The 56,871-nt window shown below is 63.5% G+C and carries 48 protein-coding genes, 12 pseudogenes and 1 riboswitch (2 of these 61 running past the window's edge); of the genes and pseudogenes, 47 read left to right on the forward strand and 13 right to left on the reverse strand.

Annotated features, from left to right (window positions below):
* A protein-coding gene (gene blaOXA / locus H2O14_RS21845; protein ID WP_182829558.1) for a class D beta-lactamase crosses the window boundary here: on the reverse strand, window positions 1-303 show its 5' end (the start). It extends 525 nt beyond the left edge of the window; the window shows 303 of its 828 coding nt (coding positions 1-303); it begins with the start codon at window positions 301-303; its stop codon lies beyond the left edge, outside the window.
* A gap of 96 nt (window positions 304-399) precedes the next feature.
* On the opposite strand from blaOXA, the pseudogene H2O14_RS21850 reads away from it, so the two are divergent.
* A pseudogene (locus H2O14_RS21850) lies at window positions 400-1,295 on the forward strand (LysR family transcriptional regulator).
* Window positions 1,296-1,346: 51 nt separating this feature from the next.
* Here the strand turns inward: H2O14_RS21850 and H2O14_RS21855 are convergent.
* From H2O14_RS21855 to H2O14_RS21870, 4 genes and pseudogenes are all read right to left on the reverse strand, one after another.
* The gene (locus tag H2O14_RS21855; RefSeq protein ID WP_182829559.1) at window positions 1,347-2,195 is read right to left on the reverse strand and encodes an alpha/beta hydrolase; all 849 of its coding nucleotides are present in this window, start codon (window positions 2,193-2,195) and stop codon (window positions 1,347-1,349) included.
* Between the two features lie 16 nt (window positions 2,196-2,211).
* Entirely contained in the window at window positions 2,212-3,675 is a 1,464-nt protein-coding gene (locus tag H2O14_RS21860) for an NAD-dependent succinate-semialdehyde dehydrogenase (protein WP_182829560.1), read from the reverse strand.
* 17 nt (window positions 3,676-3,692) lie between these two features.
* Window positions 3,693-4,890 (reverse strand): annotated as a pseudogene (locus H2O14_RS21865) (iron-containing alcohol dehydrogenase).
* A gap of 22 nt (window positions 4,891-4,912) precedes the next feature.
* Window positions 4,913-5,916, reverse strand: a pseudogene (locus tag H2O14_RS21870) (Ldh family oxidoreductase).
* Window positions 5,917-6,015: 99 nt separating this feature from the next.
* On the opposite strand from H2O14_RS21870, the gene H2O14_RS21875 reads away from it, so the two are divergent.
* The 5 genes and pseudogenes from H2O14_RS21875 (at window position 6,016) to H2O14_RS21895 (ending at window position 10,891) form a co-directional block, all read left to right on the forward strand.
* Window positions 6,016-6,702, forward strand: coding sequence for a GntR family transcriptional regulator (locus H2O14_RS21875; RefSeq protein ID WP_182829561.1), 687 nt, complete (start codon window positions 6,016-6,018; stop codon window positions 6,700-6,702).
* Window positions 6,699-8,286, forward strand: a pseudogene (locus H2O14_RS21880) (sugar ABC transporter ATP-binding protein). Before H2O14_RS21875 ends, H2O14_RS21880 begins: the two are co-directional and overlap by 4 nt.
* Window positions 8,252-9,245 (forward strand): annotated as a pseudogene (locus H2O14_RS21885) (ABC transporter permease). The pseudogenes H2O14_RS21880 and H2O14_RS21885 overlap by 35 nt, the downstream one beginning before the upstream one ends.
* A gap of 29 nt (window positions 9,246-9,274) precedes the next feature.
* A complete protein-coding gene (locus H2O14_RS21890; RefSeq protein WP_182829562.1) occupies window positions 9,275-10,243 on the forward strand; it encodes a substrate-binding domain-containing protein in 969 nt (322 codons plus the stop codon).
* A 60-nt stretch (window positions 10,244-10,303) separates the two neighbouring features.
* On the forward strand, window positions 10,304-10,891 hold the full coding sequence (locus H2O14_RS21895; protein WP_182829563.1) for a DJ-1/PfpI family protein: 588 nt from the start codon (window positions 10,304-10,306) through the stop codon (window positions 10,889-10,891).
* 297 nt (window positions 10,892-11,188) lie between these two features.
* On the opposite strand, the gene H2O14_RS21900 is transcribed toward H2O14_RS21895, so the two are convergent.
* Window positions 11,189-11,662, reverse strand: a complete 474-nt coding sequence (locus tag H2O14_RS21900) for a transposase (RefSeq protein ID WP_246697755.1) — start codon at window positions 11,660-11,662, stop codon at window positions 11,189-11,191.
* A 225-nt stretch (window positions 11,663-11,887) separates the two neighbouring features.
* Window positions 11,888-12,661 carry an SDR family oxidoreductase gene (locus H2O14_RS21905; RefSeq protein ID WP_182829564.1) on the reverse strand — a complete coding sequence of 258 codons (774 nt, stop codon included), beginning with the start codon at window positions 12,659-12,661 and terminating at the stop codon, window positions 11,888-11,890.
* 88 nt (window positions 12,662-12,749) lie between these two features.
* Between H2O14_RS21905 and H2O14_RS21910 the strand changes: the two genes are divergently transcribed.
* Window positions 12,750-13,436, forward strand: coding sequence for a TetR/AcrR family transcriptional regulator (locus H2O14_RS21910; protein WP_182829565.1), 687 nt, complete (start codon window positions 12,750-12,752; stop codon window positions 13,434-13,436).
* 366 nt (window positions 13,437-13,802) lie between these two features.
* Here H2O14_RS21910 and dgoD read toward each other — a convergent pair whose 3' ends face one another.
* On the reverse strand, window positions 13,803-14,951 hold the full coding sequence (gene dgoD, locus H2O14_RS21915; protein ID WP_182829566.1) for a galactonate dehydratase: 1,149 nt from the start codon (window positions 14,949-14,951) through the stop codon (window positions 13,803-13,805).
* Window positions 14,952-15,004: 53 nt separating this feature from the next.
* Entirely contained in the window at window positions 15,005-15,760 is a 756-nt protein-coding gene (locus H2O14_RS21920) for a FadR/GntR family transcriptional regulator (RefSeq protein ID WP_182829567.1), read from the reverse strand.
* Window positions 15,761-15,942: 182 nt separating this feature from the next.
* Between H2O14_RS21920 and H2O14_RS21925 the strand changes: the two genes are divergently transcribed.
* The 5 genes from H2O14_RS21925 to H2O14_RS21945 all read left to right on the forward strand — a co-directional run bounded on the left by H2O14_RS21925 (window position 15,943) and on the right by H2O14_RS21945 (window position 21,111).
* A complete protein-coding gene (locus tag H2O14_RS21925; RefSeq protein WP_182829568.1) occupies window positions 15,943-16,926 on the forward strand; it encodes an arabinose ABC transporter substrate-binding protein in 984 nt (327 codons plus the stop codon).
* A 76-nt stretch (window positions 16,927-17,002) separates the two neighbouring features.
* Window positions 17,003-18,517: an L-arabinose ABC transporter ATP-binding protein AraG gene (gene araG / locus H2O14_RS21930; RefSeq protein ID WP_182829569.1), complete on the forward strand. Its 1,515-nt coding sequence runs from the start codon at window positions 17,003-17,005 to the stop codon at window positions 18,515-18,517.
* 11 nt (window positions 18,518-18,528) lie between these two features.
* A complete protein-coding gene (araH, locus tag H2O14_RS21935) occupies window positions 18,529-19,479 on the forward strand; it encodes an L-arabinose ABC transporter permease AraH (RefSeq protein ID WP_182829570.1) in 951 nt (316 codons plus the stop codon).
* Window positions 19,476-20,339: an aldose 1-epimerase gene (locus tag H2O14_RS21940; protein WP_182829571.1), complete on the forward strand. Its 864-nt coding sequence runs from the start codon at window positions 19,476-19,478 to the stop codon at window positions 20,337-20,339. The genes araH and H2O14_RS21940 overlap by 4 nt, the downstream gene beginning before the upstream one ends.
* Window positions 20,332-21,111 carry an SDR family oxidoreductase gene (locus H2O14_RS21945; RefSeq protein WP_182829572.1) on the forward strand — a complete coding sequence of 260 codons (780 nt, stop codon included), beginning with the start codon at window positions 20,332-20,334 and terminating at the stop codon, window positions 21,109-21,111. Before H2O14_RS21940 ends, H2O14_RS21945 begins: the two co-directional genes overlap by 8 nt.
* A 45-nt stretch (window positions 21,112-21,156) precedes the next feature.
* Here the strand turns inward: H2O14_RS21945 and H2O14_RS21950 are convergent.
* Window positions 21,157-22,106: pseudogene (locus H2O14_RS21950) on the reverse strand (LysR family transcriptional regulator).
* 98 nt (window positions 22,107-22,204) lie between these two features.
* Here H2O14_RS21950 and H2O14_RS21955 point away from each other — a divergent pair.
* The 9 genes and pseudogenes from H2O14_RS21955 to H2O14_RS21995 all read left to right on the forward strand — a co-directional run bounded on the left by H2O14_RS21955 (window position 22,205) and on the right by H2O14_RS21995 (window position 31,747).
* On the forward strand, window positions 22,205-23,077 hold the full coding sequence (locus H2O14_RS21955; protein ID WP_182829573.1) for a dioxygenase: 873 nt from the start codon (window positions 22,205-22,207) through the stop codon (window positions 23,075-23,077).
* Window positions 23,074-24,129, forward strand: coding sequence for a maleylacetate reductase (locus H2O14_RS21960; protein WP_182829574.1), 1,056 nt, complete (start codon window positions 23,074-23,076; stop codon window positions 24,127-24,129). Before H2O14_RS21955 ends, H2O14_RS21960 begins: the two co-directional genes overlap by 4 nt.
* A 60-nt stretch (window positions 24,130-24,189) precedes the next feature.
* A complete protein-coding gene (locus H2O14_RS21965; protein ID WP_182829575.1) occupies window positions 24,190-25,470 on the forward strand; it encodes an ABC transporter substrate-binding protein in 1,281 nt (426 codons plus the stop codon).
* A 225-nt stretch (window positions 25,471-25,695) separates the two neighbouring features.
* Window positions 25,696-26,415 (forward strand): ABC transporter ATP-binding protein, encoded by a 720-nt coding sequence (locus H2O14_RS21970; RefSeq protein WP_182829576.1) that lies wholly within the window; start codon window positions 25,696-25,698, stop codon window positions 26,413-26,415.
* Window positions 26,416-26,418: 3 nt separating this feature from the next.
* Window positions 26,419-27,138 (forward strand): ABC transporter ATP-binding protein, encoded by a 720-nt coding sequence (locus H2O14_RS21975; protein ID WP_182829577.1) that lies wholly within the window; start codon window positions 26,419-26,421, stop codon window positions 27,136-27,138.
* Window positions 27,125-27,973: pseudogene (locus H2O14_RS21980) on the forward strand (branched-chain amino acid ABC transporter permease); the annotation flags it as partial. The gene H2O14_RS21975 and the pseudogene H2O14_RS21980, both read left to right, overlap by 14 nt.
* 21 nt (window positions 27,974-27,994) lie before the next feature.
* Window positions 27,995-29,109 (forward strand): annotated as a pseudogene (locus tag H2O14_RS21985) (branched-chain amino acid ABC transporter permease).
* A complete protein-coding gene (locus H2O14_RS21990) occupies window positions 29,102-30,856 on the forward strand; it encodes an FAD-dependent oxidoreductase (protein WP_182829578.1) in 1,755 nt (584 codons plus the stop codon). The pseudogene H2O14_RS21985 and the gene H2O14_RS21990 overlap by 8 nt, the downstream one beginning before the upstream one ends.
* A 9-nt stretch (window positions 30,857-30,865) precedes the next feature.
* Entirely contained in the window at window positions 30,866-31,747 is an 882-nt protein-coding gene (locus tag H2O14_RS21995) for an intradiol ring-cleavage dioxygenase (protein ID WP_182829579.1), read from the forward strand.
* A gap of 218 nt (window positions 31,748-31,965) precedes the next feature.
* Here the strand turns inward: H2O14_RS21995 and H2O14_RS22000 are convergent, their stop codons facing one another.
* Window positions 31,966-32,682 (reverse strand): TetR/AcrR family transcriptional regulator, encoded by a 717-nt coding sequence (locus tag H2O14_RS22000; protein WP_210275577.1) that lies wholly within the window; start codon window positions 32,680-32,682, stop codon window positions 31,966-31,968.
* Between the two features lie 109 nt (window positions 32,683-32,791).
* On the opposite strand from H2O14_RS22000, the gene H2O14_RS22005 reads away from it, so the two are divergent.
* From H2O14_RS22005 to H2O14_RS28590, 6 genes and pseudogenes are all read left to right on the forward strand, one after another.
* On the forward strand, window positions 32,792-33,544 hold the full coding sequence (locus tag H2O14_RS22005; RefSeq protein ID WP_182829580.1) for an SDR family NAD(P)-dependent oxidoreductase: 753 nt from the start codon (window positions 32,792-32,794) through the stop codon (window positions 33,542-33,544).
* A 7-nt stretch (window positions 33,545-33,551) separates the two neighbouring features.
* Window positions 33,552-34,753, forward strand: a pseudogene (locus tag H2O14_RS22010) (acyl-CoA dehydrogenase family protein).
* Window positions 34,750-35,469, forward strand: coding sequence for an SDR family NAD(P)-dependent oxidoreductase (locus H2O14_RS22015; RefSeq protein ID WP_182829581.1), 720 nt, complete (start codon window positions 34,750-34,752; stop codon window positions 35,467-35,469). Before H2O14_RS22010 ends, H2O14_RS22015 begins: the two are co-directional and overlap by 4 nt.
* Before the next feature lie 22 nt (window positions 35,470-35,491).
* Window positions 35,492-37,096 carry an AMP-binding protein gene (locus H2O14_RS22020; RefSeq protein ID WP_182829582.1) on the forward strand — a complete coding sequence of 535 codons (1,605 nt, stop codon included), beginning with the start codon at window positions 35,492-35,494 and terminating at the stop codon, window positions 37,094-37,096.
* Between the two features lie 83 nt (window positions 37,097-37,179).
* Window positions 37,180-37,578: pseudogene (locus H2O14_RS28585) on the forward strand (phosphotransferase family protein); the annotation flags it as partial.
* Window positions 37,579-37,625: 47 nt separating this feature from the next.
* The gene (locus tag H2O14_RS28590) at window positions 37,626-38,153 is read left to right on the forward strand and encodes a phosphotransferase (protein WP_281410042.1); all 528 of its coding nucleotides are present in this window, start codon (window positions 37,626-37,628) and stop codon (window positions 38,151-38,153) included.
* Between the two features lie 2 nt (window positions 38,154-38,155).
* Here H2O14_RS28590 and H2O14_RS22030 read toward each other — a convergent pair whose 3' ends face one another.
* A complete protein-coding gene (locus H2O14_RS22030; protein WP_182829583.1) occupies window positions 38,156-39,247 on the reverse strand; it encodes an SDR family oxidoreductase in 1,092 nt (363 codons plus the stop codon).
* Between the two features lie 19 nt (window positions 39,248-39,266).
* Window positions 39,267-40,640, reverse strand: a complete 1,374-nt coding sequence (locus H2O14_RS22035) for a PLP-dependent aminotransferase family protein (RefSeq protein ID WP_182829584.1) — start codon at window positions 40,638-40,640, stop codon at window positions 39,267-39,269.
* A 147-nt stretch (window positions 40,641-40,787) separates the two neighbouring features.
* Here H2O14_RS22035 and H2O14_RS22040 point away from each other — a divergent pair, with 147 nt between their 5' ends.
* From H2O14_RS22040 to H2O14_RS26860, 20 genes and pseudogenes are all read left to right on the forward strand, one after another.
* A complete protein-coding gene (locus H2O14_RS22040) occupies window positions 40,788-42,284 on the forward strand; it encodes an extracellular solute-binding protein (RefSeq protein WP_182829585.1) in 1,497 nt (498 codons plus the stop codon).
* A gap of 98 nt (window positions 42,285-42,382) precedes the next feature.
* Window positions 42,383-43,351, forward strand: coding sequence for a carbohydrate ABC transporter permease (locus H2O14_RS22045; protein ID WP_182829586.1), 969 nt, complete (start codon window positions 42,383-42,385; stop codon window positions 43,349-43,351).
* The gene (locus H2O14_RS22050; protein ID WP_182829587.1) at window positions 43,348-44,208 is read left to right on the forward strand and encodes a carbohydrate ABC transporter permease; all 861 of its coding nucleotides are present in this window, start codon (window positions 43,348-43,350) and stop codon (window positions 44,206-44,208) included. The genes H2O14_RS22045 and H2O14_RS22050 overlap by 4 nt, the downstream gene beginning before the upstream one ends.
* An 11-nt stretch (window positions 44,209-44,219) precedes the next feature.
* Complete coding sequence (locus H2O14_RS22055) at window positions 44,220-45,377, forward strand: ABC transporter ATP-binding protein (RefSeq protein WP_182829588.1); 1,158 nt, start codon at window positions 44,220-44,222, stop codon at window positions 45,375-45,377.
* 7 nt (window positions 45,378-45,384) lie between these two features.
* Window positions 45,385-46,914, forward strand: coding sequence for an FGGY-family carbohydrate kinase (locus H2O14_RS22060; protein ID WP_182829589.1), 1,530 nt, complete (start codon window positions 45,385-45,387; stop codon window positions 46,912-46,914).
* Window positions 46,911-47,690 (forward strand): FGGY family carbohydrate kinase, encoded by a 780-nt coding sequence (locus H2O14_RS22065; RefSeq protein ID WP_182829590.1) that lies wholly within the window; start codon window positions 46,911-46,913, stop codon window positions 47,688-47,690. The genes H2O14_RS22060 and H2O14_RS22065 overlap by 4 nt, the downstream gene beginning before the upstream one ends.
* Window positions 47,691-47,692: 2 nt before the next feature.
* Window positions 47,693-48,457 (forward strand): xylulokinase, encoded by a 765-nt coding sequence (locus tag H2O14_RS22070; RefSeq protein WP_182829591.1) that lies wholly within the window; start codon window positions 47,693-47,695, stop codon window positions 48,455-48,457.
* Entirely contained in the window at window positions 48,454-49,131 is a 678-nt protein-coding gene (locus H2O14_RS22075; RefSeq protein WP_182829592.1) for an HAD family hydrolase, read from the forward strand. The genes H2O14_RS22070 and H2O14_RS22075 overlap by 4 nt, the downstream gene beginning before the upstream one ends.
* A gap of 53 nt (window positions 49,132-49,184) precedes the next feature.
* A pseudogene (locus H2O14_RS22080) lies at window positions 49,185-50,035 on the forward strand (SMP-30/gluconolactonase/LRE family protein).
* Between the two features lie 97 nt (window positions 50,036-50,132).
* Window positions 50,133-50,897: a transketolase gene (locus tag H2O14_RS22085; protein WP_182829593.1), complete on the forward strand. Its 765-nt coding sequence runs from the start codon at window positions 50,133-50,135 to the stop codon at window positions 50,895-50,897.
* A 31-nt stretch (window positions 50,898-50,928) separates the two neighbouring features.
* Window positions 50,929-51,315, forward strand: a pseudogene (locus H2O14_RS27930) (transketolase family protein); the annotation flags it as partial.
* Between the two features lie 224 nt (window positions 51,316-51,539).
* Window positions 51,540-51,875, forward strand: a complete 336-nt coding sequence (locus H2O14_RS27935; protein WP_246697712.1) for a transketolase C-terminal domain-containing protein — start codon at window positions 51,540-51,542, stop codon at window positions 51,873-51,875.
* A gap of 10 nt (window positions 51,876-51,885) precedes the next feature.
* The gene (locus H2O14_RS22095; RefSeq protein ID WP_182829594.1) at window positions 51,886-52,689 is read left to right on the forward strand and encodes an SDR family NAD(P)-dependent oxidoreductase; all 804 of its coding nucleotides are present in this window, start codon (window positions 51,886-51,888) and stop codon (window positions 52,687-52,689) included.
* A complete protein-coding gene (locus H2O14_RS22100) occupies window positions 52,673-53,209 on the forward strand; it encodes a 2,4'-dihydroxyacetophenone dioxygenase family protein (RefSeq protein WP_312858690.1) in 537 nt (178 codons plus the stop codon). The genes H2O14_RS22095 and H2O14_RS22100 overlap by 17 nt, the downstream gene beginning before the upstream one ends.
* A 13-nt stretch (window positions 53,210-53,222) precedes the next feature.
* Complete coding sequence (locus H2O14_RS22105) at window positions 53,223-54,347, forward strand: glycerol dehydrogenase (protein WP_182829595.1); 1,125 nt, start codon at window positions 53,223-53,225, stop codon at window positions 54,345-54,347.
* Between the two features lie 142 nt (window positions 54,348-54,489).
* Window positions 54,490-54,705: riboswitch (cobalamin riboswitch) on the forward strand.
* A gap of 59 nt (window positions 54,706-54,764) precedes the next feature.
* Window positions 54,765-55,424 (forward strand): energy-coupling factor ABC transporter permease, encoded by a 660-nt coding sequence (locus H2O14_RS22110; RefSeq protein ID WP_281410053.1) that lies wholly within the window; start codon window positions 54,765-54,767, stop codon window positions 55,422-55,424.
* Between the two features lie 2 nt (window positions 55,425-55,426).
* Complete coding sequence (locus H2O14_RS22115) at window positions 55,427-55,717, forward strand: energy-coupling factor ABC transporter substrate-binding protein (RefSeq protein ID WP_182829597.1); 291 nt, start codon at window positions 55,427-55,429, stop codon at window positions 55,715-55,717.
* Window positions 55,718-55,720: 3 nt separating this feature from the next.
* Entirely contained in the window at window positions 55,721-55,975 is a 255-nt protein-coding gene (locus H2O14_RS22120) for a hypothetical protein (RefSeq protein ID WP_182829598.1), read from the forward strand.
* Window positions 55,972-56,466, forward strand: coding sequence for a CbiQ family ECF transporter T component (locus H2O14_RS22125; protein ID WP_182829599.1), 495 nt, complete (start codon window positions 55,972-55,974; stop codon window positions 56,464-56,466). The genes H2O14_RS22120 and H2O14_RS22125 overlap by 4 nt, the downstream gene beginning before the upstream one ends.
* Window positions 56,463-56,871 carry the 5' portion of an energy-coupling factor ABC transporter ATP-binding protein gene (locus tag H2O14_RS26860; protein WP_210275578.1) on the forward strand. It continues 122 nt past the right edge of the window, so 409 of the gene's 531 nt are visible here — the first part of the coding sequence; it begins with the start codon at window positions 56,463-56,465; its stop codon lies off the right edge, out of view. The genes H2O14_RS22125 and H2O14_RS26860 overlap by 4 nt, the downstream gene beginning before the upstream one ends.

Raw genomic sequence — 56,871 nt, forward strand, 5'->3', positions numbered from 1 at the left:
ATCGACCGTCTTGAAAGCCTGTTCCCGCGCCGATGCGTTGTATTCGGGGCGAAGGGTCCAGACCGGATCGTGAGGGCTTTTCAACAGGCCGCTGTCGAAACCCATGATCGCCAAAGGGAATTTGAACGAGGATACCGGGGAGAAACGCTGGTCGCAATCTCCCTTTCGGTAGATCACCCGACCCGTCGACGCATCGGCGGCAACGGTGCAGGCGCGTTCCAACTCGAAATCCGAGGCGAAGGCCGAACCTGCGGACAGAAACGCCGTCACGGCGAAAGCGGTGGCCGTCTTCCATATTTTCATCGGTGTCTCCTTTTTTGACACCGCCGGGGTAGAAAAGTTTTGCCCCTCCGGCAAACGATGATAAATCGGGGCGGATCCAAATTTTTCTAGGGCATGATGGTCAGACCCTTTCTTCCCCTCAATGCCTTGCGCGCCTTCGAGGCGTCGGCTCGGCACCTGAGCTTCACCAAAGCCGCAATCGAATTATGCGTGACGCAGGCGGCTGTCAGTCACCAGGTGAAGCTGCTCGAGGATCGGCTCGGGGCGAAGCTGTTTCGACGGCTGCCGCGAGGCTTGCGCATCACAGACGAGGGCGAGGCGCTCTTGCCCGTACTTCGAGAGTCGTTCGACCGGATGGCGGACATGCTCAATCGGTTCGAAGGCGGGCGGTTGCGTGAAACGCTTCATCTCGGCTGCGTCGGAACCTTCGCGGTCGGATGGTTGCTTCCACGGCTCGAAGGGTTTCGAAAGACACATCCCTATGTCGATATCCGCCTCTCCACCAACAACAATCGGGTGGATATTGCGGCGGAGGGGCTCGACTACGCCATTCGCTTCGGCGACGGGGCTTGGCATAGGACAAATGCGGTCCGCCTCTTCGAAGCGCCTCTGGCTCCATTGTGCCTGCCGCGCATCGCGCGCCACCTGAAACGTCCCGAGGACCTTCAAGCCCAGACTCTGCTGCGCTCCTACCGGGCGGACGAATGGCTGAGCTGGTTCGCAGCGGCCGGCATCGACGAGCCGGCGCGGTTCAACACCGGCAACATTATGTTCGATTCGTCGCTGGCGATGATGGAAGCCGCGTTGCAGGGGTGGGCGTCGCCCTGTGCCCGCCGCTGATGTTCGAGCGCTTCCTGTCATCGGGACAAGTCGAACAGCCGTTCGCCGACAGCGTTTCCTTGGGGTGTTATTGGCTGACCCGGTTGAACTCGCACCCCGTAACCCCGGCGATGGTCGATTTCGAACGCTGGCTTCTCGAGGAAGCGACCCGGTTCGGGGCCGCAAGCCGTTAGCCGACCGACGCATTCGGCGGCGCACGCGCTGAATATCGGCGATTTCGGCGGCTAAGGCCGTTTCCAGGCCCCGTCCACCAGATCGAACAGCCGCCGGCCGAGAATGCCGTCGGGATCGGCGAGATCAAGGACGATGTTCATGTGATTGAGCCCCGGCGCGACCACCAGGTCGCCGCCCTCGCCGATACCGTTCGCCAGGGCATGGAAAGCCGCCGCCTGGTCCTGAAAGGGCGCCGTCTCCTCCGCCCCGACGGCGATGATGCGTCGGGGGCCCGGAAGCTGCGCCGACGTCAGCGGCGACCAGTCTGCCGCCTCTTCGGGCGACATTTTCGCTTCGTCGCGAAGGAAGCTCGTCGGGATGTCCGAGAGATCGTAGATGCCGCTCACCAGCAGCAGCGCCTGTACGGCGGGCAAGCGGGGCATGGCTGTTTCCGTGGCGCCACGGGCGGCGAGGAACGAGGCGAGGTGGGCCCCGGCCGAATGGCCGCTGACAGTCGTTTTTGTCGGGTCTGCGCCGAAGTCGCTCGCCTTTGATTGCAGCCAGAGCAGCGATCGCCTGACCTGCGCCACCAGAACATCGAGCCGCGCGCCCGGCATCAGGTCGTATTCCACGATCGCGGCAACGCCGCCCGCTGCCAGGACCGGCGCCGCGACGAGGCGGTAATTCTGCTTCTCCCCGGAACGCCAGTAGCCGCCATGCACGAAGACGTGAAGCGGGGCGCCCGCATGCGGGCGTTTGGGCAGAATGACGTCGACCGTCTCCCGGTCGCCTGACCCATATTTGATATTGGCCATCACTTCGGCTGTGGCCGAAAGCATCCGGCTTCGCTCCGAAAACGCATCGGCTATCGAATCGAAGTCCGGCACGAAGTCACGAATTTTATAGGGGTCAGGGGACATCCGCTTTTCCTTGCCGTCAGTAATCCACGGCGTAGTATTTTGGCTCCATGAATTCCAGAATTCCAGTCACGCCGCCTTCACGGCCGAGGCCGCTTTGCTTGACGCCGCCGAACGGCGCCGCGGGATCGGACATCAGGCCGCGGTTGATGCCCAGCATGCCCGTCTCCAGGCGTTTGCCGACTCTCAGGGCGCGGGCCAGATCCTTGCTGTAGATATAGGCGGCGAGGCCGTATTCGGTATCGTTTGCAAGCCGAATGACCTCCTCGTCGCTGTCGAACTTGTAGACCGGGGCCACCGGGCCGAAGATTTCCTCGCGCGCGATCGCCGCATCGACGGGGACGTTTTCGAGCACGGTCGGGGGATAGAAGTAACCACCCTCTTCGAGCGGTTTGCCGCCCGTCGTCACACGGGCGCCGCCGGCGATCGCTTCCGACACCAGGCGATCGATCTTGCGCACCGCATTCGTCGTGATCATGGGGCCGCATTGTGTCTCTGGATCGTAGCCGGGACCGATCTTCAGGCCGGCCATGCGCTTGGTCAAGCCCGCGACAAAAGCGTCATGTATCCCAGACTGCGCGTAAAAGCGGTTGGCGGCCGTGCAGGCTTCGCCCGCATTGCGCATCTTGGCGATCATGGCGCCGTCGAGCGCGGCGTCCAGATCGGCGTCGTCGAACACGATGAAAGGCGCGTTGCCCCCGAGCTCCATGGAGCAGCTGACCACGGATTTCGCAGCTTCGGCAAGGAGATGGCGGCCCACGCCGGTCGAACCGGTGAAGGACAGCTTTCGCACGCGCGGATCGGCCAGCATGGCGTTCGTCACGCTTGCCGGATTGCTCGTGGTGAGCACATTCACGACGCCCGAGGGCACGCCGGCCTGTTCGCCGAGCCGGGCCATGGCGTAAGCCGTCAACGGCGTTTCCGATGCCGGTTTCAGAATGACGGTGCAGCCGGCGGCGAGCGCAGGGCCGATCTTGCGTGTCGCCATCGCAGCCGGAAAATTCCAGGGTGTGATGAGAACCGCGATGCCGATCGGTTCGTGATCGACCATTATATTGTGTGACCCGGATGGCGTGCGGCGGTATTCGCCGGGAATGCGCGTCGCCTCTTCCGCGTACCAGCGGAAGAATTCGGCGGCGTAGGCCACCTCGCCGCGCGCATCCGGCAACGCCTTTCCGTTCTCGAGCGATATCAGCATGGCGAGTTCTTCCGCATGCTGCGTCATGAGCTCGAACCAGCGGCGCAGGATTTCCGATCGCTTGCGGGCAGGGGTGGCGCGCCATTCGCCGGCGGCGGCCTCGGCGGCGTCGACGGCGCGGGCAGCATCCTCGACCGTTGCGTCGGCAACGTCCGCCAGCCTGTCGCCGGTGGAGGGATTGATCACGGCGATGCCGCCGCGCTTTATCCATGCGCCGCCGATAAACAGGCCTTCGGCGTGAAGGGCCGGATCGGCATAGCCGGAGATCCTGGTCTGGAGTGTCATGAGGGGCTTCCTTTCGATCAGTTCAAGCCGGCGCGGTCGCCATGATAGGCGGCGGCGACGAGACGGCGCATCTCGGATGGGTTCAGGGGGCGGGGATTGTTCTGGATAAGGCGGGTGATGCCGGAGCTTTGCTCGGCCACCCAGTCGATACGGTCCTCATCGAGCCCGAGGTCGCGGAGCGAGGCCGGGATGCCGATCCTGGAGAACAGCGACGCGAGTGACGGGATAACCTGCCCGGGTCCATCAAGGCCGGTCGCACGGGCGATCTCCACCAGTTCGGCTTCGATCACCGGCGTATTCCACGTCATGACATAGGGCATGAGGCAGGCGACGCCGAGGCCATGAGCCGTATGGGTCAGAGCGCCGACCGGATATTGAATGGCATGGGCGGCGGCCGTGCCGGCGACGCCGAAAGCGAGGCCGGCCAATGTTGCGCCGAGCATCACCTTTTCACGTGCGGCGACATCGGCGCCGTCCTGGCGCGGCCTCCAGGCCCTGCCAAAGAAGGGCGATCGCCCGGAGCGCGAAATGATCCGACATTTCGTTCTTGCCGATGAAGACGCGTTGCTGGGAAATTCCCGGCACGGGGTCGCGCCTGATCGCCGTGAAGGCCTCGATCGCATGGGTCAAGGCGTCCGCGCCGGCGATCGCCGTCAGCGACGGCGGGCAGGACAGGGTCAGCTCCGGATCGCAGATCGATACCGTGGGAATGAGATACGGGCTCGAGATGCCGACCTTCAGGCTGCGCTCGGCATCCGAGAGAACCGCCACGGGCGTGACTTCGGATCCTGTCCCGGCGGTGGTCGGAATCGCGATCAGCGGCATGACCGGTCCGGGCACGACATTTTCGCCGTAATAATCCTGCGGACGACCGCCAAAGGTCAGGAGCAGGGCCACGCATTTCGCCATATCCAGGCAGGAGCCGCCGCCGACGCCGACGACGACATCAGGCGCAAAACCGCGCGCAGCCTCGGCGCTGGCGGCGGCTGAATTCACCGGCGCATCCGGCAGCGTGGAACTGTCGATCATGACCTTGAGCCCGGCCGCTTCCATCTGGCCGACGAGGCTGAGGAAATCGGCGTCTTCGGCGAGGCGCGCGTCGGTGACGACCAGAGCGCGCCGGCCGAGGCGCGCGGCGATGGCGCCGAGGGCGTGTCGCTGGCCGGCGCCGAACAGCAATTCTCGCGGCGCCCTCAAAGTGGCGAAAAGGTTCATTCGGTCTGTCCTCCAAAAATGTTCAGGCGGCCTTGAGGGCGATGAGTTGATCGAAAAGTGACTGCGGCAGGTCGATGCCGGCTTCCAAGGCGGATGCGCGACGCGCCCGCGCGCCGTCGCCCGGCGCCGACACCGGATTTGCCGGGTCTAGCGGCCGGGATTGACGCAACCGATCGAGATAGTGCGCAAGCTGATGCGCTTGGCCGGCGCTCGCCGTCGGGTCTATCAGGATGATGAGGTCGCCCTTGTTGGCTGCATGGACGTCATCCAGTGTGCCGCGCACATCGGGCGCGAGATCGGAACCGGCGAGGGCGGCGACCAACAATTCAACCGCCAGCCCCAGCCCGTAACCTTTGCGCCGCCGAACGGAGCGATCGCGCCGGCTCTCGCAATCTGCGGGTCCGTCGTCGGCCGGCCGTCCGGGCCGACGACCCAATCCGGCGGAATCGGCGCGCCGCGCATGGCGTAATTGTTGATTTTTCCCATGGAGACGATGCTGGTCGCCAGATCGAGAATGAACGGTCGCTCCCCGCACGGTATGCCGATGGCGATCGGGTTGGTTCCCAGCATGGCCTGCGTGCCGCCGAAGGGATGAACCAGGGCTTCGCTCGTCGACATGGCGATGGCGATCATGCCGTCCGCAACCGCCGCCTCCACATAATAAGCCAGCATGCCGATATGGTTGGCGTTGCGGATCGCGGCGATGGCCAGGCCGTTTTTCCGCAGCCCGGTCCGCATTTCCCGCATCGCGTTCATGACGATGACCGGTCCCAGGCCGCGTTGGCCATCGACGGTGAGGAACGAATTTCGGCTCCAGTGATGCGCGCCCTGGGCGCAGGCGTCGGCCAGACCCTTGTCGAGACGCGACAGCAGCAGCGGCAGACGTTGGAGGCCATGCGAGGCGAGACCGCGCAACTCGGCCTCGATGAAGAGATCCATCTGCAGCCAGGCATTTTCGGCGGGCGACCCGCGCCTCTCCAGAAGCCGGATCCCAATTTCACGCAGACGTTCCGGCTGCACCTTCATTTCAAATCCTATATCAGATCATATACGATATTGTATTTGACATAGGATATCTTATCTGCAACGAATGTCGCCATGTCAAGCAGCAGTCAGGAATTGGAAATGGCGCACGCAACGGAAAGGGTAGGCAGGTCAAACACTCTTCGCCCCAGCAGTGTGGTCGACGGAGTGTACGACAGCATCTATCACCAGCTCATGTCGCTGGAGATCGCGCCCGGCTCTCGGATCCCGATCGATGTCTTCGCTCGAGAGCTCGGCGTCTCCCAGACGCCGATCCGTGAGGCGCTGAGCCGTCTCGAGCGCGAGGGCCTCGTGCGCAAGGAACATCTGATCGGCTACAGCGCCGCTCCGCAATGGACGCGCAAGCAATTCGAAGATCTATACGCATTCCGCTTGCTGGTGGAGCCCGAAGTGGCGCGGCTGGCCGCTCTCAATATGACTCCGGAAGCGCTGCAGCAGCTCGAAAACTCTGCCGCCGACATGGGCCATGGCGAGACCCCCGTCGATCGCAACACGCGCTATTCTCGCTTTGCCCGCGCCGACGCGCAGTTTCATGACGCGATCATGAAAATCGCTGGCAATGAGGTGATCCGCTCCACATTGTCGAACCAGCATGTCCACCTGCATATCTTCCGGCTGATGTTCCATACCCGCGTCACGCAGGAAGCGCTCGAGGAGCATGAAAATCTGCTGGCCGCCTTCAGGGCGGGGGATCCGCAACGGGCGTTCGACGCCATGCGCGTCCATGTCGAGCGGTCGCGCGACCGGCTGCTGTCGGCTTTCGAATGAACGCGCTTCTTTCTCCCGGATCCGTGACGCGGCCCGCGCAGGCCTCGGTCGCCGCCTTGAGCGCCGAAGGGCTGGGCAAAGCCTTCGGCCCGATCACCGTGCTGTCGGACATCACGCTCGATATCCATCCCGGGGAAGTTCACGCCATCATCGGAGAGAACGGCGCCGGCAAGTCGACCTTGATGAAGCTGTTGTCCGGCCATATCTCTCCCACGGCCGGTCAACTGTTCCTGAACGGGCGGCCGGTCGCGTTTCGCAACGCGGTAGAGGCGGAAGCCGCCGGTATCGTGCTCGTCCATCAGGAAATCCTGCTGGCGGCGGACCTCACCGTCGCGGAAAACCTGTTTCTGGGGCGCGAGATCGGCCGCGGCCTGATGGTGAACGATCGGCTGATGAACCGCCGCGCCGCCGAGCTCCTCGCCCGTGTCGGATCCAGCGCCCGGCCGCGGGACGGGCGGGACCTGCCGCTCGCGCAGCGGCAACTGGTGCAGATCGCCCGGGCGTTGCTCGACGAGCGCAAAGTCGTCATTCTCGACGAGCCTACAGCCGTCCTCGCCAATGACGAGGTGGCCGCGCTTCTGGATATCGTCCGCGCTTTGCGCGATCAGGGGTGGCGGTTCTCTACATTTCGCATCGGCTCGACGAAGTGCAGGCGCTCGCGGATCGCATCACCGTGCTGCGCGACGGCTGCATGATCGGCACATGGGCGGCCGCGGGCTTGGGTCAGCGGGAAATGGCCGAGCTCATGGTGGGCCGCGAACTCGATATGCTGTATCCGCACAAGCGCCCGGCTCCCACCGAAGCCCCCTCCTGGTCGTAGAGGGCCTCGTCGTCGATCACGGCGCTCACAGAGTTTCCTTCGCCGTGCATCCCGGAGAAGTCCTGGGCATCGGCGGCATGATCGGCGCCGGGCGGACCGAACTGATCGAGGGACTGCTCGGCCTTCGTCCTTCGGAGGCCCAACGCGTCAGGCTGAAGGGCCGCGATATCGAGCAAAGATCGGTCCGCTCGCTCATGGATGCCGGCTTGGTCTACCTGACGGAGGATCGCAAGGGGAAAGGATTGCTTCTGGAGGAGAAGCTCGGTCCCAACCTAACCCTGCAGGCGCTCGATGCGGTCAATCCGCGCGAAATTCTGGATGCGCGCGGCGAACGTTCCCGTTTGGAACAGGCGGTCGCGACCTACGACATCCGTGTGCGCACGCTGCGGCTCGAAGCCGGCAAGCTGTCCGGCGGCAACCAGCAAAAGCTGTTGCTGGCCAAGGTGATGTTGGCGGATCCCGCCGTCGTCGTCATCGACGAGCCGACCCGCGGCATCGATATCGGCAATAAGAGCCAGATCTATGAATTCATCGACGCGATGGTGCGGGCGGGCAAGGCCTGCATCGTCATCTCGTCGGAAATGGCCGAGCTGGTCGGGCTGGCGGACCGCGTCCTCGTGATGCGGGCAGGCCAGATCGTCAAGGAGCTCCGCGGCGCGGAAATCAACGAGGAGAATGTCGTTTACGCGGCCACGACGGCTTGCCGCACGAACGACGGGGAGGACAGACATGAACGTGGCGACGACAACACTCGCACCGGTTGACGAGGGGCGCTCCATCCGCTGGGCGGATCTCGCGCCCTTTATCGCCCTTGCCGTGATCGTGATATTCGGGGCGCTGGTGAACTCCAACTTCATCGCGTCGGCAAATCTGATCAATGTGATAACGCGCAGCGCCTTCATCGCGATTATTGCGGTCGGCGCCACCTTCGTCATCGCGTCCGGCGGGCTCGATCTCTCAGTCGGCTCGATGATGGCCTTCGTGACGGGCATCATGATCATGGTGATGAACTACCTGGCCCCGCCTACGGCGACATGGCCATCGTGATCGGCGCCGGAGCGGCGTTGCTGGTCGGCGCGCTGTGCGGATTGTTCAACGGACTGATCATCAGCGTGGGGCGCATCGAACCCTTCATCGTGACCCTGGGCACGATGGGCATTTTTCGCGCCTTCATCACCTTTATGACCAATGGCGGCTCGCTGCCGATCGATCGCAGTCTGCGCGAGGCGTATCGGCCGGTCTATTTCGGCAACCTGTTCGGCATTCCCTATCCGGTGCTCATCACCTTCGTCATCGTCATCCTGGGGGCTTTCTGCTCTACAAGACGAAGTTCGGACGCCGCCTGACCTCCGTCGGATCGAATGTCGAAGTCGCCCGCTTTTCGGGTGTGAACGTCCCGGCCGTGCGCACCGTCGCCTATGTGATCCAGGGCGTCTGCGTGGCGGTCGCCGCCATCTGCTACGTGCCGCGCCTCGGCGCGGCGACGCCGACCACGGGTCAACTCTGGGAATTGCAGGTCATCACTTCAGTCGTGATCGGCGGCACGCTGCTTCGCGGCGGTCGCGGCCGGATCGGCGGCACCGTTGCCGGCGCGCTCATCCTGGAGGTCATCGCCAATGTCATGGTCCTGTCCGACATGGTCTCGGAATACCTCGTCGCCGCCGTTCAGGGCGCGATCATCATCATCGCCATGCTGGCGCACCGCTTTACCGCAAACCGCTGAAAACCGCACCGACTTCAAAGGAGGAGAAAATGAAGTCTACGATCCAGAGAACCAGCCTGTTCCTATCAACCGTCGCGATGGGGTTCGCCCTGTCGTTCGCCGGGGCAGAGGCGCAGGAAAAGAAAGTCACGATCGCCGTCTCGATCCCTGCCGCGACGCATGGATGGACCGGCGGCGTCGTCTACCACGCCGAGCAGGCGGAGAAGGAAATCGAAGCCGCATTCCCCGACATCGACGTCGTGCTGTCGACGGCGTCGTCGGCACCCGCCCAGGTTTCGGCTCTTGAGGATCTGTCGGCGAGTCGCAAGCTCGATGCGCTGGTCATCCTGCCGTTCACCTCGGAAGAACTGACGGGACCCGTCGAGCAGATCAAGCAGAAGGGCACCTTCATCTCCGTGGTCGATCGTGGTCTGACCGACCCGAGCGTGCAGGACCTCTATGTGGCCGGCGACAACATCGCCGTCGGCGCGAACACCGCCGAATGGCTGGTGGACAAGCTGGGAGGCGAAGGCCAGATCGTCGTATTGCGCGGCATTCCGACCGTGATCGACGACGAACGGATCAAGGGCTTCTCCGACGTCATCGGCAAATCGAACATCAAAATCCTCGACATCCAGTACGCCAACTGGAACCAGGACGAAGCCTTCAAGCTGATGCAGGACTATCTGGCGAAATATCCGAAGATCGACGCCGTCTGGGCCAACGACGACGACATGTTGCTCGGCGTTCTGGAGGCTGTCGACAATGCCGGCCGCAAAGACATCAAATATGCGCTGGGCGGCAACGGGATGAAGCAGGTCATCGAAATGGTGAAGGCGAAGAACGCGCGCACGCCGATTTCGACGCCTTATCCGCCGTCGATGATCAAGTCGGCGATCTACATGACCGCCGCGCAGTTCAACGGTCAGGCTCCGGTCCGCGGTTCGTTCCTGCTCGGCGCCCCCTTGATCACGCCTGAAAACGCCGATCAGTTCTACTTCCCCGATTCCCCGTTCTGATCAAATGCGGCGCCCGGCCAGTTCCGGGCGCCGCCACACCATGAAAACAGGAGACATGACATGAGTGGCAAGAAAATCCTCATGCTGACCGGCGAGTTCACCGAAGAATACGAGATCTTCGTGTTTCAGCAGGGCATGGAGGCCGTGGGTCACACCGTGCACGTCGTATGCCCCGACAAGAAGGCCGGCGACCGCATCAAGACCTCGCTGCACGATTTCGAAGGCGATCAGACCTATACGGAAAAGCTGGGTCACTACGCCGACATCAACAAGACCTTTTCGGAAGTCCGGGTGGAGGATTATGACGCCGTCTATGCAGCCGGCGGTCGTGGGCCTGAATATATCCGCACCGACAAGCGCATCCAGGACATGGTCCGCCATTTCCACGAGACGGGAAAGCCGATCTTCACGATCTGCCACGGTGTGCAGATCCTGATGGCAGTGCCCGGCGTGCTGAAGGGCCGCAAGGTCGCGGGATTGGGCGCCTGCGAGCCCGAAGTCACGGCGGTCGGCGGCATTTATATCGACGTCAAGCCGACGGAAGCCTATGTCGACGGCAACATGGTGTCCGCCAAGGGCTGGACCGGACTTGCCGCCTTCATGCGCGAATGCCTGAACGTCCTCGGCACCAAGATCACCCATAGCTGAGCGACGTCCCAGTTCCACGGCCCCTGTGTCGACATGGGGGCTGTGGCGAAGATTTTCATCGTCCGAACCAACATCCGGAGCGGCTGTTCTTCGGGATGCATAGGCATTTCGACAGCGGCCGCAGTTCGCATAACAGGGTTCACATCGGTTCAGAGAGCTTGGTTGGCTCGAACCCCGGGATTGCTTACCCCATTCTGGACATTGAAGTCCTTTCCGCATGGTTTCGTCAGTCGATCTTCTCACCGGGGATCATCACCCCAGGCATTTTCCGCATCGCCAGCCAAGGGAGACAGCGGATCACGCCATCCTGTAAGTCTGCTCCCCAGTCATCATCGCCCAGATACTGCGCGCCATCTTGTTGGCGAGTGCAACGGCGGCGACCATTCTCACTTTCCGGCCGAGAATGTGACCGAGCCAATTGTCTGGAAGCACGCCCTTGCGGACGATCCATCGAATAAGGCTCATGGCCCCTACGATCAGTAATCTGCGAATATCGGATTGTCCCATTTTGCTGACACCGCCCGGACAGGTCTTTCCACCCGTCGAGTGCTGTCTTGGAACGAGGCCGAGCCGGGCGGCCAAGTTTCGACCGCTTTTGAAAGCACGAAGATCGGGTGCGAAGGCAAGGATCGCGCCGGCGGTTACCGGCCCTGCGCCAGGAACAGTGCAGAGACCTCGCATGTCTTCATTCGACTTCGTGGTCTCGCGAAGCTTCAGGCTCAGTTCGTCGATCTTTTCGCTGAGCAGGCCGACCTGATCCAGGTAGAGCATGCCGATCACTCGAACGCTATCCGGCAGGTCAACACCCCTCCTCAGCCACTATGCCTTCTCCGACCAGAACAATTTGAGCGGCGCCATGTTCCTACTGGCGCCGCTCTCAGATATCGGTGTCTGGATGCGTCTGACGAACACGCTCATTGATGGAGCCTGAGCGGCCGTAACCTCAACGGCTAGGCTGCGACTCGGCTAAAAAATGTAAGAAGCCGCAGAGATCGATCAGATCCGGGCACCACCCGTCGCATCAATCATCTGGCCCGTCGTCCAACGCGCGTCATTCGATGCGAGAAAGGCGATGACGTCGGCGACGTCTTCCGGCTTGCCGACCCGTGAGAAGACCGAGAGCGCTTCGGCGCCGGCGCGCGCATCCGGCGAGGCCAGCCACTCGGCATTCATGTCCGTCTCCGTTACGCCAGGCAGTACGGCATTGACTGTAATCCCGCGGGTGGCGAATTCCGGCGCCAGCGCCAATGTCAATGTCTCCAGCGCGCCCTTCGAAGCCGCATAGGCCGGATGGGTCGGCGCCGCGATCCGCGTGAAGCCGGTAGACACATTGATGATGCGACCGTTGTCGCGAATATGATCGGCCACCGCCTGGATAAGGAAGAACGGCGCCTTGTAATTGATCGTCATCACCTCATCAAAAGCAACCTCGCTGGTCTGCTTCAGCGGCAGGGCAAAGGCGATGCCAGCATTGTTGACCAGAATGTCGAGAGCGGACGACCCCGTTTCGGTGCGCGCGGCTTCGCCGAACTGCGCCCAAAGGCTGTCGGCCGCGTTTTTGCCCTCTCTAAGATCGGCCTTCACCGCGACGGCCTTGACGCCGAGCGCCTCGATGTCGCGCACGGTGGCGTTGGCGGCGTCGGCGTTGGCGCTATAGTGCACCCCGATCAGTGCGGCTCCCTCTTTCGCGAGCGCGAGCGCGACCGCCCTGCCGATGCCGCGTGAACTTCCTGTGATGAGGGCGATCTTGTTTGCCATTCTGTTGGTCATCGTTTGCTCCGTTGATTAATTTAATAGTGACCTCTATATTAATCATCGAAACCCTCATGTCAACTATTAAATAGGGATCGCTATTTAAATGGAGAAACCAGTTCGCAAAAGGGGAAGACCGCGCGCGCTCGATCACGACGTCGGTCTTGAGATAGCTTCTCGCCTGTTTTGGGAGCGCGGCTATGAGGGAACCTCCACAGCCGACCTGACCAAGGCTATGGGTATCAATCCGCCGACGCTTTATTCCATGTTCGGCTCCAAGGAAGAACTGTACCGTCAGGCGCTTGAGTTCAGTGTTAGCCGTGAAAACAGGCGACGTTTGGAGATCCTGCAATCCAGTCGTCCAACATACGAAGCCCTTAGACTGTACCTCTACGATATCGCCGATGGCGACACCCAGCCCGACAGACCGCGAGGCTGCATGGTTGCAACGGCGGTCCTGCAGCATGCGGAAGAAAACGCATCTGTCGCACGGATGACGGCGGCATTGCGCGAGGCTTCGATCCAGACGCTGAAAGCTCGTTTCGATCGAGCGGTCGACGAGGGTGAACTGCCTGTTCAAACCGACACCGACACGCTCGCGCGCTTCTATGGCGCTATTGTTCAGGGCATGTCTGCACAGGCATGCGATGGCGCCTGCAATACGCGGCTGAAGCGACTGATCGATGTGGCCCTCACGGCCTGGCCCGGAAAAGAGAGACCTCCAGAAACTGCCGTGGGCGATAACGCCCCATCAGTTCAGCCGGTCTCCATCGCCGGTTCCCACGAACTGTAATGGGGCGATCCTGCTCGATGCCGACGTCCGTGTCCATCGGTCCTTGCGGGCCTTGTCGCCAAGGTATTTCGCCTCAAGCCACATATCAAACTCGTGGAGCATGATGGTGGACAGGAGCGCTGACAGAGCGCCACCTTGCGGAACACCCTCGCTCGAGGCGGTGAGCAGACCATGGTCGATGTGCCCCGCCTTTGAGATGACAGGCCGCGCAATTTGCAAGTTTCCTCTGCCCACAATCGCGAAATCTTGCAAAAATTCAATATTCGAAGCTGGATATTACCAAGCGATATCAGGGATGTGCGAAGTGTTCGCGGACGACGAACCCGTCGCGTCGGAGAAGTGCGCGGCGTCTTCAGACTTTCGGTGTCACCACTCCGCCACCGATCCGTCGGCATGTCGCCAGACGGGATTGCGCCAGCGATGGCCTTCCTTGGCGCGTTCGATGACATAGGCTTCGTCCACCTCGACGCCGAGGCCGGGGCCCTGCGGGATCGAGACGAAGCCGTCTTCGTAGTGAAACACTTCCTTGTTGGAGATGTAGTCGAGGATGTCGTTGGCCTTGTTGTAGTGGATGCCGAGGCTCTGCTCTTGGATGAAGGCGTTGTAGGAGACGGCGTCCACCTGCAGGCAGGCTGCGAGCGCGATCGGGCCGAGCGGGCAATGCGGCGCCAGCGCCACGTCATAGGCTTCCGCCATCGCCGCGATCTTGCGGCATTCGGTTATGCCGCCGGCATGCGAGAGATCCGGCTGGAGAATGTCGACATAGCCGTCTGATAGCACGCCCTTGAAGTCCCAGCGCGAATAGAGCCGCTCGCCGAGCGCGATCGGCGTCGAGCAATGATTGGCGATTTCCTTGAGCGCCTCGCGGTTTTCCGACAGCACCGGTTCCTCGATGAACAGGAGATTATAGGCCTGAAGCTCTTTGGCCAGCACCTTGGCCATCGGCTTGTGGACCCGGCCGTGGAAATCGACGCCGATGCCGATATGCGGCCCCACCGCCTCGCGGATGATGGCGATGGTCTCGACCGCCTTTTCCACCTTTTCCCAGGTGTCGACGATCTGCATCTCCTCGCAGCCGTTGAGCTTGATGGCCTTGAAACCGCGGGCGACGACGTCACGCGCATTGTTGGCCACGTCGGAAGGGCGGTCGCCGCCGATCCAGCTATAGACCTTGATCCTGTCGCGCACCTGGCCGCCGAGCAGCGAATGGATGGGCTGGCCGAGCGCCTTGCCCTTGATATCCCACAGCGCCTGGTCGATGCCGGCGATCGCCGACATATGGACTGCGCCGCCGCGATAGAAGCCGGCGCGATACATGACCTGCCAATGGTCTTCGATGAGGAACGGATCCTTGCCGATCAGGTAGTCGGCGAGTTCATGCACGGCGGCTTCCACCGTCAGCGCGCGCCCCTCGACGACGGGCTCGCCCCAGCCGGTGACGCCCTCGTCGGTCTCGATCTTCAGGAAGCACCAGCGCGGCGGGACGATATAGGTGGTCAGCTTGGTGATTTTCATCGATTCAGTCTCTGCTTCTGTGGCCGGGCCACGATTTCCAAAGTTGTGTGAGATCAGCCTTTTCGCCGCTCCACGGCCGCTGTCAGGTCGCGCTGGGCGATGTCCAGCATCCGCCTCGAACAATCGGCGGCGGCGGCGCGGTCACGCAGCCTGAGCGCTTCGACCAGTTCGAAATGGATGTCGATCGCCTCGTCATGTCGCTCTACCGCCTCGTTGGAGGCATGTAGCGAGAACCGGAGCGCGGCTTCGATGATTCCGGCCATCTGCAGGAAGACGCGGTTGCCGCTCGCCTTGAGCAGGCAGACATGGAAGCGCGCATCGGCTTCGGTGAAGGCTTCGAGATCGCCTTCGCCTTCGCTGTCGCGCATGTCGCGCCAGGCGCGTTCCAGTTCGGCGATGTCCTGCATGCTGGCGCGGGCGGCGGCCATGTCGGCGGCAGCGGGTTCGATCGCGCGGCGCGCTTCCAAAATACAGGACAGAAGGTCCGATTCGAAGATCTCGGGCCCGATCCAGTCCAGGACTCGCGGATCGAGGATATTCCATTCGGTTTTGGGGCAGACGACGGTGCCGACTTTCGAACGGCTGCGGACCAGCCTGAGCGATTCGAGCGCCTTGATGGCTTCACGGATCACCGTGCGGCTGACGCCATAGCGCTCGCAGAGGTCGTTTTCGCGCGGCAGGAATGTCCCTTCGGGATAGATTTCGGAACATATGTCCCGCGCGATCGCCCCCACCACGCCTTCGCCCACCCTGGGGCGGCGCGCGCTCGCCGCCGCCGCTTCCGACACCGCCGGTATTTGCTCGATCATGTCCACATCCGTCTCCCCGGATCATGAGAGATGCGCGGCGCGCGCCGTCTCGTCAACCCGCCTAGTCACGATCGTATTATAAACGTCCACATTCATCATACAACAGGAATTGACGGATATGATGATTCATCCTACAAAAGGATGACTGCGGGAGAGGCAGCGACATTACAAGGGAGGACTTCATGCGTATTCTCACCACGATACTGCTCGCCGGCGCCATGGCCGTGACCGGCGCCGTCTCGGCCTTCGCCGAGGACATCAAGATCGGTTTCATCGTCAAGCAGCCGGAAGAGCCCTGGTTCCAGGACGAATGGAAATTCGCCGACCAGGCCGGCAAGGAAAAGGGCTTCACCGTCGTCAAGATCGGCGCCGAAGACGGCGAGAAGGTTCAGTCCGCCATCGACAATCTCGGCGCTCAGGGCGCTCAGGGCTTCATCATCTGCACGCCCGACGTCAAGCTCGGACCGGGCATCGTCGCCAAGGCCGCCGCCAACAATCTCAAGGTCATGACGGTCGACGACCGTCTTGTCGACGCCTCCGGCGCGCCGCTCGAAGACGTTCCCCATATGGGCATTTCGGCCACCAAGATCGGCGAAGCCGTCGGTCAGGCGATTTCCGACGAAATGAAGAAGCGCGGCTGGGATCCCAAGGAAGTCGGCGCGATCCGCGTCTCCTACGACCAGCTGCCGACCGCGGTGGACCGTGTCGAAGGCGCCCTGTCGGTGCTGAAGGCCAATGGTTTCCCGGAAGCCAATATCTTCAACGCGCCGCAGGCCAAGACCGACACCGAGGCTGCGCTGAACGCCGCGACCGTTGTGCTCAACAAGAACGCCAATATCAAGAAGTGGATCGCCGTCGGCCTCAATGACGAGGCGGTGCTGGGCGCGGTGCGCGCGGCGGAATCGGTCGGCGTGACCGCAGACAACTTCATCGGCATCGGTATCGGCGGCGCCGATTCCGCCATCAACGAGTTCAAGAAGCCCGAAGCCACCGGCTTCTTCGGCACTGTGATCATCTCGCCGAAGCGCCACGGTTACGAGACCGCGATGAACATGTATGAATGGATCGCCAACGGCAAGGAGCCGGAAAAGCAGACGCTGACCGCCGGCCAGCTCGCCCTGCGCGACACTTACGAGGCTGTCCGCAAGGATCTCGGCATCGAGTGATCCGCCTCGGGTCACGGTAGAACGCGATCTTGCAGCCCCGGCGACCTCCGCCGGGGCTTTCTGGGAGACGAGGCGCATGGCCGATTATCTGGAATTTTCCGGGCTGACGAAAACCTATCCCGGCGTCCGGGCTCTGTCGGACGTATCCTTCGGCGTTCGCCGCGGCGTCGTGCATGGATTGATGGGTGAAAACGGCGCCGGCAAGTCGACGCTGATCCGTCTTCTCTCCGGCGACCAGTCGGCCGATACCGGCGTCATTCGCATCGAAGGCCAAGAGCAGGTCTATCGCTCGGTCAGCGACGCTTTTGCAGCCGGCGTGGTGGTCATTCACCAGGAACTCCAGCTCGCGCCTGACATGACGGTGGCGGAAAATCTCTGGCTCGGACGCTTTCCCGGCCGCTTCGGCGTCATCGACCGCAAGGCGATGCGCGAGACGGTGAAGGCGCGGCTCGACGAGATGGGCGTCGATATCGATCCCGACCGCAAGGTGGGCTCTCTGTCGATCGGCGAACGGCAGATGGTGGAAATCGCCAAGGCCGTCATGGTGAAAGCGCGCGTTATCGCGCTGGACGAGCCGACCTCGTCTCTGTCCTCGCGCGAAAGCGAAATCCTCTTTGCGCTGATTGACCGCCTTCGCGCGGCCGGCGCCGTCATTCTCTATGTCTCCCACCGGCTCGACGAGATTTTCCGGCTCTGCGACAGCATGACCGTGCTGCGCGACGGCAAGCTCGCCGCCCATCATCCGACACTCGACGGCGTCAGCCGCGACCAGATCATCAGTGAGATGGTCGGGCGCGAAATCAGCAACATCTGGGGCTGGCGGGGCCGTCCGCTCGGCGACGACAGGCTGAAGATCGAAGGCATTTCAGGACAGCGCCTGCGCCATCCTATCAGCTTTTCCGTGCGGCGCGGCGAGATCCTCGGCTTTTTCGGGCTGATCGGCGCAGGGCGATCGGAAATGGCGCGGCTCGTCTATGGAGCCGATGCGCGCTCGACCGGGCGCGTCAGTCTCGATGGCGTGACGGTCGCCCCCGACAGCCCTGGCGCCTCCATCCGGGCGGGTATGGTGTTCTGCCCGGAAGACCGCAAACATGACGGCATCGTCCACGGCCGGTCGGTGGAGGAGAATATCTCTATTTCCTCGCGCCGGCATTTCTCGCCGCTCGGAGTGATCAAGCCGACGCAGGAAGCTGAGCTCGCCGACCGTTTCATCCAGACGCTGCGCATCCGCACGCCGTCGCGCCGGCAGGACATCGTCAATCTCTCCGGCGGCAACCAGCAGAAGGTCATTCTCGGCCGCTGGCTGTCCGAGCAGGGCGTCAAGGCGCTGATCATCGACGAGCCGACGCGCGGCATCGATGTCGGCGCCAAGGCGGAGATCTACGAGATCCTCTACGGTCTCGCCGCCGATGGCATGGCCATCATCGCCATTTCCAGCGAATTGCCGGAGATCATGGGCATCGCCGACCGCATCATCGTGATGTGCGGCGGCGAACAGTCGGCCGAATTCAGCCGCGACCAATTCGACGAAAAGACCATTCTCGCCGCCGCGCTGCCCGACGAGGCCGCCGCTTTGGCCGCTCATTCTTGATGGAAAGACCAATGCCCGCTTTGAAGAAAATCCTCCTCGGCGAACAGGGCTTGCTCGTGATCTTCGCGCTCGCCTTCGTCATCGTCTCGCTCACGGTGCCGAACTTCCTGACCGAGCGCAACGTGCTGGGTCTGCTGCAATCGGTCGTCACCATCGGCATCGTCGCCTGCACCATGATGTTCTGCCTTGCCTCGCGCGACTTCGACCTGTCGGTGGGCTCGATCGTCGCCTTTTCCGGCATGGTGGCGGTCATGGCGTCCAACGCCTCCGGCTCGATCGTGATCGGCGTCGTCGCCGCCATCATCTGCGGCTTCGCAGTCGGCGCGGTCAATGGCGTCGTCATCGCCCGCTTCCGCATCAATGCGCTGATCACCACGCTCGCCACCATGCAGATCGTGCGCGGGCTCGCCCTGATCGCTTCGGACGGCCGCGCCGTCGGCATCAACGATCCGGGCTTCTATCAGTTGGCGCTGTCGCGTTTTCTCACCATACCCACGCCGATCTGGGTGATGGCGCTGTTCTTCATCGTCTTCGGCTTCCTTTTGAACCGCACCGTTTTCGGCAAGAATACGCTGGCGATCGGCGGCAATCCCGAAGCCTCGCGGCTCGCAGGCGTCAATGTCGTGCGCATGCGTATCTGGATCTTCGCGCTTCAGGGCCTGGTCTGCGGCGTGGCGGGCGTGCTGCTCGCCTCGCGCATCACCTCGGGCCAGCCGAACGCAGCCACGGGGCTTGAACTCTCGGTCATCTCGGCCTGCGTGCTCGGCGGCGTGTCGCTGGCCGGCGGCCGCGCGACCATGACCGGCGTCTTCATCGGCGTGATGATCATGGGCATCGCCGAAAATGTCATGAACCTCCTCAACATCCAGGCTTTCTATCAGTATCTCGTGCGCGGCCTGATCCTGCTGATCGCGGTGCTTCTCGACAATCTCCGCATGTCGGCGGCAGGCCGTCAGAAGTGACGTCGCTGTCGCTCCCACTCGCCTCCGACCGGATCGAGACCTCGGTCTCGCTCCAGGGCGGCGGTCTGGGCGCGGTGCGGTTCGACGGCGTGGAGGTCATGCCGGCGGTCGGCGGCGCGAATGGGGATCTGAGCTGTTTTCCGCTCGTCCCCTTCGGCAACCGGGTGGAGTTCAACCGGTTCGAGCTTTGTGGAGAAATCTATAGCTTTGTCCCCAACAGCGGCGATCCGCTCTATCTCCACGGCGATGGGTGGCTGAGTATGTGGGCGGTGCAAGAGGCGCAAGAGGACCGGATCAAACTGTCTCTGCGGCAGACGCCGAGCGCTGGAACACCCTACGCCTATTCCGCTGAACAGACCCTGTCCGTCTCCGGCGCCCTCCTATCGCTGTCCTTATTCGTCCGCAACGATGGCGAGGAAGCTCTGCCATTCGGCCTTGGCCAACACCCCTTCTTCCTTGGTACGCAGAATGTCCGCGTAGAGGCGAATGTCTTGGGCTATTGGACCGAACGTGCAGGACATCTGCCGGATGCAAGGACAGCGCTTCCTAATGACCTCGATCCCCGAGGCGGCGCCACTCTTCCCGATCGCTTCCTCAACAATGCCTTCGACGGCTGGGACGGAGCAGCGCAAATCCACTGGCCTGAGCGCGGCGTCTCCGCCATCATAACCGCGCCGGACCATTCGGTCGCCATGCTCTATTCGCCGAGCGCGGAGGCTGGCTTCTTCTGCTGGGAGCCGATGACGCATCTGCCGAACGGGCATCGACAGCCTGAGTTCGGCGGTCTCAGGCTTCTGGAGCCGGGCGAGGCGATGCAATCGACAATGACGATAGATTTCAGGAGAGACGATCTTGGCTGACAGGTTGACCGGCAAGAGGATCATGATCACCGGCGCTGCCCAGGGCATCGGCCTGGCCATCGCCGAGGCGGCTGCGCGCGAAGGGGCGGCGCTCATGCTGGTCGATCGCGACGGCGATCTGCTGGCTGCCTCGGTCGAGGCGTTGCGGGCGCAAGGCGCGCGAGTGGCGAGCCATGCCGCCGACATCACAGATGCAGCCGGGATCGCGCAGGCCGTGTCTCGGGCGAAAGACGAGATCGGATCGATCAACGCGCTGGTCAACAATGCCGGCGTCAATGTCTTTTCCGAGCCTTTGGCCTTGAGCGACGACGACTGGTCGCGCTGCTTCGACATCAATCTCAAAGGCGCATGGAACTGCTGTCGCGCGGTCCTGCCGGACATGCTGGCGACAGGGGAGGGCGCGATCCTCAACATCGCTTCGACCCACGCCTTCACAATCATCCCCCACACCTTTCCCTATCCGCTCGCCAAGCATGCGCTGATGGGGCTGACAAAATCGCTGGCCATCGAATATGCGCCGCGTCAGGTGCGGGTGAATGCGCTGGCGCCGGGTTATGTGGCGACGCAGAAGGTGATCGATTACTGGAACAGCTTTCCCGACCCCGACGCCGCCAGGACGGAGACGATGAAGCTACATCCCGGCGGCCGCATCGCCGAGCCCGAGGAAATCGCCATGGCGGCGGTGTTCATGGTGTCGAACGAATGCCGCTTCATGACCGGCGCCTGCCTGACGGTGGATGGCGGCATGAGCATTCTTCATCATCCGGCCTGAGCGCGAAAGCCGGCGCGACGGGGTCTCCGCTCGCTTTACGTTTGGTTAACTTCCCCAGACGACCGCCTCTTCATGGCGCTTGATCAGGTGACGGAGGTTTTCGAAGCTCGATCGCACGAACACGGCAAACTGTTCGACCGCGGGAGAGCGCGGCGCGTCGACGCGTCGGAGGATCGCCAGCGCGCGTTCCGGATGGGGAATGTTGATCGGCAAGGCCGTGATCGTCTTCTCCTTGCGCTGGGCGAAGACGACGCTGTGAGGCATGACGGTCAGGGCGTCGGCCCCCTTGAGATAGTTGACTACGCTGGCGAGCGAGCCGCCGGAATAGCGGATGCGGATTTCGGTGGCTCCGAACGAAAGCAGCAGCGCCCTGAGGTCGGCGAGCAGTGGGCTGCCCGGCGGCGGAGCCACCCAGGCGAAGTCCAGAAGATGCGCCGGCTGCACGCGCCGCTTCAACAGGAGCGGATGCGTGACGCGACAGGCGATGACATTGCGGCCGGGCAGGATCTGCTGAAAAGCGAGGCCCGAGCCTTCGTCGAGGATGTCGATCGGGCAAATCGCCAGATCGATCTGGTCCGCCCTCAGCGCGGCGCGCAGATCGGGGAAATAGCCGTAGGACTGGTCGATGCGCACATCCGGATGCGTGGCCTGGAACTCCGCGCACATCCCGGCGATCAGGAGTCCATGAAGAACGGGCTGCCTCCCACCCTGACGACCCCGCTTTTGCCGACCCGGAAACTCTCCAGGAGATCGGACGCCTTGCGCGATGCGGCGAGCATCGTCAGCCCATGTTCAGCCAAGGCGATCCCGAGCGGCGTCGGCTGCAGCGGACGTCGCCCCCTGATGAACAAGGGCTCACCCAAGCGCTTTTCGAGCATCGACAGCGTTCGCGACACGGCAGGTTGCGCAAGCCCCAGCAGGGCTGCGCCTTCGGTGACGCCTCCGCTCTTGACCACGGCTGCTAGTTGAATGAGGTGACGCTCGTCGATCTTCATAACGTTTTGTTATATTGGCTGCAAAACAAAACATCAATTCGGCATCCGGCGCCTGCTATACCACCTGCAGCCAGAAATGCAGATTTGGGAGGAGATGCATGTCGCGGGCCGCACAGCACATCACCTTCGACGAAGCGACATCCGCCGAGGCCTTCGCAAATCGCTTCGGCGATCCCGATGACGCCACCGCGCGGCTTTTGTCCGCCGTGGTCTGCCGCGTTCATGAACTCATCAAGGAATTTCGCCCCACCCAGGAGCAATGGCGCAAAGTTCTCGATTTCCTGACCGAAGTCGGACACGCCTCCGACGAGCGACGCCAGGAGTGGGTGCTGTTCTCCGATCTCGTCGGCGCCTCCGCGCTCGTGGAAGAGATCAACAGTCGAAGGCCTTCCGGCGCGACGCCCAACACGATCAGAGGTCCTTTTTTCAGAGCCGACACGCCGGAACGATCGCTCGGCGGTTCGATCTCGCTGGACGGAAAAGGCGAAACTCTCGTCGTCGAAGGACGTGTGGAAGATCTCGACGGCCTGCCCGTTCACGCCGCCGAGATCATAACCTGGCAGGCGAATGCGCAGGGCTACTATGAAAACCAGCAGCCGGACCTGCAGCCCGAGTTCAATTTGAGAGGCTTGTTTCGCGTCGATCAGAACGGCCGGTTCCATTATCGCACCATTCGTCCGGCAGGCTACGATGTTCCTGGCGACGGCCCCGTGGGCCGACTGCTCGCCAAGGCGGGTTATCCGCTGCACCGCCCCGCCCATCTGCATTTCGTGGTGCGCGCGCCGGGTTTCGAGACCATCACCACCCACGTCTACGACGCTGAGGACCCGAGGCTCGATGAAGACGCTTTGTTCGGGGTGCGTCCGGAACTCGTGCACAATTTCGAGGAAAATGTTGCCGGCGGCGAGCGAACATCGCGCGTCAGCTTGAGATTCGTCATGGCCCGCGCACGGCCGGGGAGGAGCAAATGAGGAGCTTCACCTATGCCGCCAGCCCAGCCCGTATCCTGTTCGGCGCAGGCCGCAGCGCGGAAATCGGCGCCGCCATCGAGGAGATCGGCTGCCGCAGGGCCTTGGTGCTCGCGACGTCGCATCAGAAAGCCGATGCCGAGGCTCTCTCCGAACGGCTCGGCGCGCTTTCGGTCGGCGTCTTTGCCGGCGCCGTCATGCATACGCCCGTGACGGTGACGCAGACGGCGCTCGAGATCGTCGCCGAACGCCGGGCGGATTGCCTGGTGTCGTTTGGCGGCGGATCGACGACAGGCCTTGGAAAAGCGGTCGCGTATCGCACGGATCTGCCGCAGATCGTCATCCCCACCACCTATGCCGGATCGGAGGTCACGCCGATCCTCGGCCAGACGGAAGACGGGCGAAAGACGACGGTGCGGCATCCGAGCATCCTGCCGGAAGTGGTCGTCTACGATCCCGATCTCACACTGGGCCTGCCTGTCGCCATGAGCGTGACCAGCGGCCTCAACGCCATGGCGCATGCGGTCGAGGGTCTCTACGCCAGGGATCGCAACCCGGTTTCGACGCTTATGGCGGTCGAGGGCCTCAAGGCCTTCGCCGCCAGCCTGCCCGTTCTGGTGAAGAGCCCGCAGGATGCCGAAGCTCGCGCCGACGCGCTCTACGGGGCCTGGCTCTGCGGCACGGTGCTCGGCGCGGTCGGCATGGCGCTGCATCACAAGATTTGCCACACGCTGGGCGGCTCGTTCGACACGCCGCATGCCGAGACGCATGCGGTGATGTTGCCGCACACCGCCGCCTTCAATGCCGAGGCTGCGCGCGAGGAGCTTGCGCCGGCGGCGTCCATTTTCGGCGGCTCTATCGGCGGCGGTCTCTGGGATTTCGCCAAGTCGATCGGAGCGCCGCTATCGCTTCGGGATTTCGGTCTGTCCGAAGCCGATCTCGACGGCGCGGCCAATATCGCCACTGAAAATCCCTACTGGAATCCGCGCCCGATCGACCAGACGTCGATCCGGACGTTGCTGCAGCAGGCCTGGGAGGGCGTAAGGCCCGACTGATCAAGACATCTGACGCGCGAGGCGCGCTCTTTGGGAGGAGAGACGATGATGGGAGGAAACATGTTTACTAGACGCAAGTTCCTGAAAACGACGGCAGCCGGCGGCGCTGTTCTGGCCACATCCGGTTTGGCCGCGCCGGCGATTGCCCAGCAGGCGGCAGTCAAACTCGGTTATGTCAGCCCGCAGACCGGGCCGCTCGCCGGCTTTGGCGAGGCCGACAAATTCGTGATCGACAGCTTCCTGGCGACCACGAAGAAGATGGGGCTGAATTACGAAGTCGTGGTCAAGGACAGCCAGTCCAACCCCAACCGCGCCGCCGAAGTCGCCAAGGAACTGATCGTCGACGACGAAATCAACCTGATGTTGGTGTCGTCGACGCCGGAAACCACCAATCCGGTCTCGACCACCTGCGAGGCGGAGCAGGTGCCGTGCCTGTCGACAGTCGCGCCCTGGCAGCCCTGGTTCATCGGTCAACAGGGAAATCCCGGCGATCCCGCCAGCTGGAAGCCGTTCAACTACGCCTATCATTTCTTCTGGGGGCTCGAAGACATCATCGCCGTATTCACCGGCATGTGGAGCCAGATCGACACCAACAAGAAGGTGGGCGGCCTGTTCCCCAATGACGGCGACGGCAATGCGTGGGGCGACAAGGTCGTCGGCTTCCCGCCGGTCTTGGAAAAGCTCGGCTATGGCCTCACCGACACCGGCCGCTACCAGAATCTGACCGACGACTTCTCGGCCCAGATCAACGCGTTCAAGCAGGCGGAAACGGAAATCCTGACCGGGGTGATGATCCCGCCGGATCTCACCACCTTCTGGAACCAGGCCAAGCAGCAAGGCTTGAAGCCGAAGATCGCCTCGATCGGCAAGGCGCTGCTGTTTCCGCAGACCGTCGAAGCCTTGGGCGACGCCGGCCACAATCTCTCGACCGAAGTGTGGTGGACGCCCTCGCATCCGTTCAAGTCGTCGCTGACGGGCGAAAGCGCCGCCGATGTCGCGAGCGCCTTCACCAAGGCGACGGGCCGGCCCTGGACGCAGCCGATCGGCTTTGCCCATGCGCTGTTCGAACTCGCCGTGGATGTCATGAAGCGGGCCGAGGACGTGGCCGATGGCGACGCCGTCGCCAAGGCTATCGGCGAAACCAAGCTCGACACGCTTGTCGGCCCAATCGCCTGGAACAGCGACAAGCTGCCGCCTTTCGCCCAGAAAAACGTCGCCAAGACCCCGCTCGTCGGCGGCCAGTGGCGGCTGAAATCCGGCGGCGGCTACGATCTTGTGGTCGTCGAAAACGGACTGGCTCCGAATGTGCCGCTCGGCGGCAAGATGGAGGCGTTGGGGTGAGGAGGGGTAGGGTCTCTGCGGATGCAGCACCCCCTCTGGTCTGCCGACCATCTCCCCTCAAGGGGAGATTGGCTGGCGGCGCCAGCTTCACTTACTCTCGACGCCAGTTGCTGGGCGATGATCTCGCCTCTCTGCAATCTCCCCCTTGAGGGGGAGATGTCCGGCAGGACAGAGGGGGTGAACTCCAAAGCGCCCATACCGATCTTCTAACTGAGAAACCCGACCATGCCGATCCTTGAACTCAACGGTGTTTCCAAATCCTTCGGGGCCCTGGTGGTCGCCGAAAAGATAGGCTTCGCCGTCGAGCCGGGCGAGGCGTTGGGCGTGATCGGGCCGAATGGGGCCGGCAAGTCGACGCTGTTCAACCTGATCACCGGCAACCTCTCCGTCGCCAAGGGCAATATCCGCTTTGACGGGAAGGATGTGACCACCATGCCGCCGATGCAACGCTGTTTTGCCGGCATGGGTCGCACGTTCCAGATTCCGCAGCCTTTCGAACGGTTGACGGTCTATGAGAACCTGCTGGTCGCCGGCGCCTTCGGCAGCGAGGGAAAAGAAGCCGATGTTTCCGATCTCTGCGCGGACATTCTGGTCGAAACAGGGCTGATCGCCAAGGCCAACCGGCCGGCTGGCAGCCTGTCCTTGCTCGAGCGCAAGCGGCTGGAACTGGCGCGCGCGCTCGCCACCCAGCCCAAGCTTCTGCTGCTTGACGAGATCGCCGGCGGTCTGACCGAAGGCGAATGCCGGCAGTTGGTCGCCACCATCCAGCGCGTGCATGAGCGGGGCATGACGATCATCTGGATCGAGCATGTGCTGCATGCGCTGACGGCGGTGGCGGAAAAGATCCTGGTGCTCAATTTCGGCCGGGTGATCGGCCATGGCGATCCGCAGACCATCATGAATTCGCGCGAGGTGCGTGAGATCTATCTGGGCATGGAGGTCTAAGCGATGAGCCTGATCGAGACGAACAACCTCACGGCGTTTTATGGCGACTTCCAGGCCCTGTTCGGCGTCGATCTCGTCCTCCATCCCGGCGAAACCATCGCCGTGATCGGCGCCAATGGCTCAGGAAAATCGACGCTGATGCGCTCTCTCGCCGGCGTGTTGCGCAACGAGCCCGGCGCGATCCTGCATCGCGGCGCGGCGATCGGCGCGCTGTCGGCGCCGGATATCATGGCGCGCGGCGTGGCGCTCGTGCCGGAAGGGCGGCGGCTGTTTCCGTCGCTGACGGTGGAGGAAAATCTCCTGGTCGGTCGCCATGGTCGCAAGGTCGACGGTCCCTGGACGCTGGACAGCGTTTATGAGCTGTTTCCGATCCTCAAGGAAAGGCGCAGCAAACCGTCCACGGCGCTGTCAGGCGGACAGCAGCAGATGGTGGCGATCGGGCGGGCGCTGATGTCCAATCCGGAAGTGCTGCTCTGCGACGAACTCAGCCTCGGGCTGGCGCCTGTGGTGATCAAGGACATCTACGCCGCTTTTCCGCGCATCCGTGAGACGGGAGCGGCCATCGTCATCGTCGAACAAGACATCGCCCAGGCGCTGAAAGTCGCCGATCGCGTCTATTGCATGATGGAGGGCCGGGTGACCCTCGAAGGGCGACCGGGAGAGCTCGATCGCGCCGACATCCACGCGGCCTATTTCGGAGCGGAGACCAATGAACTGGCTTGACACCATTCTTCAGGGCATTCTGCTCGGTGGGCTCTATGCGCTGTTTGCGGCGGGCCTTTCGCTTGTTTTCGGCATCATGCGGCTCGTCAATCTCGCCCATGGCGATCTGATCGTATTCGCCGCCTTCCTCATCCTCGTGCTGGTCTCCACGCTCGGGCTCAACCCCTTCCTCGCGGCGCTGATCGCCGCGCCGCTGATGTTTGGCGTCGGCTATTTCCTGCAATATCATCTGCTCAACCGCACGCTCGGCAAGGATATCCTGCCGCCGTTGCTGGTGACCTTCGGCCTGTCGATCGTCATCCAGAACGGCTTGCTGGAAAGCTTCACCGCCGACAGCCGCCGCGTCTCGGTGGGCGTCCTCGAACAGGCGTCGATCTCGCTCGGCGGCATCAATGCCGGCGTCATGCCGCTCCTGACCTTCGCTTCTGCGATCCTGGTGATCGTCGGTCTCAATCAGCTGATCTACAAGACGGCGCTCGGTCGGGCCTTCCGCGCCACCTCCGACGATGTGGTGACGGCGGGGCTGATGGGCATCCGGCCCAACCAGATTTTCGCCATCGCCACCGGGCTCGCCATGGTCATCGTGACCATCGCTGCGCTCTATCTGGGCACGCGCGCCAATTTCGATCCGACCTCAGGTCCGTCCCGTCTGATCTACGCCTTCGAGGCGGTGATTATAGGTGGGCTCGGCTCGCTCTGGGGAACGCTTGCCGGCGGCGTCATTCTCGGCGTGGCGCAGACGCTCGGCGCCGCGATCAATCCGGAATGGCAGATCCTGTCGGGTCACATCGCCTTTCTGCTCGTCCTGTTGTTCCGTCCCCGGGGTCTTTTCCCCGAGCCGTCGATTGAGGCTGAGATGACTGTCCAGACCCAAACCCTCCCGAAGATGACGAGCCGACCGCAGGCCTGGCGGGTCGAGACCCGCACCCGCGTCTCCCTGCTGTTTTCGATGGCGGCGATCCTTTTCGTGCTGTTGCTCGCGCTGGCCCCTTTCGTTGTGTCGCGCGGCGTGGTGCAGGATCTGTTCTTCATTTTCACCATGCTGGCGCTCGCCCAGAGCTGGAACCTGCTGGCCGGCTATGCCGGGCTGATCTCGGTGGGACAGCAGCTTTTCGTGGGCTGCGGCGCCTATGCCTTGTTTGGATTCGTAATCCTGCTGGGTGTTGATCCCATCCTGGCGATCCCTCTCGCCGGCCTGTTCGCGATGCTGATCGCTCTGCCAACCGCCTTCTTCGCCTTCCGTCTCTATGGACCCTATTTCGCCATCGGAACCTGGGTCATCGCCGAGGTCGGCCGGCTGCTCTTCGCGCAATGGAAGACGCTCGGCGGCGGCACCGGCACATCACTGCCGCGCGAGGCCACGCGCGACATGTTCGGCGTTGCGCTGCTCAAGGATTGGTTCGGGATGCGGCCGGCCGCTGCCTCAGACGCGATCGCCTTCTGGCTGGCGCTTCTTGTGCTCGTGCTGACGATCGGCTTTGCCTATCGGCTGCTGCGCTCCAAGCAGGGCCTGGGGCTCGCAGCCGTGCGCGACAATGAGACGGCGGCGCGCGCGTTGGGCGTCGACGCTCGCCGGCTCAAACTCGCGATCTACTTGTCGACCGCTTTCATCACCGGCCTCGTCGGCGCGCTCATCTATCTGCAGAAGGCGCGGATTTCGCCGGACGCCGCCTTTTCGCTCACCGACTGGACCGCCTATGTGGTGTTCATCGTGGTGATCGGCGGCATCGGCGCGATCGAAGGTCCTATCCTCGGGGTGATCCTGTTTTTCCTGCTGCAGAATGCGCTGTCGAGCTACGGCTCCTGGTATCTGCTGCTGCTCGGCGCCATCGCCATCATCACCATGCTGTTTGCGCCAAGGGGCATCTGGGGCTGATCACCGACCGCACCGGCATCGAACTCTTTCCGGTCCGCCGCACCTTGCGGGGCGGGCCGCTCGAACACACAGAAAAGGGAGGGCCTCATGGCTGACATCACAACCGACGTCCTGATCATCGGCACCGGGCCGGCTGGCTCGGCCACCGCCGCGCTGCTCGCGAGCTACGGCCTGGAGCCGATGGTGATCAACCGCTACCGCTGGCTCGCCACGACGCCGCGCGCCCACATCACCAATCAGCGCACGATGGAAGTGCTGCGCGATCTCGGCCGCGACGTAGAGGACGAGGCCTATATGTATGCGACCGAACAGGATCTGATGGGCCAGAACGTGTTCTGCACGGCGGTCGCCGGCGAGGAAATCGGCCGCATGCAGAGCTGGGGCAACCATCCGCTCTCGCGCGCTGAACATCTTCTCTCTTCTCCCGGCCGGATGAACGATCTTCCGCAGACCTATATGGAGCCGCTGCTCTTCAAGACCGCCTGTTCGCGCGGCGCGCAGGCGCGCATGTCGACGGAATATGTGAGCCATGTGCAGGACGCCGAAGGCGTGACCACCACCTGCCTCGACCGTCTCACGGGCAAGGAATTCACCGTCCGATCGAAATTCCTCGTCGGCGCCGATGGCGGCAATTCCAAGGTCGCCGAACATGCCGGTCTCGCCTTCGAGGGCAAGATGGGCGTGGCCGGCTCGATGAACATCCTGTTCGAATGCGATCTGTCGCGCTATGTCGCCCATCGCCCCTCGGTGCTCTATTGGGTGCTGCAGCCCGGCGCGGATGTCGGCGGCATCGGCATGGGTCTGGTGCGCATGGTGCGCCCGTGGAACGAATGGCTGATCGTCTGGGGCTATGACATCAACCAGCCGGCGCCGGCGGTCGACGACGCTTTCGCCACCAAGGTGGTTCGCGATCTCGTCGGCGTGCAGGACCTGCAGCCGAAGATCAAGTCGGTCTCCACCTGGACCGTCAACAACATGTATGCGACGACCATGTCGAAGGGTCGCGTCTTCTGCATGGGCGACGCGACGCATCGCCATCCGCCGTCCAACGGTCTCGGCTCCAACACCTCGATCCAGGACGCGTTCAATCTCGCCTGGAAGCTCGCCATGGTCATTCGCGGCCAGGCCGGGGAGGGGCTGCTGGACAGCTACCAAGCGGAGCGCGCCCCGGTCGCCAAGCAGATCGTCACCCGCGCCAACAAGTCGATCGAGGAATTCGGCCCGATCTTCAAGGCGCTCGGCCTGCTCGATTCCGTCGATCCGGTGAAGATGCAGGAGAATATGGACGCCCGCTGCGACGACACCGCCGACGCCGAACGGCAACGCGAGGCGATCCGCCAGGCAATCGCCGCCAAGGTCTATGAATTCGACGCCCATGGCATCGAGATGAACCAGCGTTATGCATCCGCAGCCGTCCTGACCGACGGCCAGCCCGAACCGGCCTTCGAGAAGGACGCGGAGCTTCACTATCAGCCGACCACCTGGCCGGGCGCGCGACTGCCGCATGTCTGGCTCTACGGGCCGGAAGGCGAGAAGGTCTCGAGCCTGGACCTGACCGGCCACGGTGTCTTCACGCTGCTGACGGGTATCGGCGGCGACGGCTGGGTCACGGCGGCCAAGGCGCTGTCGAAGGAATTCGGCCTGCCGATCACGGTTCACAAGATCGGGCCGCGCCAGACTTGGCAGGATTTCTCCGGCGACTGGGCCCGCGCCCGCGAGATCCGCGATTCCGGCGCGCTGCTGGTGCGTCCGGATCATCATGTCGCCTGGCGGGCGGTTGCGGCCGTCGAAGATCCGGAAACAGAACTGCGGCGCGTTCTGAAAACCATCCTGAACCGGTGAGGATTCCCCATGGAAGCGCATGAAAAAGGCTATTTCACCGAGGAAAACTCCGTCGACGTGGTGACCGGCCGCAACGCCAACGCGCAAAGCGAGCGGCTGAAGCAGGTGATGGAAGTCATCACCCGAAAGTTGCACGAGGCGGTGAAGGAGCTGGAGCCGACGCAGGACGAATGGATGGAAGCCATCCTCTTCCTCACCCGCACCGGCCAGACCTGCAACGAATGGCGGCAGGAATTCATCCTGCTGTCCGACGTGCTCGGCGTTTCCATGCTCGTCGACGCCATCAACAATCGCAAGCCGTCGGGCGCCTCCGAAAGCACGGTGCTCGGCCCCTTCCATGTCGCCGACGCGCCCGCACTGCCGATGGGCGCCAATATCTGCCTCGACGCCAAGGGCGAAGACATGGTGATCTCGGGCCGCATTCTCGACACCGAGGGGCAGCCGATCCTCAATGCGGTCATCGACGTCTGGCAGGCCAATGACGAAGGCTTTTACGATGTCCAGCAGAAGGGCGTGCAGCCGGATTTCAACCTGCGCGGCGTCTTTCGCACTGGCGCCGACGGGACCTATTGGTTCAAGGCGGTGAAGCCGAAATACTATCCGATCCCCGACGATGGCCCGGTCGGCCAGTTGCTCGGCAAGCTCGGCCGCCATCCCTATCGGCCGGCGCATCTGCACTACATCATCAAGGCCGACGGATTTGAAACCCTCGTCACCCATATCTTCGATCCGGACGATCCCTACATCCATTCGGATGCGGTGTTCGGCGTCAAGGAGAGCCTGCTCGCGGAGTTCGTTCTTCGCAAGGATACGCAACGCGCCGCCGAATACGGTTTCGCCGCGGAATTCTGGGAGGTGAAGCACGATTTCGTCTTGGCGCCGGCGCCATAGAGTGCGGACGCTGCCCGGACTGCCCCGGCTCCGCCGTAGAGGCCAATTCGGAATCCCGTCCGGCAGAGACGAACTTCATCTCAATGAAACGCTCCGGGCTGATGGCGTCCAATTCGTTTCAAAGCGGCCCCGACAAACCGTCATGCGTGAAGCGTCTACTGAGTGAAGGTGCGGTTTCATGCTCGGTCTTGGGGAGCCTTTCGCCGCCGTGTAGGGCGTTATGAACCGGCTCCGCTCTGAGAAGAGCCCACCGCCGCCTTGACGAAAGACGACACAGCGGCGGTGTAATCGTCCACGGAGACGCCGCGGCGACGGTATTTGGAGCGCTTGACATACCAGTCCTGCAACAGCGGCTTGACGAGCGACGCCGTCAGATCGGGGTGAGGGGCGGCGAAAACCCTTAGCTCCACGCCGCGAGCGATCACGTCGGCGAAGATTTTCTCGGTCGTCTCCTCGCTCTCCGTCGCCAGCCGGCGCGCCGGTTGCGGAAATGACTTGGCCTCCATGAAGGCGAAGACGAACCAGGGCTGCATCGCCTCGGTCAGGCGGATATGGGTCGAGATCAGCCATTCCAGATGCAGGGCGGGATCGGAGGCGATCTCCGCCGGCGCCTGTCCGAGCGCCTCCGAGGCGGTGCTGGCCACCTCCGTCAGGATCATCGACAACAGGGTCGTCTTGCTGTCGAAATAGGAATAGAGCCCGCCCATCGACACGCCGCTTTCCCGCGACAGATCACGCAGACTCATGGCGTGAAAGCCGAGCCGGTTGGAAAGCTCCAGCGCGGCCGCCACGATCTTGACCAGCTTCTTCACCGCGAGATGATCTTTCTGGACCCGTATGATGTCCCGGTGGCGCTCCAGCATCCGCTGGCACAGGCGCTCCGTCGTATAGCTCTCGGGCGAATGTTCCTGGAGTGTGGGAGTGTCGTCGGGCATGGCGCGTTCCATGAGCTGATTTTTCCTGCTTATACGAAAATCCATTGCAATCAACCGGAACCGCCGATATATAAAACGAGCGCTCGCTCGATTTCGGAGGAAGATCGGTATGTTCGGGGGTCTTTCGGGTAAATCCGCACTGGTCACAGGCGCGTCAAGCGGCCTGGGCCTCCACTTCGCCCGGCTGCTGGCTGAGCACCGCTGCCATGTCACGCTGGCGGCCCGCCGCCTCGACATCGTTTCTCAACAAGCCGAGGCGCTGAAGGAAGCTGGAAACAGCGCGGATGCGATCGCACTCGATGTCGCTTCAGCCGCATCGATCGAGGCGGCGTTCGGCGCGGTCAGCGCGCCCTTCGACATCGTCGTCAACAATGCGGGGATCACCGTCAGCGAGGCCGCGCTCGATATGGCCGACGGCGAGTTCGAGCGGATCATCGCCACCAATCTCACCGGCGTGTTCAACGTCGCCAAAGCCGCAGGCGGCGCCATGAAGGCGGCGGGGCGCGGGGGCGTGATCGTCAACGTCGCCTCCATTCTCGGGCTACGCGTCGCGAGCCACCTCTCGGCCTATGCCGCCTCCAAGGCGGCCGTGGTGCAGCTCACGAAATCGCTGGCGCTCGAATGGGCGCGCTACGGCATCCGCGTCAACGCGCTGTGCCCCGGCTATATCGAAACGCCGCTCAACGCCGATTTCTTCGCGAGCGACGCCGGCAAGGCGTTGATCAAGCGCATTCCCCAGCGCCGCCTGGGCCGCATGGAGGAACTCGACGGGCCGTTGCTGCTGCTCGCCTCCGACGCCGGAAGCTATATGACCGGCTCCATCATCGCCGCCGATGGCGGTCATCTCGTCTCGTCGCTTTGAGGACGCCATGGACTTTTCAATCTCCCCGTCGTCGAGGACCTCAGGATCCGCATCGCCGCCTTTGTCGAGACGGAGATCCTGCCGCTCGAGGCAGATCCTTCAGCCTATGACGCGCACGGCAATATCCGGATGGATCTTCTCGACGGCGTCAGGTCGAAAGCCAAGGCTGCCGGCTTATGGACGCTGCAGCTCGATCGTCCCGGCCGCCCGGCGATCGGTCGGATGGGCATGGCCGTGTGCTATGAGGAGATGAACAGGTCGATCTTTGGTCCGGCCTGCTTCAACTCCGCCGCACCCGACGACGGCAATATGATGGTTCTCGACGCGACAGCGACGCCTGAGCAGAAGTCGACATGGCTGACGCCGATTGAAACAGGCGCCGTCAAATCCGCTTTCGCCATGACCGAGCCGCATCCCGGCGGCGGCTCCGATCCGTCGATGATCCAGACTTTCGCCGAAAAGCAGGGTGACCGCTATATCGTGCGGGGCCGGAAGTGGTTCATCACCGGCGCCGAAGAGGCGAGCCATTTTATTCTCGTCGCTCGCACCTCGGATGATCCGCGGCATGGGCTGACCGCCTTCCTGTTTCACAAGGACCAGCCCGGCTGGCGCATTGTCCGCCGCATCGGGATCATGGGACCGGAAGAACATGGCGGCCATTGCGAACTCGAATTCGACGGCCTGGAGATCCCCGCCGAGAATGTGCTGCTCGGCGAAGGCAAAGGCTTGAAGGTCACCCAGATCCGTCTCGGTCCCGCGCGACTCACCCATTGCATGCGCTGGCTGGGTCTCTCCAAACGCTGCGTCGAAATCGCCACCGCCTATGCCGCCGAACGCCACGGCTTCGGCGTCCGTCTCGCCGATCGCGAAAGCATTCAGATGATGCTCGGCGATCTCGCCATGGGCATCGAGATCGGCCGTCTCCTGGTCATGAAGGCGGCCTGGGAGCTCGATCGCGGCGGTTTCGCCCGCAAGGAGGTGTCGATGGCGAAGATCCATGTCGCCAATCTCCTGCACAAGGCTGCCGACACCGCCATCCAGATCAACGGCGCGCGCGGCTATTCGACCGACACCGTGCTCGAATGGATCTATCGCTATGCGCGACAGGCGCGGCTGGTCGACGGCGCCGACGAGGTTCACAAAATGGTGCTGAACCGTCATCTCGAAGACCAGGGCCGCGGCTTCTGGCGCTGGGAGGCCGGCGCATGAACCCGACGGCGTCGAGCCGGATCGCCATCGTCACCGGCGCCGCGCGCGGCATCGGCGCAGCGATCGCACAGGCGCTGGCGGAGGCCAGCTGGCGTGTGGCGGGCGTGGACAGAGCCTGGCCCGAGGGCGAGAGCGCTTGCGCTTATAGCGAGACGCTCGACGTGACAGATTATGAGGCGGTGGCGGATTTCGTCGCCCGGCTGGAGGCGGAGGGCGAGATCGGCCTCCTGGTCAACAATGCCGGCATCACCCGCGACGCCATCGCGCACAAAATGGACCCGGCCGATTTCCGCCTCGTGCTGGAGGTCAATCTCGTCGGTCCGTTCAATGCCTGCCGCGCGGTGCTGCCGGGCATGCGCGCCCGCAACGCCGGCAAGATCGTCAGCCTGACCTCGATGAACGCCCTGCGCGGCGCAGCGGGCCAGGCCAATTACGCCGCAGCCAAAGCAGGCCTGATCGGCATGACGAAATCGATCGCGCTGGAAAACGCCGGCAAGGGCATTACGGTCAATTGCATTGCGCCCGGCTATATCGAGACGGAGATGACGCGGGCCATTCCGAGCCAACTTCGCGAGGCTGAGCTGGCGCGCATTCCGGCGGGCCGGGTGGGAACGCCGGAGGACATTGCAGGGACGGTCGTGTTCCTCGCCTCGCCGGCGGCCGATTTCATCACCGGCCAGGTGATTTCCGTCAATGGCGGGCAATTGATGCCCTAGACATGGCGCATGGGAGGAAACGATGCGACTGGAGGCACATCTGGCGCGGCGGGAGGCCAATCACCGGCCGCTGACGCCGCTCTACTTTCTCGCCCGCGCGGTCACGGGCTTTCCGCAGCGCAAGGCCGTCGCCTGGCGCGACCGGACGCTGAGCTATGGCGAATTCGGCAGCCTCGTCGCAGCCATGGCGGATCATCTCCGGCAGAACGGCGTCGGTCCCGGCGACGTGGTGTCGGTCATGTCGGGCAATCGGCCGGAAATGCTGGCCGCGCATTACGCCGTGCCGATGGTCGGGGCGGTGTTGAACTCCATCAACACAAGGCTCGACGCCGCCACGGTGCGCTATATCTTGGATCACTCCGAGAGCCGGCTGGTCATCGCCGATCCCGCCTCCTTCGCTCTCGCCTCGGCTGCTGCGCGCGAAGCGGGCGTGCCCGTCTTCCGCCTTGTCGATCCCATGGCGCCCGCAGTGGATGATCTCGATCTCTTTTCGACGGACGCCGCGCTGCCCCGCGATCTCGCCGCCGCCATCACCGACGAATGGCAGCCGATCTGCCTCAATTACACCTCGGGCACCACAGGCACGCCGAAAGGCGTTGTCTATCACCATCGCGGCGCCTATCTGAACGCCATCGGCAATGTGCTGGCGCTCGGGCTCGGGGTCGGAACGCGTTATCTCTGGATCCTGCCGATGTTTCACTGCAACGGTTGGTGCCACACCTGGGCGGTGACGGCGGCGGGCGGGCTGCATGTCTGCCTCGACCGGGTCGATCCGGCCGAGATCTTTGCCGCGATCGAACGCTACGCCATCACCCATATGGCCTGCGCGCCGGTGGTTCTCTACATGCTGCTGAACAACCCGGCCCGCGCGAGCCGCGACCCCGCCCGGCGGGTGACGGTGGCGACCGGCGGCGCCTCGCCCACCAGCGCCTTGATCCTCGAAATGGATGCGCTGGGCTTCGACCTCATCCATCTCTACGGACTGACCGAGTCCTTCGGCCCGGTGACGATGCGCGGCCTGAGCGAAGCTGAAGCCGAGAGGCCCGTCTCGGAACGCGCCACGCTTCTGGCGCGGCAAGGCAGCCGCCACCTTACCGCCAACCAAGTGCTGATCGCCGATGTCGATGGCAATGAGACGCCCTGGGACGGCGAGACGGTCGGCGAAATCCTGCTGTCGGGCAATACGCTGATGGCCGGCTATTATCGCGACGCCGACGCCACGGTCGCAGCCTTCGCCGCCGGACGCTTTCATACCGGCGATCTGGCCGTGCGGCATCCGGATGGCGATATCGAGATCCGCGATCGCTCCAAGGACGTCATCATCTCCGGCGGCGAAAACATCTCGAGCCTGGAGATCGAGAGCGTGCTGCACCAGCATCCGGGCGTACTGATGGCGGCGGTTGTCGCCGCGCCGGATGACAAATGGGGCGAAATCCCCGTCGCCTTCATCGAGCCGCGATCGGATCAGCCGCTGTCGCCTGAGGATCTCAAGGCGTTCTGCCGCGAGAGACTGGCGGGATTCAAACTGCCGCGCCGCTTCCTGTTTCGCGAATTGCCCAAGACGGCGACCGGCAAGATCCAGAAATTCGTCCTGCGCGACATCGCCCGCGACGGCGAAGAGCCCTGAACGACAGGATCGACAGCATGCAGAATGGCTTTCCAGACACCGATTTCGACCCACGACGCCTTTCGGATTATCTCGACCTGCGCATGGGCGGCGGGGCCAAGATATTGTTGACCCGCATCAGCGGCGGGCAATCCAATCCGACCTATTTCCTCGATCGCGGCGGCGAGCGTTTCGTGCTGCGCAAGAAGCCGGCGGGTCCGATCCTGCCCGGCGCTCACGCGATCGAACGCGAGTTTCGGGTGCTCACCGCGCTGCACGGCACGGAAGCGCCTGTGCCCAGGCCGGTCCTGATCGAAGAGGGCAGCGAGGTTCTCGGTACGCCGTTCTATCTGATGGAGCGGGTGGAGGGACGCGTCTTTTCCGATTGCGCTCTGCCGGAGCTGGCCCGCGAGGAGCGCGCGCCCCTTTATCTCGCCATGGCCGAGGCGCTCGCGAAGCTCCATGCCATCCGGCCCGATGAGGTAGGCTTGGCCGATTACGGCAAGCCCGGCAATTATTTTGAACGGCAATACAACAGGTGGGGCCGGCAATGGCGCGAATCCCCGAGCGAACGATTGCGGCGCTCGATAGGCTCGCCGAATGGCTCGGCGCCAATCTGCCTGAGGACGACGGCGCGACATCGATCGCCCATGGCGATTTTCGACTCGGCAATATGCTGTTTCATCCGACCGAGCCGCGTGTGGTCGCCATCCTCGACTGGGAACTATCGACGCTGGGACATCCGCTGGCCGATCTCGGCTTCTGCGTCATGCCCTGGCACACCGCGCCGGACGAATATGGCGGCATTCTCGGTCTCGACCGACAGGCGCTCGGCTTGCCGGAGGAGCGGGAATTCATCCGTCACTATTATCGGCACGCCATCCAAACGCCGGCCCTGACGCCCTTCCATGCCGCCTTCGCTCTGTTTCGCTTCGCGGTCATCTTCGTCGGCATCGCCGATCGCGCCCGCGCCGGCAATGCCGCGTCGAGCAATGCAGCCGATGTGGCGCCGCTGGCGCGGCGTTTCGCCGAGCGCGCCATGGAGATCATCGAAGGGCGGCAGCCCTTCGACACATAAACTCACGCCGGCGGCAGGATGCGTTCTTGCTGCAGCCGCGCGAAGATCTGATCGAACATCGCCTCTGTGTCCATGCAATCGTGAAAGCCGTGCTGCCGCGCCTTGATCGTCGAAACGATGGAATGATGCGGGTATGTCTTTCCATAACGCAACAGGTAATCCATGAACTGCCAGGACGAGACGATCTCGGCGTAGCGATAGGGCCTGAGGCCATGCTTGCGCACGATCCGATCCCAGACCTGCCCCTTGTCCGCCATCACCTCCGCAAGTGAAAACGGATGCGCCACGCCAAGCTCGACGCCGAAAAGGCGGGCGATCGACGGCCAGATGGTCGGCCAGGAAAAGCAGTCGCCATTGGCGATGTTGTAGATTTCGCCGCGGCAACGCGGCTCGCTGCCCGCCCATTTGATGGCACGCCCCAAAAGCCCGGCGTCGACGGCCTCCTGCAGGCAGGCGGGACCGCCCGGAAAGCGCAGCGGCTGGCCGAGTTCGCGGCAGATGGAGGCGTAGACGCCGAGCGCGGTGACCGCATTCATCGGATTGCCGAGCGCGAAGCCGCAGACGATCTGCGGCCTGAGAACGGTGATGTGAAAGCCGTCTTCCACCGCCCTCTCTCGCGCCAGATCCTCCTGGTCGTAGTAGAAATTCGACGCGATGAAGCGCGGATCGCTCTCCCGCGCCGGCATGCGATAGGCGCCGTGATGCACGCCGTAAGCCTTGGTGCCCTGAAGAAGCGTCAGATGCGTGACGCCGGATTGCGCCGCCCTCAGCGCGTCCAGCAGGTTTTCCAGCATAAGCCTGTTGCGACCGATCTGGCTTTCCGAGGTCCAGCCGGAGACGAGGCTCGCTTCTTCCTGCAGGGCCGCGAAAACGACATGGGTGATGGCCCCGGCCTCCGCAATGGCGCGCATCGTCTCCGGGCCGTCGAGAAGATCCACCGAGATCCAGTCCACAGCAGCGGTTGTCTCGCGTCTTCGTCGCGACAGGCCGATCACCCGCCATGCCGGATCTTCGGAATAGACATCGAGCGCGGCGCGACCGACGACGCCGAGCGCGCCTACGATCAGAACGGTTCCTCCTTCCGTTCCCGACATGGGCTTTCTCCCTTATCTGTTATCCCTCGAAATTGCCCTTCGGCTGGGCGTTCAGCAGCCGTTCGAGCCGCTCGCAGGCCATCTGCAAGGTCTCGACCGACGAGGGCGAGCCGATCACCAGACGCACCGCATGCGGCATCGTCCGCCGCCCCACCATGAAACTGTGCGTCGGCGCGATCGACACGCCGAGGCCGGCGGCGGCGTTGACGAAATCTTCCGCCCGCCATTGTTCGGGCAGCGACAGCCAGACATGCGGACTGGCGACATGGGTGCGAGCGGCGCTGAGCATCGGAAAGGTCGCGAGCAGAGACAGGCGGCGAATGTTTTCCGCCTGCTGCCAGCGGATCATCGAATCCAGCCTGTTGTCCGCCACCCAGCGCATGCCGATCTCGACGGCGATCAGCGAGGCCGAACCGGTGGACATGCCGACGCCGGATTGCGTGCGCGCCACGTCGGCGAGCGGCGACACGAGACAGCCGACCTTCATGCCCGGCCCCGAGATTCGGCCGAGACTGGTGATGAAATGGGTGCGTTCGGGCGCGATCGCGGCGATGGGCGGCTCGTTGCCCTCGCTGAACAGCGTGCCGTAAATGTCGCTTTCGATGATCGGCAAATCGTGGCGGCGGGCGATCTCGGCGATGGCGATCCGCCGCTCGGCCGGCAACGTCGCATTGGTGGGGTTCTGCGCGCGCGGCGTCACATAGATGGCCGACACCGGATGATCGCGGCAGAGCTCCGCAAGGCTTTCCGGGATCATGCCGTTCTCGTCGATCGCCACGCCCACGAGTTTGCGGTCGAGATAGCTGGCCACCGATTTCATGCGCGGATCGGTGAGCTCCTCCGTCGCGATTGTCTCGCCGGCGTGGGTGAGCGTCGACAGAGCCGCCATGGTCGCATGTTGGCCGCCATTGGTGATGATCACCTGGCCTGCTGTCGTGGCGAGACCGAACCGCGCCAGCCAATTGGCCATGACCTCCCGGTGGCGCATCGTGCCAGCCGTGGGGCTGGCGCCGAGTAATTGCTGCGGATGATGCTCGGCGATGATCGTCTTCAGCGTGTCGGCGAGCGTGGTGTCGATATCCGGCACCGGCACCTTGTATGTCGAGAGGTCGATTGTTTCCGCCAGCGGCGCTTCAGACGAGGCGCTGACCATTCGCCCGCCGGCGATGAACGTGCCGCGCCCGACATGGCTGACGACGAAGCCCTGCTGTTCGAGCTGCGTATAGGCGCGACCCACCGTTGCGATTGCCACACCAAGCTGGTGTGACAATTCCCTCTGCGGAGGCAAGCGCTCGCCCGCCACGAGTTTTCGTCGCGCAATCGCATCGACGATCGCCGAGACGATCGCGGCATATCCAGGTTTTTCGCCGAATTGTATCTCTTTTATGCTCATGTAAGTAGGTCAATATTTCTATTGTCATAGATCAATAACATGGCTACCGTATTTGGGAAAGCAAATTCTGTCGATCGATGGTTGGAGGGCCGGAGATCAGCCAAGGCAGGATAGCTGACAAGCATTCGTTTCCAGGAGGAGAGAAACATGCATCGTATATTCAATCGCCCGAAATCCCAGGAAAGAGATCTCGACATTCTGTCGAGCGTCGATACCCGCGGCATCATTTCCCGCCGCGAGCTCATGCGCCGCGCCAGCCTGTTCGGCGCCGCCGCGACCCTGTCGACCTTCGGCGGAATTCTCAAGGCCGGCGCTCAGGAGGGCGGCGGCAAAGTGACCGTCGGTCTCGACTCCGGCGCGTTCACGCCGATCCTCAAGACCTTCGCGCCGGAATTCAAAAAGGCCACGGGCATCGAAGTCGAGTTCGCGTCCTACCCGCTCGGCAATATGTATGACCAGAACCTGCTGGCGCTGCGGCAGGGCACGGCGCGCTTCGACGCCTTCGACTTCTGGCCGAACTTCGTCGGCGACTTCGGCCCCTTCCTGACCCCGCTCGAAGAAGTAGGCTCGCTCGAGGAGCTCAACTTCGCCGATATCGCCAAGCCGTTCCAGCAGCTGAATTATTACGAGAACAAGCTGGTCGGCGTGATGATCGACGGCGACATGTTCATCAACACCTATCGCACCGACCTCTTCGAAAACGCCGAGGAGCAATCGGCCTTCAAGGCGAAATACGGCTACGACCTCGCTCCGCCCAAGGGCTATAAGGAATATCGCGACACCGCTGAATTCTTCACCCGCCCGGACAAGAACCTTTATGGCATGGTGGAAGTCACCAGCTTCTTCGTCTACGCCTTCTTCATCAACCAGCTCGTCCAGCTCGGTTCCGAAAAGGGCGTTCGCTATGGCGAACTGTTCGACGCAGAGATGAAGCCGCAGCTGTCAAACGAGATCGGCGAAGAAGCGCTGCGCCGCTATGCCGAAATGACCGCCTTCATGCCGAAGGATCTCGCCCAGGCCATGCCGTGGGATGTCGGCCGCCAGATCTTCTTCGAAGGCAAGGTTGCTCAGGCCAACTGGTGGACCGACATGCCCAAGGGCGCCGCCGATCCCAAGATCTCCAAGGTCGCCGGCAAGGTCAAATGCGCTAGAAGCTGGGGCGACGTCACCGTCCTGCCCTATGGCCGCGCCATGGGCATCGCCGCCAACTCGAAGAACAAGGAAGGCGCGTTCAAGGCGATCGCCTGGATGCAGCAATCGGTCAACGCCAATCGCTGGGTCGCCGAAACCTTCGAACAATCGCTGATGGATCCCTGGCGGATGAGCATGTTCGACGATCCCAAGAGCACCTTCCCGCTGCAGGCCGAGTCCGGCTTCGCCGACAACTTCGCCTCCGTCAGCAAGGAACTGCTCGCGAGCCCCAAGGCCTATCTCGACATCTCCATCCCCGGCACCAACCGCTACCTGGCTTCGATGATCCAGCATGTGCAGCGGGCGGTCACCGGCCAGGCGACGCCGAAGGAAGCGCTGGACGCGATGTCGACGGAGTTCGAGGAAACCACCGAGACCTATGGCCGCGATCGGCAGGTCGCCCATTACGACGAATATCGTCAGCGGATGATCAAGCAGGGCTACTGGTCCTGATCCTCCCCAGCCGCCTCCGGCGTTAGCCGGAGGCGTCCGATCGAACCGTGGAATCCCTGCGCGTGCGGGGATTCCGAACGCAGACCGGATGACCGACAATGGCATTTTCATCAACACCGACCACGGACGACGGCGCCGAGCGGCGCGCCACCTGGCTGTTGCTGGGCCCGGCGCTGGGCTTTCTGACGCTCATGTCGATCTGGCCCTTCGCCTATCTGATCTACGCGTCCTTCACCTCGTATCAGCTGGCGATCCCGATCCCGATCGAATGGGTCGGCGTCAAGAATTTCATGCGGGTCATGTCCAGCGCCCGTTTCTGGAGCAGTCTCGGCATAACCGCCGTCTTCGCGCTGATCGCCGTTCCCCTGCAGATCGCGCTGGGCCTCGCCTTGGCCATGCTGCTGAAATCCGTCACCCGCGGTCGCGATATCTACGCTTCGCTGTTTCTCATTCCCATGATGGTGGCGCCGATCGTGGTGGGCTTTTCGTGGAACCTGTTCCTCAACCCCATTTATGGCCCGCTCAACGCCTTCCTGAAGGGCCTCGGTCTTTCGCCGCCGGCCTGGGCGCAATCGCCGGACTGGGCTCTGCCGACCCTGGTTCTGGTCGACACCTGGCAGTGGACGCCCTTCGTGATGGTGGTGCTGCTCGCCGGCCTGCAGGCCATTCCGAAGCGGGTCTATGAGGCCGCGCGCGTCGATGGCTCCAGCCGTCTCCAGACGTTCTGGCACATCATGCTGCCGATGCTCGCGCCCTATATGACCGTCGCCTTCGTGCTGCGCTTCATCGACAGTTTCCGCGTCTTCGACATCATCTATATCCTGACGCGCGGCGGACCGGGCACGTCGACCCAGAACCTCGCTTATTACACCTATGACGTGGGCTTCGGCCGCTTCGAATTCGGCATGGCCGGCGCTCTGTCCATCATCCAGCTCGTGCTCCTGACCGTCGGCACCATGTCGATCCTGGCGCTCGCGAAACGCCGCGCCCAGCCGCCGCGCGAAGCGGAGCTGCCGCCCACCATCAAGCCCTTCCGGTCCACCGCCGCCATGGGAGCCAATTCATGAGCCCGACCGTGCTTCCCGCAGACGACGAGAAGACGTCCACCGCAGCTTGGGTGGCGATCGTGGCGCGCCATCTCGTCATCATCCTTCTTCTCGCACTGTTCCTGCTGCCGCTAGCCTGGCTGTTGCTCACCGCGTTCAAGCCCTATGCGGAACTGTTCAGCAGCCCGCCGAGCGTGATCCCCGTCAATCCAACCCTCGTGAATTTTTCCGAAGGCTGGTCCATCGGCGGCGGCAAGGGCATCATGGACAGCCTGATCGTCTCGTCGATCTCGACGCTGTTGTGCCTGCTGCTCGGCTTTCCAGCCGCCTATGGCCTGGCGCGACGCTTTCCGCCGCATGGCCAGCTCAGCTTCACCATTCTGTCGCTCAGGATGATGCCGCCGATCGTGCCGGTCATCGGCTTCTACCTGCTCTTTCAGGAACTCTCACTGTTCGACACCTATACGGGGCTGGTGATCGTCTACACCTTCATGAACCTGCCGCTGGTGATCTGGCTGCTCGCCGAGTTCATCCGCCAGATCCCGACCACCTATGAAGAAGCCGCGCGTATCGACGGCGCGCCCTGGCACCGTCTCGCCTGGGATGTGCTGCTGCCGCTTTCCGCGCCGGGCATCCTCACCGCCGGGATTCTCTCGATGATCTTCGCCTGGAACGAGTTCCTCTTCGCGCTCGTGCTGACAGGCGAACATGTGATCACGCTGCCCAAGGCGCTGGCCAGCTTCTTCCTCTTTCAACAGCCGAACTGGGGCCAGCTGGGCGCCATCGGCATCGTCGCGACGGCCCCGCTTCTCGTCCTGTCCTATTACATGCAGCGGTTCCTGATCCGCAGCTTCAGCGTCGAACTCGGCGGCCGGTAAGGAGTATTTCCATGGCAAAAGTCACCCTCTCTGGCCTCAACAAATGGTATGGCGGCGTCGTCCATGCCGTACAGGACATCTCCTTCGAAATCGCCGACGGCGAGTTCTTCGGCCTGCTCGGGCCCTCCGGCTCCGGCAAGACCTCGGTGCTGCGCATGCTTGCGGGCCTGGAAAGGCCGACCTCCGGCACGATCGCCTTCGACGGCGTTCCCGTGGAGCGCCAGACGCCGCAGGCCCGCAACGTCGCGATGGTGTTCGAGCAGAACGCGCTCTACCCGCATATGACCGCGCGGCAGAACATCTCCTACCCCTTGCGTATCAGGGGTCTCTCAAAGGGCGAGATCGACGCCAAGGTCGGCGAGGTCGCCGACATGCTCAACATCCGCCATTTGATCGATCGGCGCGCCTCGCAGATGTCGGGCGGACAGCAGCAGCGCGTCGCCATCGCCCGGGCGCTGGTGCGCCGGCCGAACCTGCTCTGCCTGGACGAGCCGATCGCCCATCTCGACACGCTGTTGCGCGCCCGTCTGCGCGGCGAACTCAAGCGCCTGCAGCGCTCGCTCGGCACCACATCCGTCATCGTCACTCATGATCCGATCGAGGCGATGACCATGACCGATCGGATCGCGGTGATGCGCGACGGTGTCATGCAGCAGATCGGCTCGGCCGATGAAATCTACAATCGCCCCGTCAACGCCTTCGTCGCCCAGTTCTTCGGCCTGCATTCGATGAATGTGCTCGAGATCGACCGGATTGGCGGCGACGCTGCCCTGTCGGGACACTGCGGCGGCGAGGCTGTCAGCCTGCCGGATCTCGTGCGCGGCCATGTCGGCGCGGATCGCAAGCTGGCGCTCGGCGCGCGGCCTGCGGGGGTCGCGGTTCATAAGCCCGGCGAGATGGCGCGCGACAGCAAGCGCCTGATGCTCTCGGGGCGCGTCTATGTCGCCGAACAGCTCGGCGATTCCCTGCTGGTCACCGTCCAGGCAGGGGAGACGACGCTGCAGGCGATGACCGCGCCCGACCGCCGCTTCGGCATCGACGAGCCGGTGGAAATCTCTGTTCGGGAGGACAGCCTTTACGTGTTCGAGGGCGCGGATCGCCGCACGGTCCGTCACGCCGCCGGCGCGAGCGGCGCCATCGTCGACCGTCTCCTGGCGAATTACGCGTGAGGCGGCGATGGAGTTCGTTCTAGGCATCGATAAGGGAACATCCGTCGTCAAGGCCGTGGTCTTCGACGAGGCGGGCGCGGCGCGCGGCCAGGCGCAGAGGCGCGTCGGCGTCCTGTCGCCACGGCCGGGCTGGCATGAAGAAGATCCCGACCAGACCTGGGACTTGACCGCGGCGGTCATTCGCGAGGCGATCGCCGGCGCAGGCATCGAGGCCAAAGACATCAAGGGCGTCGGCATCTCTGGCCATATGGGCGGCGCCTGGCTGATCGACGGCGAGGGACGGCCGACGCGCAACGCGATCTGCTGGCCGGACGAACGCGCTCAGCCCGAACAGATGGAAATCGAGCGCGCGGGAAAGATGCGGGAGATCTTCGCGATTTCCGGCAATGGCCTGATGCCCGGCATCACCGCCATGCTGCTCGGCTGGCTGTCGAAGCACGAGCCGCAAACCGTCGCCGGCACACGCCATGTTCTCTGCGCCAAGGATTATCTTCGCTTCCGGCTGACTGGCGACATCGGCACAGACCCGTCGGACGTCTCCTTTGTCCCCGGAGACATCGACGCGAGAGGATTCTCGAACCACGTCCTGGACCTCTGCGGCGCATCCGCCTGGATCGAGAAACTGCCGTCGATCCAGCCGTCCGAGGCGATTGCCGGAACCGTCACCCGCATGGCGGCTGAGCAGACGGGGTTGGCCGAGGGCACGCCTGTCGTCACCGGCCTGGGCGACGCCTGCGCCAATGCGCTGGGCGTCGGCGCGCTGTCACCCGGCGCAGCCCTGACCGTGCTCGGCACCAGCTGCCTCAATAGTCTCGTGACCGCAGGTCCTGATCGGGCGCCGGAGGGGCTCGGCTTCCTGTTCTCGATGCCCGGCGGCCATTATGTCCGCATCCTGCCCAACACATCGGGCACCATCGCCTTCGACTGGTTTCTCGACCGCTTCGGCGCGCCTCTGACCGCCGACGGCAAGCCGGATTTCACCGCGCTCGCCGCGCAAGCCGCGTCAGCCCCGATCGGCAGCCAGGGCGTGATCTTCATTCCCTATGTCAATGGCAGCGGCGTTCTCGCGCCCTTTCATGACGCCCAGGCGCGCGGCGGCTTCTTCGGCACGGGCAGCCACACGACCTATGATCACCTGTTGCGGTCGGTCTACGAAGGCCTCTGCTTCGCCACCCGAGACTGCTTCGATGCCATGACCACCCGTCCGCGGACTTTGACGCTGACAGGCGGCGGCGCACGCAGTCCCTTCTGGGCGCAGCTTTTCGCCGACGTGCTCGGGCTGCCGATCGAAACCGTCTCTGCAGAGGAATCCGGCGCCTTCGGCGTCGCGATGCTGGCCGGCGTCGCCACCGGCGTCTGGAAGGATCTGGACGAAGCCGCGGGCTGCAACAGGGTGACGGCGCGCTATGAGCCCGATGCCCAGCGCTCTGCAGACTATGACGACTGGTTCGGCCTCTATCAGGACGCGCGCGACGTCTACAGGCGCTATTCCGCGCGTCGCGCCGCGCTCAAGACAGGTCTGGAGGTCGTGGTATGAGCTATGTTCTCGGCATAGACAAGGGCACCACCACCACCAAAGCATCTATCTTCGATGTCGCCGATGGGCGCGTCGTCGCCACCGCGCGGCGCCCGACCACCTCCTTCCGCCCACGCCCGGAATGGCATGAGGAGGATATGGAGGGCACATACGACAATGTCGCCGCCGCGATCCGCGAGGCTCTCGCCTCCAGCGGCATCGCTGCGGCCGAGATCGTCGGCGTCGGCGTCTCCGGACATATGGGCGGATTGTGGGCGTTAGATGCCCATGGCAATCCCGCCGGCCCCGCCATCGCCTGGCCCGACAGCCGCGCCGCCGGTCTTCTCGATCGATGGAAGGCGGATCGGCGCGTAGATCGCCTGTTCCAGATCTCCGGCAATGCGCCGATCCCCGGCCTGCCGCTGGTGCTGCTCGCCTGGCTGAAGGAGAACGATCCCGAATTCTACGGGCGCATCGACAAGGTGATGCTCGCCAAGGACTATGTGAATTACCGGCTGACCGGCGTGATCGCCACGGACGAATCCGATCTGTCCTTCCTGCCCTGCGATATCCGCACGCGCGGCCCCTCGCGCGAACTTTTCGATCTCGCCGGTGTCAGTGACGCTTTCGACAAATTGCCGCTGGTTCTGGAAATCGGAGAGATCGTCGGGAGGGTGAGCGCGCAAGCGGCGGCCGAAACCGAGCTTCTGGAGGGAACGCCCGTCGTGACAGGCGCAGGCGACGCGGTGGCGGCCGCCATAGGCGCGTCGGCGCGCTCCGCGCCGGTCAGGCGGTGACGGTGATCGGCACGTCCTTCATGAACAATCTGACCGTCGATGCGCCGCTGTTCCAGCCCGAAGGCGTCGGCTTTCTCTTCCTGATGCCGGGCGGACGCTGGCAGCGGCTCATGTCCAACACCGGCGGCGGCTCGCTCTGCCTCGACTGGATAGTAGAGGCATTCGGCGCCAAAGCCTTCACCGGCGATGATCGTTTCGAAAAAGTGGAACGCGAGGCGCGCGCCGCGCCGCCGCTCGGCAACGGCCTCTTCATCCATCCCTATTTCAACACGTCGGGCATGACCGCGCCGCGGCATGATCCCCATGCGCGCGGCTCGATCTTCGGCCTCGACGTCAACACGTCGCCCGCAACGCTGGTCCGCGCGGTGATGGAAGGCGTCGCCTTTTCGATGGTCGATTGCTACGGCGCGCTCGATGCGCCGGTCGACGAAATTCTGATCACAGGCGGCGGGGCGCGCTCCCGTCTCTGGCGGGAAATCTGTGCCGCGGCCATGAACAGGCCGCTGGCGTCGCCCGAGGCGGAGGAGACCGGCGCCCTGGGCGTCGCTCTTCTGGCGGCCTGCGCTTCGGGCGCCTATCCGAGCCTCGAAGACGCCGCCCGCGCCATGGTGCGCATCGCCGAAACCGTGCAGCCCGATCCCTGCCTCTCCGAGCGCTACCGCGCCGCCTATCCGCTGTTCCGCGACCTCGGCGCGGATCTCCCCTCTCTACAAGCGGCGCGCGGCCTTGCTCGATCGCGCCCGCAAAGCATGAAAGCCTCGTCATGACAGCGTCCTCAAAGACCCACATCCTCTTCGATCTCGACGGGACCCTCGTTGACACCCGCGCGGCGGTGACGGAGTGCTATTCGATCGTGTTCCGCGAGGAACTGGGCTCGCCGTTTCCGCCGCCCGGTTTTCCAGTCGGCGAGCTTTTCGCCATGCGGCCGCCGGAAGTCTTCGCAAGCGTCGCGCCCGACAAGGTCGAAGTCCTGCATGCCGCCTATCGCGCCGCCTATCCCCGCTGCGCCTCTCTGGTGAAGGTCTTCGCCGGCGTCCGAGACCTGATCCTCGGCCTGCGCCAGTCCGGCCGCAAGCCTTCGATCGTTACAAACAAGGGGCTGGAGCGCACGCTGATCGATCTCAAGGTCGCCGATATTCCCGCCGACGCTTTCGAGGTCATCGTCACAGCGGAAGATACGATCGACCGCAAGCCGCATCCGGCGCCCATTCTGTTCGGCCTCGACAAGGCTGGGGCGGACGGGTCCGACGCCATCTATGTGGGCGACGGCCCGCAAGATGTGCTGGCGGCCCGCGCCGCCGGTCTCGACGCCGTCGCCGTCACTTACGGGTTTTACGCGAGCGAGACACTCGCTCAGCTCGAGCCAGACCATCTCGTCGACGACGTCGCGGGCCTCGCCCAGGCGCTCGGCGTCTCCATGCCTGCGGAGGTCGCAGGATGACGGATCTTACGGTTCTCACCGACGGACTAGCCTTTCCGGAAGGCCCGGTGCTGATGCCGGACGGCGCGATCGTTCTGACCGAAATCGCCTCCGGCCGCCTCACCCATGTGGCCGCGAACGGCGCCAAGACCACGCTCGCCGAAACCGGCGGCGGGCCGAACGGCCTTGCGCTCGGGCCCGACGGCTTTCTCTATGTCTGCAACAATGGCGGCTTCGAATGGATCCGCGGTCCCGATGGTCTGAGGCCGGTCGGCAAGGCCGCGGATTATTCCGGTGGTCGCATCGAGCGGGTCGATCCCGCGAGCGGCCGCGTCGAACGACTTTACGATCGCTGCGGCGATGTTGCCCTGTCGGCGCCGAACGACATCGTCTTCGACCGGCATGGCGGTTTCTATTTCACCGATCATGGCCACCGGAAGGGGCGCAGCCTCGAATTCGGCGCGGTCTATTACGCCAAGACCGATGGCAGCTTCATCCGCGAGATCGCCTTCCCGCTGATCGGCCCGAACGGCATTGGCTCTCGCCGGACGGCGGGAGGCTCTATGTCGCCGAGACGTCGTCAGGGCGGCTATGGTCCTGGCGGATCACCGCGCCCGGCGAAGTCGCAAAGCCGGACTGGCCGTCGCCCACAGGCGGGGATCTGGCGGCCGGGCTGCCGGGCTTCCAGCGCTACGACTCGCTGGCGGTGGAGGCGGACGGCAACATCGCCATCGCCACCTTGCGCTTCGGCGGCGTCGTCGTCGTCTCGCCTGAGGGCGCTGAGGTCGAGCGGGTTTCGATGCCCGACCCCTACACCACCAATCTCTGTTTCGGCGGGCCTGATATGCTCACCGCCTTCATCACCCTTTCCAGCAGCGGCCGTCTGGTCGCCAAGCCTTGGGCTCGACCCGGGCTCGCCCTTTAGCATTCAGAGGAGTTTCCTTCATGGCAGTCCTGAACCATCCCCCGCCGCGCCCGACATCGCGGCGCTGAAAGGCCGCGCGCTGAATTTGAGGCGCAAGATGATGGCCATGGCCAGCGGCAAGGGCGAAGGCTATATCGCCCAGGGCCTCGGCATGGCCGATTGCCTCGCGTCGCTCTACTTCCATGAAATGCGCTACGATCCGGAAAATCCGCAGTGGAAGGAGCGCGACCGCTTCGTCCTCTCCACCGGCCACTATTCGATTGCCATGTATGCGGTCCTGGCCGAAGCCGGCATCCTCTCCGCCGACGAACTGACGACCTATGGCCTCAACGGCTCGCGGCTGCCGATGAGCACCTTCGACGATATTCCCGGCGTCGAAATGGTCGGCGGCTCGCTCGGCCACGGCCTCGGCCAGGCGGTCGGCATGGCGCTCGGGCTCAGGCTCGACGGCTCCTCGGGTCGCGTCTTCTGCGAATTCTCCGACGGCGAACTGCAGGAAGGTTCGACCTGGGAGGCCGCGATGGGCGGCGCCACCTTCAAATGCGACAACCTCGTCGCGATCATCGATTGCAACGGCATCCAGGCCGATGGCCCCGTGACGGTGCGGATCGAGCCGGTGGCTGACAAGATGACCGCCTTCGGCTGGGAGACGCTGGAGATCAACGGCAATGACATGGAAGCGCTGGTCGACGCGCTCGCCAGGCTGAGAACACCCAACGGTAAGCCCAAATGCATCGTGCAACGCACCACGCCCGGCGCGGGCGTGCCCACCATCATGGCCCGCGATCGGGCGCATTTCGTGCGCATCGACAATTCCGAATGGACCGCGCTGATCGACGAACTGGAGAGAGAACATGCCTGAGACACAGACCGTGAGCGGCCGCACGCGCGGCATGGGCGAAATCGTCGACGTCGCCGGCAAGGTCACCGAACTCGCCCCCTTCGGCAATACGCTGGCGGAACTGGCGCGGGAGCGGCCGGAGATCGTCGGGCTGACCGCAGACATGGGCCGCTACAGCGATATCCTGCCGTTTCGCGACGCTCATCCCACGAGGTTCTTCAATGTCGGCATGGCCGAGCAGAACCTGATCATGATGGCCGCCGGGCTCGCAAAGACCGGCAAGATCGCCTATTGCACCACCTATTCGGTGTTCATCACGCGCCGCGCCTATGATTTCGTGGCGATCGCCTGCGCCCATTCCATGGCCAATGTGAAGATCTTCGCCGGCATGCCGGGGCTGGTCAACGGCTATGGCGCGACCCATCAGGCGACCGAAGACCTCAACATGATGCGCGGGATCGCCGATCTCACCATCATCGACCCTGCGACGCCACCGAACTCAAGCAGGTGGTGCGCGCCGTCGCCGACATTCCCGGCACGGTCTATGTCCGCAATCTGCGCGGCAAGGTGCCCGTCGAACTCGACGCCGACTATCGCTTCGAACTCGGCAAAGCCAAGGTGCTCAGGCCGGGCCGCGATGTCGGGATCATTTCTACCGGCTATATGTCGGCGCGGGGATTGGACGCCGCCACAGCCGCTCAGGCGCAGGGCGTCGACGCCGGCGTCTTGCATGTCTCCACCATCAAGCCGTTCGACAAAGCGGGCGTCCTGGATTTTGCGCGCCGCTTCGAGCGCCTGATTGTCGCCGAAAACCACAAGACCTCGGGCGGGCTGACGTCGCTGGTCGTCGAGGCGCTTTACGAGGCCGGCATGGTCAAGCCGCTCGTCAAGATCGGCCTCGAAGACAGTTTCTTCGAATGCGGCTCGCAAGAATATCTCGAGGCGAAATACGGCGTCGACACGCCGCGCTTCATCCGCGCCATCGTCGACGGCAAGTGAGGAGGCGGTCATGCAACTCGAAAACCGGATCGCCCTGGTCACCGGCGCCGCGAGCGGCCTCGGCCTCGCCACCGCTACCGCGTTTGCGCGCGAAGGCGCGACCGTCGTCATCAACGACCTGCGCCTGGAGGCCGCCGAAGCGGCCGCCTCGGCGCTGGGCGAGAAGCATTTCGCCGTGAGCGGCGACGTCTCCAGCGAAGAGGCGGTCAAGGCGATGGTGGAGACGGTGCTCGCCCGCTTCGGACGCATCGATATTCTCGTCAACAATGCCGGCATGCCCGACAGTTTCACGCCCACGGTGGATCAGACGCTCAGTCACTGGCAGCGCCTGATCGACGTGCATCTGACCGGCACCTATCTCGTCTCTAAGATTGTGGCGCCGTCGATGATCGCGCAACGGTCGGGCGTGATCCTCAATCTCAATTCCATCGCCGGGCTGATGGGCCTGCCGGTCCGCACCGCCTATTCCGCCGCCAAAGCCGGCATCGGCATGTTGACCCAGGTGCTGGGCTGCGAATGGGGTCCTTACAATGTTCGCGTCAACGCGGTGGCGCCCGGCTACATGATGACGCCGCTCACCGAAAAGCTCATCGCCGAAGGCAAGATCGACGAGAAGCGCATTCGTCGCCGTACGCCGATGGGCAAGATGGGCACGGCCGAAGACATCGCCGAGGCCATGGTGTTCCTGGCCTCCGACAGGGCCAAGTTCATCACCGCGATCACGCTGCCGGTCGACGGCGGCTATTGTTCCTGGGGGCGCCATCCGACGCCTTCCCGCTCGACTGAGGAGCGACGCGATGACCACGAACCTTGACACGCCGCGCCCGGAAGCCCGCATGGATGCGAGCAAGATCGCCTATCGCCAGCCGCAACCCTTCGGAATGATGTCGGACATCTTTTTGGGCGACGGCCTCGACCTCGACGCTGACGAGCGCCTCTGGATCCCGCAGGCCGAGGGCGTCTCGTTCCGGCCGCTCGTGCTGTCTTTGAGCCAGGGCTATTACGTCAATTTGCTCCGGGTTCGAAAAGCGGGCGTGCTGTCGCGGCACCGCCATAGCGGCCCCGTTCACGCCTTCACGCTGCGGGGGCGCTGGCGCTATCTCGAACATGACTGGGAGGCGACGCCGATGAGCTACGCCTTCGAGCCGCCCGGCGAAACGCATACGCTGGTCGTGCCGGAGGATGTCGGCGAGATGATCACGCTGTTTCATGTCACCGGCGGCTACGTCTATGTCGACCCCGACGGCGTGGCGCTCGGCTATGAAGACGTATTTCCAAACTCGCCGCCGCCCGCCGGCATTATAGCCAGAACGGGCTCGGGGTCGATCGGCTGATGGAGTTGGTCAAGTGAGCCTCAGGATCTTCGGCGGACCGCATCGTTATCTTCAGGGTCCGGGCGCGCTGGATGAGCTCGGCCGCCTTGCCAGGCCGTTCGGGACCAACCCGGCGATCATCGCCGACGCCTTCGTGCTCGATCTTCTCAAGGATCGACTCGAGACGCTTTTGGCGGCGGAAGGACTGACGCCGATCATCCTGCCGTTTTCCGGCGAGATCACCTATCCCGCCATCGACGCGCTCGAGGCGGCGCTGTCAGGTCAACGTCCTTCACTTGCGATCGGCATCGGCGGCGGAAAATCGCTCGACGCCGCCAAGGGACTGGCGCGCAAGCTCGGCCTCGACGTGATCACCGTGCCGACCATCGCCTCCAACGACAGCCCGACCAGCAGCGCCATCGCCATGTATGACGATCATCACGTGATGATCTCGGTCGATCGTCTCGCCCGTTCTCCGGAAGCCGTGATCGTCGATACGACCCTCATCGCGCGGGCGCCGCGGCACTTCCTGCTGGCCGGAATCGGCGACGCCGTCGCCAAGAAATTCGAGGCTGAAGGCTGCCTGAACGGCAGCGGTGTCACACCCTTCGGCACGAGACCGCTCGTCTCGGCCGCGGTTATCGCCGACGCCTGCTATCAGACGCTGCGCCGCTCTGCGCAGACCGCGATGATGGATCTCGACGCGGGCAGAGTGACCCAAGCCCTCGAAGACACGATCGAGGCGACGATCCTGATGAGCGGCCTCGGCTTCGAAAATGGCGGGCTGTCGCTGGCCCACAGCCTCACCCGCGGCCTGGTGAAAGCCAGGGGCGCCAAGGACGCGATCCACGGCCAGCATGTCGCCTGGGGCGCGCTGGTGCAACTCGCGGCCGAAGGCCGCCGGGGCGAACTCCAATCGCTCGTCGCCTTCAACGGTTCGATCGGTCTCGCCACGTCGCTCGGCGATCTCGGCATGAGCGATCCAACCAAGGCGGAGATCGAGGACCTCGCTCGCTGGACCCTGACGGCTCCTCATCTCGGCAATATGCCCAATCCGGTGAATGTCGAGACGATCATGCTGGCCATCGAACACGTCGAAGAGCTTGCGCACCATATGGACCGGCGGGGCCCGTCGCGTGATCGAGCCGTCGCCCGCTAGACGCGCCTTTGTCCGACGCAGTTTACTCGTCTCGTCACCCGCTTTCGGGAAGCGGTGTGGAATGTCGCGCGTTTCCAGACGGCTCGCGCAGGCCCGAATTCATTCTGCTGACGTTTAGATATTGTGTTTTCGACGAGTCGAGCATAGTGATTTCCGGGATGGTTCCGCCTGACTTGAAGAAGGGTGGATCAAAAGGGAACACGGTGAGGACTACCCATCAGGGGCCGAGACCGTGGCTGCCCCCGCAACTGTGAGCGGTGAGCGACATCCATTATGCCATTGGCTGCTTGTCGGCTGATAAGGCGGATCGAGCCATGACCCGCGAGCCAGGATACCTGCCATCGCTGGGCCACGACATTCCGTGGCGACTTTATCAAGCTGCGCGGTGGGCGTGGTTGAGGGCGTGTTATGCATATTATGGAAGGATATTTGCCGGCCGCGCATGCGGTTGGCTGGGGCGTGGTGTCCGCGCCATTCGTGATCTATGGGGCGAGGCGCATTGTAAAGCTCGTCCGGGAAAAGCCCGAGATCAAGCTGTTGATGGCGGCTTCGGGCGCTTATGTGTTCATCCTGTCGGCTTTGAAAATCCCGTCTGTGACGGGCAGTTGCTCCCATCCGACAGGCACCGGGCTTGCGGCGTCGCTGTTCGGGCCGACGGTGACGACGGTTCTCGGGACGATCGTCCTGTTGTTCCAGGCGCTTCTTCTCGCCCATGGCGGCCTGACCACGCTGGGCGCCAACATATTCTCCATGGCCATCGTCGGTCCCTTCGTCGCCTATGGCATCTTCAAAGGGGTGTCCGGAGCAGGATTCAGCGGCGCGATCGCGATTTTTCTGGCCGCGACGCTCGGCGATCTCGCCACCTATGTGACGACGTCGCTGCAGCTTGCGCTGGCGTTCCCCGATCCGGTCTCCGGCATGGCGGGCGCCGCGGCGAAGTTTCTCGGCATTTTCGCGCTGACCCAGGTGCCGCTTGCCATCAGCGAGGGTCTGCTGACCGTGATCGTGTACAATCTCCTGCAGCGCTACAGCCGCGGCGAGATGAATGCACTCAATATCCTGAACGCGAAGGCCTGATCATGCTGAAACGTAATCTATGGCTCCTGCTGGCCGTCATCGTCCTGGCAATTCTGCCGCTCGTCATCCATCACGGCGGAGACGCCGAATTCGGCGGCTCCGATGGCGAGGCCGAAGCGGTCATCACGCAAATCCGACCCGATTATCAGCCATGGGCTACGCCGCTTTGGGAACCGCCGAGCGGCGAAATCGAAAGCCTGTTGTTTGCCTTGCAGGCTGCGATCGGCGCCGGGTTGATCGGGTTCTATTTCGGACGCCGCACATCGCCGGCCAAGCGTTCCGATTCGCACTGAGTCATGCGCGCGATCGATCGCTGTGCGCAGACCAATCGCTGGCGGCGTCACGCCGCTGGCGAGAAGCTCTTTCTCTCATTGGGCGTCATGGCCCTTTCGCTCTTGTCGGCGGGATGGTCCACACAGGCCGCCGTGCTCCTGGCGATGCTGGCGCTGACGCATTTCGGCGCCGGTATAGCTTGGCGCGACATAGCCGGCGCGGCGCGGATCCCGCTGCTCTTCATCGCAACCGGCGGCGTGGCGCAGCTTTTTCCGTGACAGTGGTCGGATACGTCCCTCACATCGCGCTGGTTTCCGACGAGGGAATTGGCCAAGCCTGTTTCGTCGCTCTCAGAAGCAGCGCCTGTGTTTGCTGTTTGCTGTTTCTCGCGCTCACCACGCCGCTTCCGAGTATTCTTCAACTCTTGCAGCGGAAGGGCTTGAACGCGGAAATATGCGATATCGCCATGGTGATGTTCCGGATCATCTGGGTCTTGCTGGATTGTCTGAACGCCGGTCGGCAATCGCTCGATGCTCGACTGGGTTACACAGGAAAACGGCGCATGCTGAAATCGAACGGGCTGTTGCTCGCGTCTCTGCTGCCGCGCGTCTTCGCGCGCGCTCGGCGCATGGAGACGGGTTTGGCCGCCAGGGGCTATACGGGCCGGCTGGATTTTATCTCCGTGGAGAAACCCGCGTCGCGCATCAGACTGCTGGTGATCGGCATGATTCTTCTGGTTTTCTACGTCTTGTCACGGTGGATAGGATGATACTCGAAGCTCGGAAAATCGGGTTCAGATACGAGGATGGCACGCGCGCGCTGGATGACGTCTCGCTCCGCATCGTGCGGCGGCAGAAGCTCGTCATCCTGGGAGCCAACGGCGCTGGAAAATCGAGCCTCATGTCGCTCCTAAATGGCTCGTTCAAACCCTCCGCAGGCGAGGTCCTGTTGAATGGCGAGCCCGTCGCCTATGACCGCAAAGGCCTGACGCTGCTCAGATCACAGGTCGGGCTGGTCCTGCAGGATCCCGATGATCAATTGTTCGCCGCCACGGTCTTCGAGGACGTCTCCTTCGGACCTCTCAATCTCGGTCTGTCCGCCGACGAGGCCCGGCTCCGGGTCGCAAATGCTCTGGACGCGATGGAAATTTCGGACCTGTCGCATCGTCCGACAC

Source organism: Rhizobium sp. G21, assembly GCF_014158035.1.
In the GTDB taxonomy this organism is placed as follows: Bacteria; Pseudomonadota; Alphaproteobacteria; order Rhizobiales; family Rhizobiaceae; genus Rhizobium_E.

Coding starts and splice junctions, on each gene's coding strand:
- H2O14_RS22015 (WP_182829581.1), top strand. CDS start 34,750: ATGAACCCGACGGCGTCGAGCCGGATCGCCATCGTCACCGGCGCCGCG.
- H2O14_RS22120 (WP_182829598.1), top strand. CDS start 55,721: ATGCGCGCGATCGATCGCTGTGCGCAGACCAATCGCTGGCGGCGTCAC.
- H2O14_RS21995 (WP_182829579.1), top strand. CDS start 30,866: ATGGAAGCGCATGAAAAAGGCTATTTCACCGAGGAAAACTCCGTCGAC.
- H2O14_RS22050 (WP_182829587.1), top strand. CDS start 43,348: ATGAGCCCGACCGTGCTTCCCGCAGACGACGAGAAGACGTCCACCGCA.
- H2O14_RS22055 (WP_182829588.1), top strand. CDS start 44,220: ATGGCAAAAGTCACCCTCTCTGGCCTCAACAAATGGTATGGCGGCGTC.
- H2O14_RS28590 (WP_281410042.1), top strand. CDS start 37,626: ATGGCGCGAATCCCCGAGCGAACGATTGCGGCGCTCGATAGGCTCGCC.
- H2O14_RS21890 (WP_182829562.1), top strand. CDS start 9,275: ATGAAGTCTACGATCCAGAGAACCAGCCTGTTCCTATCAACCGTCGCG.
- H2O14_RS22100 (WP_312858690.1), top strand. CDS start 52,673: ATGACCACGAACCTTGACACGCCGCGCCCGGAAGCCCGCATGGATGCG.
- H2O14_RS22075 (WP_182829592.1), top strand. CDS start 48,454: ATGACAGCGTCCTCAAAGACCCACATCCTCTTCGATCTCGACGGGACC.
- H2O14_RS21955 (WP_182829573.1), top strand. CDS start 22,205: ATGTCGCGGGCCGCACAGCACATCACCTTCGACGAAGCGACATCCGCC.
- H2O14_RS22020 (WP_182829582.1), top strand. CDS start 35,492: ATGCGACTGGAGGCACATCTGGCGCGGCGGGAGGCCAATCACCGGCCG.
- araH (WP_182829570.1), top strand. CDS start 18,529: ATGCCCGCTTTGAAGAAAATCCTCCTCGGCGAACAGGGCTTGCTCGTG.
- H2O14_RS22110 (WP_281410053.1), top strand. CDS start 54,765: ATGGAAGGATATTTGCCGGCCGCGCATGCGGTTGGCTGGGGCGTGGTG.
- H2O14_RS21905 (WP_182829564.1), bottom strand. CDS start 12,661: ATGACCAACAGAATGGCAAACAAGATCGCCCTCATCACAGGAAGTTCA.
- H2O14_RS22065 (WP_182829590.1), top strand. CDS start 46,911: ATGAGCTATGTTCTCGGCATAGACAAGGGCACCACCACCACCAAAGCA.
- H2O14_RS21900 (WP_246697755.1), bottom strand. CDS start 11,662: ATGCTCTACCTGGATCAGGTCGGCCTGCTCAGCGAAAAGATCGACGAA.
- H2O14_RS21925 (WP_182829568.1), top strand. CDS start 15,943: ATGCGTATTCTCACCACGATACTGCTCGCCGGCGCCATGGCCGTGACC.
- H2O14_RS21975 (WP_182829577.1), top strand. CDS start 26,419: ATGAGCCTGATCGAGACGAACAACCTCACGGCGTTTTATGGCGACTTC.
- H2O14_RS21965 (WP_182829575.1), top strand. CDS start 24,190: ATGTTTACTAGACGCAAGTTCCTGAAAACGACGGCAGCCGGCGGCGCT.
- H2O14_RS21855 (WP_182829559.1), bottom strand. CDS start 2,195: ATGTCCCCTGACCCCTATAAAATTCGTGACTTCGTGCCGGACTTCGAT.
- H2O14_RS21875 (WP_182829561.1), top strand. CDS start 6,016: ATGGCGCACGCAACGGAAAGGGTAGGCAGGTCAAACACTCTTCGCCCC.
- H2O14_RS21970 (WP_182829576.1), top strand. CDS start 25,696: ATGCCGATCCTTGAACTCAACGGTGTTTCCAAATCCTTCGGGGCCCTG.
- H2O14_RS22095 (WP_182829594.1), top strand. CDS start 51,886: ATGCAACTCGAAAACCGGATCGCCCTGGTCACCGGCGCCGCGAGCGGC.
- H2O14_RS22000 (WP_210275577.1), bottom strand. CDS start 32,682: ATGCCCGACGACACTCCCACACTCCAGGAACATTCGCCCGAGAGCTAT.
- H2O14_RS22060 (WP_182829589.1), top strand. CDS start 45,385: ATGGAGTTCGTTCTAGGCATCGATAAGGGAACATCCGTCGTCAAGGCC.
- H2O14_RS22045 (WP_182829586.1), top strand. CDS start 42,383: ATGGCATTTTCATCAACACCGACCACGGACGACGGCGCCGAGCGGCGC.
- araG (WP_182829569.1), top strand. CDS start 17,003: ATGGCCGATTATCTGGAATTTTCCGGGCTGACGAAAACCTATCCCGGC.
- H2O14_RS22035 (WP_182829584.1), bottom strand. CDS start 40,640: ATGAGCATAAAAGAGATACAATTCGGCGAAAAACCTGGATATGCCGCG.
- H2O14_RS22085 (WP_182829593.1), top strand. CDS start 50,133: ATGATGGCCATGGCCAGCGGCAAGGGCGAAGGCTATATCGCCCAGGGC.
- H2O14_RS21920 (WP_182829567.1), bottom strand. CDS start 15,760: ATGATCGAGCAAATACCGGCGGTGTCGGAAGCGGCGGCGGCGAGCGCG.
- H2O14_RS27935 (WP_246697712.1), top strand. CDS start 51,540: ATGTCGGCGCGGGGATTGGACGCCGCCACAGCCGCTCAGGCGCAGGGC.
- H2O14_RS22115 (WP_182829597.1), top strand. CDS start 55,427: ATGCTGAAACGTAATCTATGGCTCCTGCTGGCCGTCATCGTCCTGGCA.
- dgoD (WP_182829566.1), bottom strand. CDS start 14,951: ATGAAAATCACCAAGCTGACCACCTATATCGTCCCGCCGCGCTGGTGC.
- H2O14_RS21990 (WP_182829578.1), top strand. CDS start 29,102: ATGGCTGACATCACAACCGACGTCCTGATCATCGGCACCGGGCCGGCT.
- H2O14_RS21895 (WP_182829563.1), top strand. CDS start 10,304: ATGAGTGGCAAGAAAATCCTCATGCTGACCGGCGAGTTCACCGAAGAA.
- H2O14_RS21960 (WP_182829574.1), top strand. CDS start 23,074: ATGAGGAGCTTCACCTATGCCGCCAGCCCAGCCCGTATCCTGTTCGGC.
- H2O14_RS22040 (WP_182829585.1), top strand. CDS start 40,788: ATGCATCGTATATTCAATCGCCCGAAATCCCAGGAAAGAGATCTCGAC.
- H2O14_RS22030 (WP_182829583.1), bottom strand. CDS start 39,247: ATGTCGGGAACGGAAGGAGGAACCGTTCTGATCGTAGGCGCGCTCGGC.
- H2O14_RS22005 (WP_182829580.1), top strand. CDS start 32,792: ATGTTCGGGGGTCTTTCGGGTAAATCCGCACTGGTCACAGGCGCGTCA.
- H2O14_RS21860 (WP_182829560.1), bottom strand. CDS start 3,675: ATGACACTCCAGACCAGGATCTCCGGCTATGCCGATCCGGCCCTTCAC.
- H2O14_RS21910 (WP_182829565.1), top strand. CDS start 12,750: ATGGAGAAACCAGTTCGCAAAAGGGGAAGACCGCGCGCGCTCGATCAC.